The organism is Vibrio sp. 2130-1 (assembly GCF_033339515.1).
In genome coordinates this window covers 1-57,671 of sequence record NZ_JAWOUT010000012.1, presented here as the reverse complement: position 1 = coordinate 57,671, position 57,671 = coordinate 1, and the positions used below count along the sequence as shown (strand labels likewise).

Genomic DNA, 57,671 nt, shown 5'->3' with positions numbered 1-57,671 from the left:
TTGACGCTCCACTGAGCTCAAGTAGCGGCTCAGGCTCTGGTAGCTTTCGATGGTGCTGTCCGCTTTCCACGCTTCTAAAGTTGGTGTCAAAGACTCCAGCTTTTTCATTAGGTTTTCGTCATCGTCGGCGGTAACGACCAACATTTGCTGCGAAGATTGCATGCCACTGAGCGTCGTAATCAAGGTTTCTTGCTGCTTGAGATCGTTCGGCATCGTTTGCAGCAGACGAATGTCGTCATCGTAGTTCAATTGCAGCAAGAAAAAGCCACTCGCAACCACACATAACATCGGTAATCCGACTTTAATTCGAGGTTGATTCCAAAGCGTTAACCATTTCGCCAACAGTGATTGTCCCGGTAAAGTCGAAATGGAGCGCGATGGGTTACGAGCCAGTATCGGATACCAAGCCACCACGGTGATGTAAGCAGCAATCAGACCAATGGATGAAAACAGCGCAAGCTGCTGCAAACCTGGAAACGGTGCCACTAACATGCCCAAATAGCCGATCAAACTGGTGATTAAGCCAAGTGTGATAGCTATGAAAATATGCTTTAATCCTTGCTCGCTATCCCATTCATTTCCCGCCGCAAGACGTTCGGTTAGGTAGTGGAATGCGTAGTCGATAGACACACCGATTAAACTTGCACCAAACACTAAGCTGAACAGATGGACTTTTCCAAAAATCCACGTCGTAACGGACAAAGCAACGAGCAAACCAATGGTGATGGAAAGCAGTGCCAGAGACAGTGGCATCACACTACGAAAGACCAACGCGAGCAATGCAATGATACCGAGCAGAGAGAACACACCGATGGTACTGATCTCCGATTTGGCACTTTGCGTACCAAAGTTGGCGTAAAATAGAACGCCAGTATGTGCCACTTTAGCGCCATATTTCTGCGCGACGCTCTGTTCTAGCGCTTGAATATCAGGGACTGCAAGCTGCCCAGTTAGGCTATAAGGCGAGTCTTTTAGCTCGGCAGTAATAAGAAAGTATTGAGCACCGTCTTTTTCGACGGACAGATAGCCGTTATCCAATCGGAAAGAGGACGATTGCTGGGTAACTTGGCTTAAATAATCACGAAATAGCAAGAAAGGGTCATTTTGTAACTCTTGCCCGGTCACTCCAGAAAACGGGTTGTACAGCGACTGAATCACATGCTGCACTTGCTGTTCTGGATTTTGGCTTAAACGCTCTCGTTGTTCAGGCGTCAGTAATTGGAAGCGGTGCTTAAAGTAGTAACTCGCCCAAGCTTGCTGCTCTTGAGGTGAGATTTTTCCCACCACATCGCGAAAATGATTACTTTGGCGTAATCCCTTATCAAATTCAGCGGCCGCTGCAAAAAGGGCGTTGCTGTCCGGCGCTGTGATCACGAAAATGACTTTGTCGCTCATACTTGCCGAGACCGACTCAAAGGCTTGCTCAGCCACCGGGTTTTGTTGGTTCTTCGGCAGCAGTTTTAAAATGTTGGTCTCAATCGGAGATTCTGCGCTCCAAACCCATTGTTTGAGTAGCAACGCGCCCGCTAAAACAACGAGATTGAGCCAAACCAGAGCAAAGGTATGAGTGCCAAGACTGAGTTTAGAAACGGAATTGAGCGTCTTCGGCATCCGTGAGTTCCTGAGGTAGAGAGGTCTGGTTCGTAAACGTGATTTCGGTCTTATCGCCACGCAGCTCTTGTAGGGTTAGGCGATCAATGTGCGTTTTACCGGAAAGAGTGATGGATTGAAACACCGCATTTAATGGCGACTGTTTTGGCACTAAAACGAGCTGCCATTGATTGTTCTCAACTGAAAAATCGAGTGTGAATTGTTCTTGCAGTGCAGAAGTATCCCCGTGGAACACGGATAAAAACACATGGCTAAAGTAGAACGCCATTGGGTTTTCTTCAGCAGAAATCGTTTTCGGAGCTTGGTCGGCAAAAGTCTGACGAAGTTTGTTTTCCGTCAATACCAAATTGACTGCGAAAGGTTCAGTTTGTTGCCACAACAAGCCATGTGTTTTGCTCAGTGTGAACTGACCTTTAGAGGTTAAAGGTTGACTAAACATTTCCAGATGACGCTGCTGCGTAAAATCTCCGCGTACGATTTCATGCTGAGACAACTGCTGTTGAAGCGATGCCAAATCCGTTACGTTTGCTGTCGGTGTGGCCAGTGCTGGAACAGAAAATATCAACAAAAAAGAGAGTAACCACTTTTGCATTAGTTCAGGCTCCCATGGTTGTGCCATTGCTCTACTTTATCTAAAAAGACTGCTGGAGAAACAAAGCACATCTCTTGCTTTTCAATGGATACGGCGACTTGCGTTGTATGCGCTTTGCACATACGTTGATTCGTTTCGGCGTCGTAAATCACGTAATCCACACGCAAGCGGTTTTCCCACTCCGTGAGTTGCGCGGTAATGCGAATGGTGTGATTAAACGGAATCGCCTTGACGTATTTAACGCGCGTGTCGATGATCGGCCACATATACCCAGAGTCTTGCATATCGCGATAGCTGTATTGGATCTTCTCCATCAGCACACGACGCGCTTCTTCAAAATACCGAAAGAAGTTGCCGTGATATATCACGCCCATCGGGTCAGCATCTTGGAATGAGGTGACCATAGTCACCTCCGCTTCTAATGGGTAGAGAACCTGCTCTTGCATTATACCTCCGCGTAGAGTGGCCAATGACGTTGCTGAATGCGTTCAATGAAATGACGCAAATCTTCTTCCAATGGGCGATCTTCAATCACAAACTCAAACTCGCTCAGCACGGCGTCACGAATTACTCGCAAACTCTGACTCATGTGGTGTTCGTCCAATTCGTTATGACGACGACGAATCTCAACCGCTTGAACGCTTGCTAGGAGTGAAGCCGCAGCAACTTGCTCTGTTAACTCAAGTACGCGTAAGCAATCACGAGCCGCAATGGTGCCCATGCTCACTTTGTCTTGGTTGTGACATTCGGTTGAGCGAGAAAAAACGCTCGCTGGCATGGTGTTTTTCAACGCTTCTGCCGTCCAAGCTGAGATACCAATCTGAACCGCTTTAAAGCCGTGGTTGATCGGTTTACGCTCGCCTTCTGCACCGGTTAAGTTAAACGGCAGGCCGTTATTGAACTTGTAATCCATCAGTTGCGCCATCTGACGGTCCAGCAAATCAGCCAAGTTGGCAATGTTCACTTTCAACGTATCCATCGCCATTGCGATATGACCACCGTAGAAGTGACCGCCGTGGAGAACGCGCTCGTTGTCGCCATCGATAATTGGATTGTCGTTGGCACTATTTAGTTCATTCTCAATCAATTGACGTAGCCAAGGCAGTGAGTCTTGCACCATGCCAATTACGTGTGGCGCACAACGCAGCGAGTAACGATCTTGCAGTCGGTCGCTATTGCGTGGCGGACGCTCAGCATTGAGATCATCACGCAGCCAAGCCGCAACTTGCTGTTGACCAGGGTGAGGTTTTACCGCAAACAACGCTTCATCAAAGTGGAAATCGTTACCTTGCATACCCACAGAGACCATTGCGGTAATCTTGGTGCACAGCTGCGCTAGGTATTCTGCGCGTTTGTAGGCAAGACAGGCGAGAGCAGTCATCACGGATGTACCGTTCATTAACGCCAAACCTTCTTTTGGTTTTAGGCGAATTGGCTCAATGCCCAGCTCTGAAAACACTTCTTGTGTTGATCGCACATCGCCTTTGTAAAGTACTTCACGCTCGCCAATCAAGGTCGCCGCTAGGTACGACAGAGGCGTTAAATCGCCACTTGCGCCCACCGAGCCTTCCTGTGGAATACGCGGCGCAATGTCGTGGTTGATAAGCGTAACGATTTGGTTCAACAGATCGTGAGACACGCCAGATACGCCTTGCGACAATGAACATAAACGTGTTGCTAGCACCGCACGAGCTTGCTCATGAGAAAGGATTTGACCTAAGCCACAGCCATGGAAGCGCGTAAGGTGCAACGGAAGTTCATCCACAAGAGCGGGTGGAATCGCCACGGTGCATGAATCACCATAACCCGTGGTTACGCCGTAAATAACGCCTTCTTCTTTCAGTAACCGTTCCAGAAACGCCACGCCACGATCAATCTTCGCGGTAAATTCTGGCGAGGTGTTCATGTTTGCCTTTGCACCTTGAGCAATGGCAACGACATCTTCGATGGTTAAAGATTGGGCACCAAAAGTGATGTTGTGATTATTGTTGTTTGTCATGTGGCTGATTACTTAAAGTCCAGAAGTTAAAAAAGTTGTACCACTGTAACGGCGCTTGCAGTGTGTGGTGTTCTAATCTTTGTGCGTACTGTTGAACAACGCGTTCTAGTGCCTGCTGACGCTCCTTGCGTGGTAGCGTGACTTGGTCACTAAAGTGTTCAAAGTACACATTAAAATGCGGAGTGTTTGCTTCATCGTCGCGTAGGCCGAAGAGTAGATAAACCGGCGCTTTTAATACCGAGGCCAGCATGAATGGGCCTTGCGGAAATGGCGCTGGTTTACCAAGAAAATCTGCCCAAACGACACGATTTTCTTTGCTGGTAGAAGTGCGATCGCCAACGATCACCACCCATTCGCCTTGCTCGATTTTTTGTTGAAGCAGAATCGCGGTGTCTGGTCCCATTGAGCTGACTTGAATCAGATTCAGTTCCGAATTTGGGTTTACCGCCTTCATTACCGCATTAAATTGTTCAGCGTGTTGGGTAAATACCAAGGCATTGATTTTGACATGAGAGTGTCGACGACCAAGCGCACGGCAGAGTTCGATATTGCCAAGGTGCGAGCCTAAAATGAGCACGCCTTGTTTTTTCTGCGCCATCTCTTCGAAATGATGCTGGCCGTGAATGGTTAGGTTATCGACGTTAAAGTCACCTTGCCATGCTGCCAGTTTGTCGAGCATGGTACGCCCAAAGGAAAGCAGATGATGATAGCTGTCCAACTGCTTTGGCAGTGCGATGTTCTGCTGCGCTGCGTAGTGCTGTAAGTTGTTCAGGTAAACCTCAGACGCTTCACGGGCAGATTTACCCGTGAAGTGGTAGTAGCGCATGACTAGCTTTAAAATCAGGTCGAACGCTTTTCTACCGAACAAGCGGTAAACCGCGAGCAAGGTTTTGATGCCTAAAATCGTGCCTTGTTCTTTTCGTTTCGACCAGTGGGCATTGCTGTCGTCTGTGTGACTGTGCTTTCTGGCGAGTAGCGAAGGAATGCGCGGCAACATGCCAAAAAATAGGCGAGTGTGCATCCAGCTTATCTTGACGTTGTCCCACAATGCGTCGAAGTGGGAAATGCCACCTTCAGGGTAGATCACGCGCGTTGGAACAAAATCAATGTCGACGCCTTCCCAATACATTCGCACCAGAATCTCGATATCAAAATCCATGCGTTTGCCGATGCTGTACTTGTTCAACACGGCGACCGTTTTCGCCACTGGGTAGGCGCGAAAACCGCACATGCTGTCTTTGATAGACAGTGACAAGGTTTCTATCCACACCCAAACGTGTGTAGCGTAGCGACCATACAAACGGGATTTGGGTACGCTCTCGTCGTATATCGGTTGGCCCGAAATCAGGTTATCTGGTTTTGTTTCGCTGGCGCTGAGCAATTTCGGCAATGCTTCTAGGTCGTGCTGACCATCTGCGTCGATTTGAATGGTGTGCGTAAAACCAAGTTGGTGAGCTTGATGTAGGCCTGCCATCACCGCGCCACCTTTGCCTTGGTTTTCTCTCAAACTAATCAGTTTTATCAGTCCTTGCTCACTCAAAGCAGAAAGCGCTTGTTTGGTGTCTTCATTGCTGCCGTCGTCCACGACCAGCACTGGCAAAGCGAAAGAGGATAACGACGCAACCACGTCTGCAATTGTGCTGCCGTGGTTGTAGCAAGGAATTAAAAAGCAGGGGCGATAATCACTCACGTGACTCACCCAGTTTCATTTTTCCTGACGAGTGAGTCACCAAGGTTTCACCGTTTGTCGATGTGTACTTAAAGGTCAATTTCTCGCGCTCATTGTCCCAAGAGAGTGAGAGGCAAACGTCGGCGTTTGGCAGAATCGGCTCTTGAAATTTGATGACTTCCATTCCTTTAAATACCTTGGGAGTATTCAAATGTTGAACGGCGTAGAACAGCGCCCAATCAATTTGAGTGACGCCGGGTAAAAGAGGGAAGTGATTGAAATGACCTTGGAAATCTAAGATGTCAGCATCCACTCGCAGCGACAGCTCCGCGGTATGGTCACTCACTTCAATATTCTGAATAGTTGGTTTTCTTTTATCCATGTTACTAGCTTTATTGGAATAGTTTTTCAATTTCAGCAACTTGGCGTTTGCCTTGGCTGTTCAATGGAATTTCGTCGACCACTCGGAATTTTCTCGGGATAGCGATCGGTTCTAGCCAATTGCGCAGTGCCTTGCGAAGCTCAAGCCAAAATTTGCCTTTACCAAGTTCATTAAGCACATCGCTGCCTTGATCGTTAAGTACGATGATCGAGACTAACGTGAGGCGACCAGATTCTTCCATTGGGATCACCACGCTTTCTTGAATCCACGGCAATTGCTCTAAACGTTTTTCCACTTCGACAAGGGAAATACGCTTTTCTTCGACTTTGACGATTCGGTCAGTGCGTCCACGCAATTCAAAAGAAATACTATCATGGAAATAGCATTCATCCGCAGTTTGGTACCAAGTGTTTTCATCAATGTGTGGCGAGCGGAGCTTTAAACAATTTTCATGGTTAAGCTCGGCTTCAACACCAGGGAATAACGTCCAGGGAGTACTGGCTTCGTGCTGCTGACGGTAAGCAATGCCGCCGGTTTCTGTGCTGCCAAAAACTTCAATAGGAAGTGACCCAAACAACTGCTGGCTGTGCTGCGCCGCTTGGTTTGGCAAGGGGCCACCAGAAGAAAATACGCACCGAATCGCAACCGGATCGTGCTCTTCACTGAGTCGTTTTAGTAACGCAGGGCTGCTTACTAGCGTGGTGTCAGCATCAGCGTGATGGACAATTTGCTCTGGGAACTCAAGGTTGTGTGCTGAAAATGGACGTGCAGAGCACAAAGGCCACAATACGCGGAACAGCAAGCCGTAAATGTGTTGATGAGAAACGGTGCTTTCAACGCGTGTGCTGGCAACCGTGTCGCCCCATAGGTTATCTAGAATAGAAACTTCGATGTCGAGCTGTTTCAGCGTTTTTGCAATGGCTTTTGGTGTGCCGCTTGAACCCGAAGTGAATAGCGTTACCGGTATTTCCGCCAGGTTTAATTCACGCCAAAAATAAGGTTGTTTGGCCTCTGACTCGTTAATCACGGTGGTTTCTAGCAATGATTGAGCTTCGATCAAAAGCGAGCTCACCAGTTCTGGAACCGAGACATCGGCATCATGCAGCAACAAATCGTAGTGCTCACTGAGCTCTTTGAGTGCTTCTGGTTGGTAATTACCAGGTAATACAATGGATTTTCCTGCATAACAACAAGCAAAAAAGCCAACGGCAAACAGGTAGCTGTTGCCAAAACACAGCGCAATGTTTTGCGTTGGTTGGGTTTCTAACTGCTGAGCAAGTGTTGCGACGTGCTGCTGGAAATCACCCCACGTGATAACCGTGTCGCGATCGTAAGAGACTGGGGATTGCTCAGACCTCTCGGCGATGAACAAGGTCGCTAGGGAGGTAAAGCTCGAATACGTTGTATTCATACGATTAGTGTTCCTTTCGAATAAATTGACGCACGATCCATTCTCCAGCGAACAAGCCACCAGCAAGTAAGTAGCTGATGAGGCCGTTATAAAGCGTCCATATTTTTACTGGTAGGAAACAGGTATAGAATGCAACGGCAGCGTTGAGCGTAAAAAAGGCGCACCAAACCATCGTCACTTTGCGAGTGTAAGCCACGCCACTAGCCGGAAGGTCGGGTTCTTGCAAGCGAGCAAGCCTCTCTATGATCGATTGCGGCTGTTTTAAGCTCAGTCCAAATACACACAGCATACATAAATTGACAACGACAGGGTAAAACTGAAGCCACCCATGTTGTTTAAACACCATGCCAAGCGTAATTAGGACAATGCCAACAGCGCCCGTAACGAGCGCCAAGAACTTAAACTCTTTTAGTGGGGTCTTATTTGCGACGAAAACACGCAAAAGTAACGCAGCAATTAACAAGCCCCCAACTAAGTTCAAGCCAAATTTATCTATACCGAAATAGACGGCGAAGGGGTAGGCAAACAGTACAATTGCAGACAGACCAGTCAGCAATTGGCGCATTAACTTTCCTTCAATAATTCAGTGACAGCGTTAACCACATCGTCAACGGTTCTTACTGCACTAAACTCTGCTGGCTTGATTTTTTTGCCAGTGACATTCTGTAGGTGTACGACCAAATCAACGGCGTCAATGCTATCAAGATCGAGATCTTGGTATAAGTGCGCATCTGATTGAATGTCGGCTGCGTCAATTTCGAACAGCTCAACAAGCGCATCTTTAACTTGTTCAAATACTTGATCTTTATTTACATCAGTCATGAATATACCTACAACTTATTCATTAGTTTGAGAAGAAACGTATTTCGCTAGATTTGCTACAGACGCAAAGTGTTCGCGCGTATTTGAGTCGTCGGCATCAATAACGATGTTGTATTGTTTTTTTATTGCGAGTCCAAGCTCAAGCGCGTCGATAGAATCTAAGCCAAGTCCATCACCAAAAAGTGGTGCATCCGTTTCAATATCATCTACGGTTAAATCTTCAAGGTTTAAAGCATCAATAATAAGTTGCTTAATGTCGTTGTGTAACTGTTCCACTGGGACCTGCTTATTAATAAAAGTTTTCTGGAAAAATGTTTTCAGCTAGGTGCTGTTGTAAGCGTCGCGCCGCTATTGTCGGCGACGTAGTTTGCTTTATAAAGGGGGTAATCTCAACTTTATCCTTAACTTCAACCCTGAAAAAGGGCTTTGTTGCCGGTACTTGATACCATTTTTTCTCTTTTGTGAGGAAACTTGGCGTTACCGTAATATGGACAACTCTTAAATCTCGTTCTGTTCTTACCGCAATTTGTGCTGCACCGCGTTGTAATTTCGGCTCTACACCTGGTGTTGTTCTTGTTCCTTCAGGAAATATAAGCAACACGTTGCCTTTGTTAAATCGTTCATCACAAAGTGCTAATAAATCATCCGGTGCTTCATTGGGAATATATCCGGCTGCTTTTACGATGTGCTTCATAAAAGGATTCGACCATATTGCCGATTTTACTAAACAGTCGCAGCGATTTAATTGTGAAGCAATGAGAACGTAATCGATTAAACTAGGGTGGTTGGCAACAATTAAACAATTACGATCTTGTTGAAGAATATCGGCACCAATAATTTGATAATCGATTGCGCCACTCAACTTCATCAATTTACAAAATGTGTTGAATGAATATCGAATCGCACCCTGAACTTTATATTCGCGTTCCGTTTGGTCTGAAACAAAAATACGAATGGTCGGAATAACAATGAAACTCAGTACTAAACCACCTAACCCAAATACTGAAAAACAAAAGCCTGTTGCTAGCACACGCCAATACTGATTTAAGCGAGTCATTTTTTGTGCCATTCCCAAGCTTGATGCGGAGCGAAAATAGTCCACTGGCTTTTATCTAACAAGTATTGTTGCAAAAATACTAAACCTTGAGGAAGAGGATGACCGGAACGTTCTGCGTTTATGGAGCTTTGTATCGCGAAATTGTCTCCATGAGAAAGTATTAAGCCAAGTCCAAACCCTTGGTATTGTTGGTTTTCATATTCTAAATAAGAGTCAGGCATAGGCTCATCAAAATCAACAAGCAGTACTTTTTTGTCAGGATTGTCGGACAAAAACAGCCATGCTTCTAATATTGCGCTTTGGAATGTGTTTTCTGCCGCAGCGATAGAAGTTAGGGGAATGGGTTGTTTAGTTGCGATAGTGGCAAGCCCTGCGGCGGTATTGTGCACCGATTGAGAAAAAGCCATCGGAGACGCCTCTTCTCCATTAATTATATCTTCAACTAGTGCGACGCTGCGATGCAGTTCACCATGACGGCTTGAAAATACAAGGTAATCAACTTGATGTTGATTAAGCATTTCGATTGCAGTTTGTACCGCCAGTTTACTGAGTGGGCTCATTCTTCTGCGCATCATCGCAGGAATATTTGCAACATTGATTTTGCCATCTTCTGGCCATTTTATCTCTGTTGCCCATTGTTTCCATTCATTGGATTCGGATAAACCGAATGAATTCGCTGTCCACGCATCAATATTGAACGAAATGTTGATCTTCGAGTTTGGCATATTGGGTTAAATTGTTTATTTTACAGCTCGATACAAATTGGGGTTGACCCAAATTCACAATAAAAAGGAAATTATCATGTCGCGTTTTAAGCTGTATGTCTCGTTATTATTAACTTTGCTTCTTGTTGGTTGTGGACGAGTACAACCTGTAATGAATGTGGAGGATACTCCAGTTGCTTATGATCTTCAAAATAAACAAGTAAAAATGGCCATAGTGCAATCAGCAACTAACCGAGGCTGGACGATCGAAGAAGTAAGCCCTGGTGTTCTTATTGCAAAAATCCACGTTCGTAAACACTCTGCAGAAGTAAAAATCCCATACAATAATAAATATTACTCAATTATTTATCTCAACTCAGTAAATCTCAAAGCAAGTGATGGCAAAATCCACCGCAATTACAATCGTTGGGTAAACAACTTGAATGTTGATATTCAGCGAGCTATTGCATTGTTGGGCAATCAATCTCAACAATAAAACTATTAATTGCAGTTAGGTTTTTCCGTGTTAAATCAAAATAATGACCCTTTTAATGCTTTTGAAGCGAAGACAGAAGCTCAGAAGTTATCTTTTGCACCAATCGTGTTCCAGACCGCCAAAACGCTTCGAGATTTAGGTATTTTAGCCGCTTTAGACAGCGCTGGCGCTCAAGGCATGAGTGCCACAGATATTGCCGAGAAAACGGGAGTATCAGAATATGGTGTTAAAGTACTGTTGGATATGGCGATTAGTGCGCATATTGTTTTATGGGAACGACCTAACTATTCGCTTGCAAACCTTGGTTTTTACCTTCTTCATGATGGTATGACGAATGCAAACATGGATTTTACGGCAGATGTTTGTTACGCCGCGATGATGCATTTGACGGAAGCAATTCAAGAAGGTAAACCGTCAGGTTTGAAAGAGTTGGGCAATTGGGAGACCATTTATCAAGGTCTATCGACGTTACCAGAACAAGCCAAACAGAGCTGGTTTAAGTTCGATCATTTCTATTCGGATCGCTCGTTCCCACTTCTGCTTAAAGAGGTATTTGCAAGCAAGCCAAAGCATCTTGTGGATATTGGCGGAAATACGGGAAAATGGGCGATTCAGTGTTGTAAACATGACCCTGACGTTCAAGTGACGATTGTTGATTTACCGCAGCAATTAGAAGTAGCGATGAAGAATGTTTCAGAAAACCAGTTCGTCGAGCGTGTACGTCCATACCCTGCAAACATGCTTGATAAAGCACAAACATTGCCTGAGCATGCTGACGTATGGTGGATGAGCCAGTTCTTGGATTGCTTTTCCCCAATTGAGATCCTCAATATCCTTAAAAAAGTTAAAGCCCAGTTAACGAAGGGAGATACTATTTACGTATTGGAGCTGTTTTGGGATGCTCAAAAATACGCGGGAGCTTCCTATAGCCTTAATGCCACTTCTCTTTATTTTACCTGTTTAGCTAACGGTAATAGTCGCTTTTATCGCAGTGATGATTTCTTAGAAATTGTCGAAGCGGCAGGTTTATCTGTCGTTGAAAGAACCGACAATATTGGCCTTGGTCATACCTTATTAAAACTACAAGCAAACTAAATTCAGAATGAAAACAGAGCTCAAGCAAGTTGTTGTCGTAGGAGCGGGGCCATCAGGTTCAACCGCTTCTGCGTTATTAAAATCGCGTGGCATAGATGTTGTTGTCTTAGAAAAAGCGACTTTTCCACGTTTTTCCATAGGAGAAAGCCTACTCCCTGCATGTATGGAAGTTGTTGAACAAGCAGGAATGACTCATGCAGTAAAGCAGTTTGGTTTCCAGTATAAAGATGGTGCTGCATTTCGTCGTAATGGCGTATACACCCAGTTCGACTTTACAAACAAATACACACCAGGACCGGGCACGACGTTTCAGGTTCAACGTGCCAACTTTGATAAAGTATTGGCAGATAGCGCTGAAGAGCAAGGCGTAGAGATTCGTTATCAGCATGAGCTGCTCAACCTAGTGTTTGAAGGGAAAAAGTCTCGATTAGAAGTGCTCGACTCAAATAAGAAGGCTTATCAAATCGAAGCAGATTTTGTGCTGGATGCAAGTGGCTTTGGGCGTGTTTTGCCACGCTTGTTGGAGCTAGAAGAACCTTCTTGTCTTCCGCCTAGAAAAGCGATCTTTACCCATATCGAAGATCATATCTCTCCCCAAGAGCCGGAATACGATCGCAACAAAATTTTAATTTCAGTTCATCCTGAAAATCACGACGTATGGTACTGGCTAATCCCATTCTCTAATGGTACTTGTTCGTTTGGTGTGGTGGGTGAGCCAGAATTTTTCGAACAATACCCAGAAGATAAGATTGCAGCGTTGCAGCAGTTAGCCAATGAAGAGCCGGGTTTGGCTTCTTTGTTGCGAAATGCGAATTATCCGAATCCAGCAGGCGAGTTGGGTGGCTATTCTGCTAACGTCAAACGTTTAGCGACAGAGCACTACGCGTTGCTTGGTAATGCAGGTGAGTTTCTTGATCCTGTATTTTCATCGGGTGTCACTATCGCCATGAAATCGGCAGAGTTTGCAGCGGACTGCGTGGTTCGTCAGCTGAATGGTGAAAAGGTTGATTGGCAAGAAGAGTACTCGCAACGCTTAATGGTGGGAGTGAACACATTCCGCACTTATGTGGAAGGCTGGTACAACGGCACGTTGCAAGATGTGATTTTCTATCAAAACCCGAACCCACGTATTAAACAGATGATTAGTGCGATTTTGGCTGGATATGCTTGGGATACGAATAATCCTTACGTAAAACAAAGTGAGCAGCGTTTGTCGACGCTTGCAGAACTGGTTCGGGAAGCTGAACTGTAAGAATATACATTCGCTTATCCGAGAATCAGTAAGCCTAGGTCTTACCAAAAAATTGGTAAGACCTTTTTAATGCCTCTTTACTTTTACTTCTAGCGTGTTGGAGACACATTGACCACTTACATCGGTGTGTATCGAATTTGAGAATTTTTATGGTGACATTGATCACATCTAGAATTCCTGTTGCTGATATTTATATTAAATTTGTAGGAAATGGATTACATTCTGGGAGTGTTCCCTACATCCGGCTTCGTTGTGAAAACGGTTTATAAGCAACTGTATAAGTTAGTAAAGTTCCAAAAACTACATCAAAAAAAAGACAAGTTTCTTACCAAATCAATTCGCTTGGTGAGTTCGAGCCATCGACTACGCCAAACGCTTCCTCTACTTTCTAAAATTGTCGAAGAACATGACGCATCAACGGTCTCTTCGATTGCAGATCCCGAGAACGCGGTCGCGTGGGGAGGCAAAGTTTCTCCAGAGTTCAAATCTAAAGTCATCCGTATTAGTAAAGAGCTAAAGATCAATCCTAATCATCTTATGGCGTGCATGGCATTTGAAACTGCTGAAACTTTCAGTCCAAGCATCAAAAATGGTTCCGGAAGCGGGGCTACAGGGTTAATTCAATTTATGCCCTCTACCGCAGAGTCATTAGGAGTGAACACAAAGACTCTTGCGAGAATGAGCGCGCTTGAACAACTTGACTATGTGAAAGCGTACTATTGGCCCTATCGAAATAAAATTAATAGCTTAGAAGATGCTTACATGGCCATTCTCTACCCTGCTGCGATTGGTAAACCGCCGTCTTTCGTTTTGTTCAGACAAGGCTCAATTGCCTATCGACAGAATGCAGGTATCGACCGCCACAAAACGGGGAAAATCACGCTTAATGATGTTTCCTACAAAGTGAGGAAAAAATTAGAAAAAGGTTTGCAGCCCAATTTCATGGGCTAAGATTGTGTCATGTTCCTAGTTTTTCGCGCATGAATCCTTCTGTTACTTCACGGGGATTCTGATACACTACGCGCCCATTTCCTCTGTTGAGACCTTTCTATGCCATTTTCTAAGCTTGGTTTAAGCGCATCGATTGCTGATGCAGTAAAAGCGCTAGGTTATGAAAAAACCACTTCTATCCAACAAAAAGCCATTCCAATCGTATTGCGTGGCCGCAATTTAATTGCAGCAGCGCAAACGGGCACAGGTAAAACGGCCAGTTTTGTTCTGCCAATCTTAGAAAAGCTTAGTCGAGGCGAAACGCAACGTAAAAAACGCGCTCGTGCGATTATCCTAACGCCAACACGCGAACTTGCGCTTCAGGTTCATCAAAGTATTGAAGCTTATGGTAAAAACTTACCATTACGCTCAATGGCGATGTTTGGTGGTGTGGATTATGCACCACAAAAACAAGCCTTGATCGAGGGTGTCGATATTGTGGTAAGCACGCCTGGGCGCTTGATTGATCTGTACGGTCAACGCGCGATTCACTTTGATGAAGTGGAAATGCTAGTGCTTGATGAAGCCGACAAAATGTTGGATATGGGATTCATCGATGCGATCGACAAAATCGTCGACTGTATGCCAGAACATGTGCAAAGTTTGCTGTTCTCAGCGACGTTATCTAACCCTGTTCGTGACTTGGCGAAAAATGCGATTATTGATCCTGAAGAGATCACGATTGCAAAGCACAGTGCCTCAAAATCAAATATTAAACAGTGGATCACGACCGTCGATAAAGACATGAAGTCGTCGCTGTTAAGTCACTTGCTTAAAGAAAATGACTGGTCGCAAGTACTGGTATTTATTGAAACTAAACACGGCGCAGCCAAACTGGTAAGCCAACTTGAGAAACGTGGCATTGTGGCAGAAGCATTCCACAGTGGCCGTAATCAGCGTGTTCGCCAGGAATTAATAGAAAAGTTTAAAGCGGGTGAAATCCAGTACTTAGTCGCAACCGGCGTTGCTGCGCGCGGTATTGATATTGATAATCTGCCAGTTGTCATCAACTACGATTTACCTTACCCAGCGGATGAGTATGTACATCGTATTGGTCGTACAGGTCGTGCCGGCGCGAAAGGTGAGGCGATATCACTGGTTTCAAAAGACGACTTTAAGAACCTCTGCATGATTGAAAGTCGTTTAGGGCACTTGCTAGAGCGAGTGGAAATTGAAGGTTTTGCGCCAAGAAAGCCAGTACCAATTTCAATTTTAAATTACGTGCCTAAGAATAAACGTAAACCGCACGATAAGCGCGAATCAAAATAGCCAGTTTATCCCATGATCTAAAAGCCGCATTCTTGCGGCTTTTTGCGTTTTAAGGCATCCAATTATGTAGCCATCGCGACGGTTTCTATTCGGTAATGAGGAAAAAAGTTAATCAGTGTCATACGCTTAACACGTAAAGTGAATCAAGGTGCGTTAAGCTTTTGTCAATTATCTGTCCGCAGGTTTGCACAAGGTAAGGAATGGGCGCAAACTTTTTTGCTTGCTAATGAATGCATAAGATGGGGCACAAATGAAAACAGGTGATAAGCAATTCGCCGTTATTGGTCTTGGCCGATTTGGTTTGGCAGTGTGTAAAGAGTTACAAGATTCAGGCGCTCAAGTTTTAGCCGTTGACATCAACGAAGACAGAGTTAAAGAAGCCGCCAGTTTTGTTAGTCAGGCGGTTGTGGCTAACTGTACTCACGAAGAGACGGTTGCTGAGCTCAAACTTGATGATTACGACATGGTGATGATTGCCATCGGAGCGGATGTCAATGCCAGTATTCTTGCGACATTGATTGCTAAAGAGGCGGGAGTAAAGTCAGTATGGGTTAAAGCCAACGACCGCTTCCAAGCTCGTGTTCTGCAAAAAATTGGCGCAGACCACATTATCATGCCTGAGCGTGACATGGGGATACGTGTCGCGCGTAAAATGCTCGATAAACGGGTTCTTGAGTTCCACCCATTAGGCAGTGGCTTAGCTATGACGGAGTTTGTGATTGGCTCTCGTTGGATGGGTAAGACACTAAGTGATTTGGCTCTGTGCAAAGTCGATGGCGTGCAAGTGCTAGGGTTTAAACGGGGCCCAGAAATTACCAAGGCACCTGACCTTAATACCACACTAGAAATTGGTGACCTAATTATTGTGGTCGGCCCTCAAGATGCGCTCGCAAATAAATTAAAATCGCTATGACGTATTTTCATCAGAAAGGTGTTTTTTACGCACCAGATGGTAAACAAGAGAAAGCGAAAGGCAACGAACCGCGAATTATATTGCTCAGTTTTCTCGGTGTTTTACTGCCTTCTGCGGTATTGCTAACCTTGCCAGTTTTTTCTGTTACGGGCCTGTCGATAACGGATGCTTTGTTTACTGCAACGTCCGCTATTAGTGTGACAGGGCTTGGTGTTGTCGATACTGGGCAACACTTTACGCTTGCGGGTAAAATCTTGCTGATGTTTTTAATGCAAATCGGTGGGTTGGGGCAGATGACGTTGTCGGCAGTCTTACTCTATATGTTCGGCGTGCGTTTGAGTTTGCGTCAACAAGCGCTGGCGAAAGAAGCATTAGGGCAAGATCGGCAAGTCAATCTAAACCGACTAGTAAAGCGGATTGTTGTTTTCGCGCTTGTTGCAGAAACGGTCGGGTTTATTTTTCTCTCTATCCGCTGGGTCCCTGAAATGGGCTGGCAGACTGGTATGTTTTACGCCTTGTTTCATGCAATTTCTGCATTTAACAACGCTGGGTTCGCGCTGTTTTCTGACAGTATGATGAGCTTTGTGAATGATCCGTTGGTTATCTTTACACTGGCGGGGCTATTCATTTTTGGCGGGCTTGGTTTTACTGTTGTGGGTGACATCTGGCTAAACTGGCGCAAAGGTTTCCACTTTTTGCATCTTCACACCAAAATCATGCTGATTGCGACACCGATATTGCTCTTAGTCGGAACGATGATGTTTTGGTTACTTGAGCGAAGCAACCCAAACACAATGGCGTCTTTACCTGCAACAGGGCAATGGTTGGCGGCATTCTTTCAATCTGCGAGTGCGCGAACGGCAGGGTTTAATAGTGTTGACTTGGCGTTGTTTACCCAGCCGGCCTTACTGGTCATGATTGTTCTGATGTTAATTGGAGCGGGTTCCACCTCAACGGGGGGCGGTATTAAAGTTTCCACATTTGCTGTTGCGTTTATGGCTACGTGGACCTTTTTACGCCAAAAGAAACATGTGGTTATGTTTAAGCGAACCATAAATTGGCAAACTGTGACTAAGTCATTGGCAATTATCGTTGTGAGCGGAGCCATCCTGACAAGCGCAATGTTTTTATTGATGCTTACCGAGAAGGCCAGCTTTGATAAAGTTATGTTTGAAACCATTTCCGCATTTGCCACAGTGGGGCTCACCGCCGGTTTGACTGCGGAACTTTCTGAACCTGGTAAATACATTATGATCGTGGTGATGATCATTGGTCGTATTGGGCCGCTCACGCTTGCCTACATGTTGGCACGTCCTGAACCTACCTTGGTCAAATACCCAGAAGACGCCGTTCTTACAGGTTAATATAGCGTTAAACAATGGCCGCGCGACCATTACGAGCATTGATTAATAGCAGTGCTCGTACATTTATAGAATATGTGGAATGTTGCCCAGTTTTACCTACAAATTCGTAGAAGTTCATTTCTTCTTCCTTTCGTTTCGATACTATTCATTCACTCAATTTATATTCTCAGAAGCTACGCTCATAACAGCGTTTTGGAATCCGACGCTTTTGTAGTGTGACACCAAACTACGTCGTGTTATCTGAGCGAATTGATACCAGCCTTCGTCAATAGTCACTCAGTCTTACTCTATGCCCATAGGGTTACTTTGTGTTTGTTGTGCTTGGTATTAATTAACGAATCGAAAAGATGGAGTCGTACTTTGAAATTCAACACACTCGCCATGGCTATGCTAACTGCGCTTCTTGCAGGGAAGAGCATGGCAACTACTCCGCCATCACCGGTTTGGCATACTATTGCGTTGAGCGATGGTAGTTCCAGTGAGGCAATTCTACGTGGAACGGCAGATTTCCACTGGTTTGAAGATAAGCAGGGCAATGCCTTACTTCAGGAAGACGGCGTTTGGTTTTTCGCGCGGATTCAGCGCAGGTCAGACACGCCAATATTGATCTCGACAGGTGTGGTGAAAACGCAGTCGAGTGAGCCACCTGAGTCGGCGAGGTTTCGCCCGGATTTACAAGTTAAACCGCAATTATCTTCTCTAAAAACCATTGAACCGATGGCACGAAAAAACCTACTGCGTCCGGCGCAAGGTTACCAGGCGATGAGCAGTTCAACGGTGAAGCAGCAGCCCCTATTGGTTGTGCAAGTTTCGTTTGATGACCAAGCAATGGTGCACGATTTTGAGCAACGCGTATTTAATACCAATGGTCAAAGCGTTGTGGATTACTTTGATAAAAACTCTCAAGGTAAATTCAAAGTTGTTCCTGCACTTGAGAGTTACGGCACCGCCAATGACGGTGTGATAGATGTGACTGTGGCACAAAGCCACCCTAACTGTCACTCTAGTTCTACTGATAAGACATGCACCGCCAAGTTGAATGCGGTTTTCACCGAGGCTTATCAAAAACTGGATCCATACTTTAATCTTTCGGCCTACGACAGCAATCAAAATGGTACCGTAGAACCGTCAGAACTCTCTGTCATGTTTATTTTTGCGGGGGGCGATCGTTCAACAGGGGTTCTCAACCGTCCTGCTATTTGGCCGCACAAATTCTCTCACGATGATGTCACACTAGATGGTAAAAAGATCACAGACTATTGTGTGTTCGCTGACTATCAAGTTGATCATCAAGCGACCTTGGGCGTGATCGTACACGAGCTTGGCCACTTAATGCTTGGATTACCGGATTTGTACGCAAGGAACAGTGATGCCTCGATCGGCTCTTGGGGCGTGATGGGTGGCGGTTCATGGGCGCAGAAACCGGGAGATTCATACGCTGGTGACACTCCGGTGAACATGAGTGCATGGAGCAAACACGCTGCTGGTTTTGTTGTACCAACGGTAACTCATGAAAGTCCAGCGCCTATTTCTGTGAACAACGACGATGTCAAGCTGGTGTATCTCGACCCGTACTTGAAAGAGTTTGGCCCACGTGTTTACTTGGAAAATCGCACCTTTAGCGGTTACGACCGAGCATTGGCGGCTGAAGGTATCCTGGCGACGTCGGTCAATGTCCAGAACCGCTTTAATGATGTTGGCGCGATGCAGGTTCAAATCATGCAGGCTGATGGTCTGAATGAGTTAGAAAATGGTGGTAGGAGTGACGCTGACGATTTGTACCCTAATGGTGGCAATGTCATTTCAGATACATCGACCCCGGGTCTGAGAACGATCACAGGGTTTGATACTGGGGTTCGTATTTCCAACATTGCCAGCAACACCAACGGTGGTAGTTTTTCTCTTGAACATACAAACGAACCAAATAAGTCAGCATGGCTGAACTCTCTTCACCAAGGTTATGTGTACGCGAGTGGGAGTAACACTCTGGCGGTGTCACTGGACTTGAATCGTGATACAGAGCTTGATGGCCTTCAACTTTACGCGCAAAGAGATAGCGCTCAAAGTGACATGACTTATCGAGTTTGGCGATTCCCATTTTCTGGAAACATTGGCTATCGATTAATATTGAATCAAAACAACGCTGAGCTTTTACAGCAAGGTAACTTCCAAAAGTCATCTCGAATTTTATTCCCTCAATCAAGCCAATTGAGTGCGGGTCAGCATTTATTGGTCGTTGAATTGGAAGGCGGTCAATTTGATGCAAACTTTGATTTCGGTCGCTTGCTAAAAACTGAAAAAGCCTCTCTACCTGTAATGTGGACTGGTGATTACAGTGAGATTGGCACGTTTGGTCTAGAAAAAGCCGGGTTCTCTTATATTCCGTTTGCAGCATTATTAAATGTGGATGCGAGCAACTTGGTTGAAGCGAAATCTGATTCGTTACAAACCAATAAAAATACGCCAATCAAACTGAACCTGATGGACAATGATTTCATGGCGGTAGGGTATCAGTTCAATGTGGACATTGTGCAGAAGCCTGAGCACGGCACCATCTCTGGCAACCAGTACCAACCTGAAGCTAACTTCGTTGGTCTGGACACTTTCCAATATCGTTTGTTGTCGGTTGATGGTGCGTACTCATCTTCAATCGTGAATGTGCAAGTGGAAGTGCTTGGCAGCAACGAAGCGCCAGTGGCTGTGATTGATATTGATAATAAAGACATGACGGTTGGGCAGCGAGTCACGTTGTCTGCGTTAAATAGTACGGATGCTGATGGTGACGTGTTGAGTTATAAATGGGAGCAGTTGGCTGGCACTTCAGTTTCTCTTGGCAATGCAACCAGTGTTAGCACAAGCTTTACGGTGCCTCAAGGTGCAAAAGCGGGTGAGGTTCTGACATTCCGTTTAACCGTGACTGATCCTAGTAATGAAACGTCCAGTGCTACCGTCGATTTAACCATGAAAAACGCAGCGCCACTTACGCTTGCAGATACGGCGACCGTTGCCGTTGGTGAAAGTATTCTGATTGATGCAGCGAGCAATGATTCGGATGTGAACGGCGATAAACTGGTTGTAGAAAGTGTACAGAACGTAACGGGTGTGGGAAGTGCGAGTGTAGAGAATGGCAAAATCCGTTTTCAAGCACCGGATAGCCCTACTGACGGCATCAAGCTGCAATATACGGTTTCAGACGGTCATGGTGCTACTGCTACGGGGGAAGTTATCGTGACGGTTGTTGCTTCTTTGAAGACAACGACATTCAAGAACTCTGAAGGTAGCGGCAGTGTTTCTTATTGGGCTTTGATGTTACTTGCAACATTAGGCTGGCGACGTCGCGTCTAAAACGGTATTGAATTGCGGTATAAGCCACTCACATTGAGTGGCTTATTTTTTATCTGATCTATTTTGGTTTCGTTCTCATTGTCTTATGAGATGTGTTTCTCATTATTTTTAAAGCGATTTTTCTACTCTGCGGTTACCCTAGGGGCCGATTTTTATGAACTAAGGATGTTATATGTCTACCGAGGGCTTTTCTGTTTCGGAAATATGCCGAGAAGCGGCAGTGATGGTCAGAAGGAATCTACTCGCAATTGTTATTGCTTGTATTCCGTTGATTATCGTGCACTCAATTTTTGCTTTTATGTATCCTGAAATGACGGGGCAAGATCAAGCGAACGTTCAAGAAGGTAATGTCGCAGGATTTTATTTCGTCACAATTATTTTGTACCCACTTGTTGCCGCTATGGCGGCTGTGCGTGTGCATCGAATTTATTTAGCCGGCGATTACATGCACTCTGCGTTGGATGTATTTCGTTTGTCAGCTCGAGAATTCCGTTTCATAGGCTGGTGGATACTGTTTGGACTGATGATGATGCTCGTTATTGGTATCCCGATCTTTGTGTTGTCGTTTATCTACATTGCAGAAAGTGGTGAAGCCGACTTTGTTGCTATGGCTATTATCACAACGATTGCAAGCATTCCTGGCTATTGGGTAATGGCGCGATGGTCATTTGTGTTGCCAGCGACTGCAATGGATCATCAGCCGCGCAGTTTGCGTCGTTCGTGGAATCAGAGCAGACCATACAACAAACAAGTATTCATTTTGATGGGACTAATTCCATTGGGTGCGGGCTTGCTCAGTCAGCTGATCTTTAGCCACTTTACGAATCTCTTTATGTTGAGCCTCGTCGGTGTGGCCTATGGTATTTTTGGCGCGTACCAGCTGGCATTGTTATCGTTGAGCTATAAAACGGTAGTGGATATCGAACGCGCTCGTTTTGATACGCCATCACAGCCACCAAAAACGGGTGAAGAATTTTCCGCTTAACCCTTTGATCGTTTTTACATGCTACCTCCGTTTAGGAGACGGTCTGCGGCAGGTTGATACCTTCCTGCCGCCTTCGCGTTATTCACGCAAAATACCCATGCCCATTTCATGGCTGAATGACAGGGACATTCACACGTATACTCACAACAGTACTTCTTTTTATTAAGGAACCCTACATGTCCATTTGGCAACGGGTCAATTTCACCCATCGCTTTAGTCAATTACCGTCAGCGTTCTATACGTTGGTCGAGCCACAACCCTTGGACAACACTCGCTGGGTCGCTTGGAATGGTGAGTTTGCACAGCAGTTTGGTTTACCAGAAGAGCAAAACGATGAGTTATTGGCGGTTTTTTCTGGGCTAAGTGAATTCGAACAATTTCGTCCTCTTGCGATGAAATATGCAGGCCATCAGTTTGGCGTTTACAACCCAGATTTGGGCGATGGACGTGGATTACTGTTGGCAGAAATTGAGCATCAGGATGGTACTTGGTTTGATCTTCACCTCAAAGGTGCAGGGCTAACGCCTTACTCGCGAATGGGAGATGGGCGAGCGGTATTACGCTCAACTATCCGTGAGTACTTGTGCAGTGAAGCCATGGCGGGCCTTGGGGTTCCCACGACACGTGCTCTCGGTATGATGGTCAGTGATACACCTGTTTATCGAGAAAAAACGGAATCGGGCGCTTTGTTACTTCGAATGGCTGAAACCCATGTTCGATTCGGTCACTTTGAGCATTTCTTTTACACCAACCAGTTAGCGGAGCAGAAGCTGTTGGCGGATAAGGTGATTGAGTGGCACTTTGCTGATTGTGCATCGGCGGAGAAACCATATGCCGCGATGTTTGACGCCATCGTGACTAAAACAGCCGAGATGATCGCATATTGGCAAGCTTTTGGTTTTGCGCATGGTGTGATGAATACCGATAACATGTCAATTCTTGGGCAAACTTTTGATTATGGTCCGTTTGGCTTTCTTGATGATTATGAGCCGGGATACATTTGTAATCATTCAGACTACCAGGGTCGTTACGCATTTGATCAACAGCCTAGAATTGCGCTTTGGAACCTGTCAGCACTGGCGCATGCGCTATCGCCACTCGTTGAACGAGAAGATTTAGAATCGTCGTTGAGTCAATTTGAAGTTCATTTAAGCCAGCAGTTCAGCCGCCTCATGCGTGAGAAGTTGGGCTTAAAAACTAAGATAGCGGAAGACGGGCGTTTGTTTGAAGCTATGTTTGAGCTTCTTCACCAGAACAAAACGGACTACACTCGCTTCTTCAGAACACTTTCAAACCTTGATAATGCGCCTTCCCAAGCCGTAATCGATTTATTTCTCGACCGAGAAGCAGCGCGAGCTTGGCTTGAGCTGTATTTAGCTCGGTGTGAGCTAGAGGTTGATGAACTAGGGGGCCTGATTTCAACCGAACAGCGTTGCAAACAGATGCGTCAAGCCAATCCCAAATACATCTTGCGTAACTACTTGGCTCAGTTGGCGATTGATAAAGCGGAAGAAGGGGACTTTAGCGAATTACACCGATTGTCCGAACTGTTAAAACGCCCATTTGATGAGCAACCCGAGTTTGATGATTACGCGAAATTGCCACCGGAATGGGGGAAGAAAATGGAGATAAGCTGTTCTTCATAAATGGGTCATTTCCCACCCATTTGTATCTTTTTCTTGGGTGGAATTCACTCGTTACACTTCTGATTCATGTTAATGGGCTTTGTTAATTTATTGAAATGAATATAAATTTTAACATGGTCCATTAATTGCTCTTTGTTGAATATCCGTACCCATCGCCTAACACCTAGTTACTCATGGACGGGATGGGATGTGATTCAACAAGGAGAATAATAATGTTTAAGCCTCTAACTCTACTATCTGTCTCTGCACTTGCTGTTACCAGTTTTAATGCTGCCGCAAATTGTGACCCGGGTGAAACGGTCATCAAGTTTAGCCATGTAACGAACGCGGACAAACACCCTAAAGGCATCGCGGCTTCGTTACTTGAAAAGCGCGTCAACGAAGAGATGAACGGTAAAGTCTGTATGCAGGTGTTTCCTAACTCAACACTTTATGATGATGACAAAGTGTTGGAAGCGCTACTGAATGGTGATGTTCAACTCGCTGCTCCTTCTCTTTCTAAGTTTGAGAAATTCACCAAGAAGTACCGTCTTTTCGATCTTCCTTTCTTGTTCGATGATGTCGACGCGGTTGACCGTTTCCAAAACTCGGAAGCGGGTGAAAAGCTGAAAAATTCAATGAAACGTCGTGGCCTACAAGGCATTGCGTTTTGGCATAACGGCATGAAGCAAATGTCAGCCAACAAGCCGCTCATTTCTCCAACTGATGCTGAAGGACTTAAGTTCCGTGTTCAAGCGTCTGATGTACTCGTTGCTCAGTTTGAGCAGCTAGGTGCTAACCCACAAAAAATGTCGTTCAAAGAAGTTTACGGCGGCTTGCAAACTAAGGTTATTGATGGTCAAGAAAATACTTGGTCAAACATTTACGGCAAAAAATTCTTCGAAGTTCAAGATGGCATTACGGAAACGAACCACGGAATTCTGGATTACTTAGTTGTGACGTCAAACGACTTCTGGAAAAACCTACCAGATGATCAGCGCGAGCAGTTAAATACCATTATTCAAGAGGTAACTGCGCAGCGTAATGCTGAGTCAACCAAAGTAAACCTTGCGAATAAGAACAATATCATCGAAGCCGGTGGTGTGGTTCGTACTCTAACGCCAGAACAGCGCCAAGAGTGGGTCACTGCACTTCAACCAGTATGGAAGAAGTTCGAAAAAGACATTGGTTCTGACCTAATCGAAGCCGCTTTGGCGTCTAACCAAAAATAATAACAGCTAGCACATTTAGCCCTCTCAAACTGAGGGGGCTCTTTCCCCCTACAGACGACGTGATGTAATTATGGAACAGACTTTTTTTGCCAAGGCTGGACGAATCACCGATGCCATTGAAGAGACTTTGATTGCTTTCTTCTTGGGTGCCATGACCTTGCTGACCTTTGCCAATGTCATCTTTCGTTATGTCTTTAACGACAATATTCTTTGGGCGCTTGAGCTCACCGTTTTCATGTTCGCATGGATGGTGTTGGTTGGCGCATCTTATGGTGTGAAAAAACACTTTCATATTGGTGTCGATGTCATTATTAACATCGTTCCGGAAGGTAAACGAAAAGCCCTGGCGCTTTTTGCAGCAATGTGTTGCTTAGCCTTCTCTATTTTGCTGTTAATTGGCGCTTGGAACTACTGGTATCCGTTCGCTACCGACCGAGCGTGGTATGAAACGGACGATATTCCGATGCCTGAAATACTCCAGTTCATGGCCGACTGGTTAAATGAGGGAGAGCGTTATGAAAAGCTGCCACGTTTTATTCCTTACTTCGCTTTGCCACTTGGAATGGCGCTACTAACGTTTAGATTTGTTCAAGTCACGTGGCAAATCGCTACTGGTAAGCTCGATCGCTTGATTGCAGGACATGAAGCGGAGGAAGAGCTCGAATCTCTTAAAGCTGAGATGAGTGACGCTGAAGACGTAATGGCTCCAAAGGCCTCGCAAGACGCTAAAAACAAGGAGCAATAAGCCATGGATATCTTATTTCTATTTTTGATGGTAATTGGCTTTATGCTGGTTGGCGTGCCAATTGCTATTTCGCTGGGCCTTTCCAGTGTTCTTTTCCTTTTAATGCATTCGGATGCCTCTTTAGCGTCAGTTGCTCAAACGCTGTTTAATGCATTCGCGGGCCACTACACGCTATTGGCTATTCCATTCTTTATATTGGCTTCAAGCTTTATGTCGACGGGTGGCGTAGCAAAGCGGATCATTCGTTTCGCCATTGCCATTGTAGGCTGGTTCCGCGGCGGTTTGGCGATGGCTTCGGTTGTAGCGTGTATGATGTTTGCCGCGTTGTCAGGTTCCTCACCTGCAACGGTTGTTGCCATAGGTAGTATTGTTATCGCAGGTATGATCAAAAACGGTTACTCAAAAGAGTTTGCCTCTGGGGTAATTTGTAACGCAGGTACGCTAGGGATTTTGATCCCACCTTCGATTGTGATGGTGGTGTATGCAGCCGCAACGGATGTGTCAGTTGGACGTATGTTCCTTGGTGGTGTGATTCCCGGTTTGCTGGCGGGTGTCATGTTGATGATCGCGATTTACATTGCCGCGAGAATCAAGAACCTTCCAAAGCAACCTTTTGTCGGTTGGAAAGAAACTTTTGATGCCGCCAAGGATGCAAGCTGGGGCTTGTTGTTGGTCGTCATCATTCTTGGTGGTATCTATGGCGGTATCTTTACGCCGACAGAAGCCGCTGCGGTTGCTGCTGTGTACTCATTCTTTATTGCTAACTTTGTATACAAAGACATGGGGCCATTTGCAGACAAGAAAAACACTAAACCTGCGCTCGTTAAAATCTTCCAAACCTTTGTTCATAAAGACACGAAACACACCCTGTATGAAGCGGGCAAACTCACCATCATGCTGCTGTTCATCATTGCTAATGCCTTAATTTTGAAGCATGTTTTAACGGAAGAACGCATCCCGCAAATGATCACCGAGTCGATGCTCTCGGCTGGTCTCGGACCCATCACTTTCTTGATTGTGGTGAACGTCTTGTTGCTGATTGGTGGTCAGTTCATGGAGCCATCAGGCTTGTTGATCATTGTTGCGCCGCTCGTGTTCCCAATTGCGATTGCATTAGGTATAGACCCAATTCATTTGGGCATAATGATGGTGGTGAATATGGAGATAGGAATGATAACGCCGCCCGTGGGTCTTAACTTATTTGTGACCGCTGGTGTTGCCAAAATGTCGATGATGAACGTAGTGAAGGCAGCATTACCCTGGGTTGGAGTGATGTTCTTGTTCCTAATTATCGTCACATATGTACCATGGGTATCGACTTGGTTGCCTACTACCTTGATGGGGCCGGAGATCATTACCAAGTAATGGAAGCCAGAAAGTAGAAAGAGGTGTGAGAATTCACACCTCTTCATCTATTGATTTGTAACAAGTTTTGCGCGGGTCTGAATTAATTCGACGTTCATAGTGTCGCCACCTCTTTTTATTTTTACGACGCTCTTCACCGAGTCTTCTCTCTTCTTGATAGCAACCGTCTACGAGCACGGTATCTGTAACAATCGGTATTCTCACTTTTTCGTTCATATCTGTAACAACCATGATAAACCTGTTGTTAAAAATTATGATTCAAGTTGAATATAATGCCAATTATCTGAACGTGTTTTATTTGTAAAGGTCTTTATTTATTTGGTAACGCTGCATCTTGTCGTAAAGGGTTTTTCTTGGCACATTTAATTGGCACATTGTCTGTTTAATACTACCGTTGTTTTCTAATAAAGCGCCTTCAATGGCTGCTCTCTCAAACTCCGCCACTTGCTCTGCAAGGCTTGAGGAAGACTTAGCAACTGGGTTCGATTCTCCCAACTGAATTAACTTACCCAATAGTACAAAACGTTCTGCAGCATTTCTGAGTTCTCGAACATTACCAGGCCAGTCATGGCTCATCAGTTGCGCTAGATCTTGGGGTGACAAACTAGGTGAGCTTTTGCCATAACGTGAAGCTGCTACCAACAGAAAGTGGTGAAAGAGGGCGGGAATGTCTTCTTTTCGTTCGCGTAGTGGCGGGAGATCCAAGGTCACGACATTGAGCCGATAATAGAGGTCCTGACGGAAAGTACCTTCTTCAGCTGCGTGTTTTAAATCGACCTTTGTTGCGGCAATCACTCGAATATCTAAAGGCAATAATTCATTGGAACCGACACGCTCAATCACGCGCTCTTGTAATACCCTCAATAAACGAATTTGGGCTTGGATAGGCATCGACTCGATCTCATCCAAGAAAAGTGTGCCGCCTTGTGCAAACTCAAATTTACCGATACGACGGCTTTCGGCGCCAGTGAATGCGCCTTTTTCATGGCCGTAGAGTTCACTCTCAATTAAGTTCTCTGGAACCGCTCCACAATTTACGGCGACAAAGTTTTGGTTCCGGCGAGAGCTTTGCTCATGTAAAGAACGAGCGATTAACTCTTTCCCTGTACCGGTTTCACCAAACAATAAAATATCGGCGTCGGTATCGGCGATTTGGGTGATGGTCTCTCGTAATATTTGGATGCTAGAGGTTTCACCAATAACTCGTGGACCAAGGGTTTTACTGGCTTTAAGTGACAGGCGCAGTTTTTCATTTTCATTGGTTAGTTTGCGCTTCTCAATCGCCCGCTTAACCGTTTCAACCAAATGCTCTGGCGCAAAAGGTTTCTCAATAAAGTCGTAAGCGCCTTGATGAAGGGCTTGCACTGCCATGGAAATATCACCGTGTCCAGTGATCATGATGACGGGTAAGTTTGCATCGCGTTGAGTCAAAGTTGTTAGCATATCCATACCAGAAATGCCCGGTAAACAGATATCAGTGACCACGACGCCAGCTTCTTCTCCTTGCTGCATCGCTATTAAAGCCGATTCTGCATCCACAAAAAACTTGGCGTCGATATCCGCCAGTTCAAAGGTCTGTTCTATAGCGATTCTGAGATCGGCCTCATCATCAATAAAAAACACCTGACACATGATCTTATCCTTTTGATGGTTCAGTGTTGTAAGAAGTGATAGGTAAACACAATGAGAATCGAGCGCCGCCTTGTTCTCGATTATGGGCACATAATTTTCCATTCATACTGGCTAAGATTTGTTGCGAGATAGAGAGACCCAAACCTAAACCGTTCAGTTTAGTGGTTAGAAACGGCTCACATAAATCAGAAAGTGAGAAAGAGCCAAGTCCTGGGCCATTATCATCAACATGAATCCAAACTAAATCAGTGTGCTCATCGTGTTCTACAGATAATTCTACCTGTTTGTCTTGTTGTTCTTTGAGTGCTTCTATCGCATTAGTCAGTAAATTGACCAACACTTGCTCCAGTTGAATAATATTGATCTGCACTTCAACATCATGCTCTGGCAAATTTGTTTCTAACGTGACGCGCCCTGATTTAAATGCGGGCTTCATCAGTTCTTTTACAGAGGCTATCACAGGGAACAATCGAGATTGAGCCAACTCGTCACCACTGGTTTTTTTGGCGAAAGAGCGAAGTTGCTGACTGATATTTGCCATACGGTCAGTGAGAGCAGAAATGCGAGTGAGATTATCTTCCACTCGCTCATATTTTTCTTTTTTTAGAAACAGCTTGCCGTTCTCCGCAAAGCTACGAATTGCCGCAAGTGGATTATTCAGTTCGTGGCTGATACTGGCCGACATTTGTCCTAACACCGCGAGTTTCGCTGCTTGCACCAATTCGTCTTGAGTAACGCGTAAAGTTTGCTCGGTATCGATACGCTGTGCGATCTCCGCTTGCAACTCGGCAGTCCGTGCCATGACTTGATATTCCAACTTTTGATTGGCTTCTTGTTGAATTCGTTCAAGTTGCAAGTGACGCTGTTGACGGTGATAGATAAGCTGACCAATTAAAAACAAAACCATGAATGCTAGAGTGAGTACAAAGATGTAACCCATGGTGAACCAAACGATCGACTGTTTAGGAGACAGCACACGAATAGTCAGTTTGAGTTCGGGAAGGGGCAGCGAAGAGACCACCAAGGTTCCTTTATTGTATGGGTAACCCTGTTTAAGCTCAGAATGCACCTCGTCCAAACTACCCACTAATCCAAGCGTTTCAATTGGCGCATCAAGATATTGTTGGCTTGCCCAAACTTGCTTTTTCTCTTTTTTTGTCAGTGGTTGTAAGCTTTTGAGTAGCCATTCACTTCGGCTACTCATGAAAACAATTCCGTATGGGTCGCTGGCGACAAAAACACTGTTAGGTTGCTGCCAGTTGTCCTCTATCTTACTTAGGTCCATCTTCACCACGACGACACCAAGTACACCGCCAGCGTATACGATGGGATAAGAATAGTAGTAGCCACGTTTACCAGATGTTGAGCCCAGTGCGTAGTATTGGCTTCTTTTGCCTACAATGGCTTGTTTGAAATAAGGGCGAAATGCAAAATTTCGCCCGATAAAGGAGCGCTCTTTACGCCAGTTGCTGGCTGCGATCGTTGTACCCCATTGATCGATTAAGTACGTATCCGCTGCTTCAATCACGCCATTAACGGATTCTAAATACCGATTAGTGATTTCCAGTTGCGCACTGTTGTTGGGGTGCAGAAGCGCTTGATAAAGAGGATCATCTTTAGCTAGAAGATTTGGGATATGGGCGTACTTATCGAGTTTATTTTTTATATGGCCAGAAAACTGCTCCAGCTGTGATTGGTGTTTATCAAGTAGAGATTGATAACTGGTCTGCCAAACCCAATGGCCACCGATAATTGCGCACAGGAAATAGAAAGCAAAAAATGTCAGCAGAATCCGTTTTTTTTGCGACATCCTTACACTCCTTACAACTTCCTTTGGTCACGTAAGAAAATGTTAATAGTTTGTAGGAAGGATTAGGGATTTAGTTTTCAACTCTGTGGAGTAAAACAAGAGCAAGATCTCTTTTTAGGCTTTTCGATAAAAAAACCGGTCGATTCTCTTGAAAAAGTCGCTATTGTCCCCATTCTAGATATGCTGGCGATGCTTAGACGGTGTCTGAATCGCATTTTTGAAGAAAAAATGGGTCAGCATTCGAGAATTTAGCGCAGACAATGTCCACATAGTGGCTATTGGCTCGACAGGGTTGCGACAGATCGCTAGAATGTCGCGTCTAAAAATTCTGTCCTGAGGCTAATAGGAGATACCTTTGGTTATTTTATCGAAGATATCACTGATTAGTCCGGTACTGACAACCAGTATCGATACTCGATTTTAAATTAGGTGTTCGGACAGAACACTACACAAGGATGAAGCGTAAGCTCCTCTGAGTTTCGCTCATACGCTCGGAAAACCGAGCCACTTTAGAGGTTTATATATAATGCAAGTTACTGTTGAAACGCTAGAGGGCCTAGAGCGCCGTCTAAACATTACTGTTCCAGCTGCAAACATCGAAGACGCTGTAACAGCTGAACTACGCAACATCGCTAAAAACCGTCGTTTCGATGGTTTCCGTAAGGGTAAAGTGCCTCTAAAAATGGTTGCTAAGATGTACGGCAAAGCAGTACGTCAAGACGTTCTTGGTGAAGTAATGCAACGCCACTTCATCGAAGCTATCGTTAAAGAGAAAATCAACCCAGCTGGCGCTCCAACTTTCGCTCCTGTAGAGAACAAAGAAGGTTCAGACCTAGTTTTCACTGCAACTTTTGAAGTTTACCCAGAAGTTGAGCTTAAAGGCCTAGAGAGCATCACTGTTGAAAAACCACTAACAGAAGTTAAAGATGCAGACGTAGAAGAGATGATCGATACTCTACGTAAGCAACAAGCAACTTGGGTTGAAGTTGAAGAAGCAGCAGAAGATGGCAAACGCGTAAGCATTGACTTCGTTGGCTCTATCGACGGTGAAGAGTTCGAAGGTGGTAAAGCTGAGAACTTCCCTCTAGAAATGGGTGCTGGTCGCATGATCCCTGGTTTCGAAGACGGTATCGCAGGTAAAACTGCTGGTATGGAATTCGACATCGACGTGACTTTCCCAGAAGATTACCACGCTGAAAACCTAAAAGGTAAAGCAGCTAAGTTCGCAATCAAAGTGAACAAAGTTGAAGCTCGTGAACTACCAGAACTAAACGACGAGTTCGTTGCTAAGTTCGGTGTTGTTGAAGGCGGTGTTGAAGCACTTAAAGCTGAAGTTCGTAAGAACATGGAACGCGAACTTAAGCAAGCTGTTAAGAACCGCATCAAAGAGCAAGCGATTGACGGTCTAGTTGAGCAAAACGACATCAACGTACCATCAGCGCTTATCGAGCAAGAAATCCAAGTTCTACGTCAACAAGCTGCACAACGCTTCGGTGGTAACCCAGAAGCTGCTGCTCAGCTTCCACGTGAACTGTTCGAAGAACAAGCTAAACGTCGCGTAGTTGTTGGTCTTCTACTAGGTGAAGTAATCAAATCTGAAGAGCTAAAAGCGGACGACGAGAAAGTTAAAGCTCTAATCGAAGAAATGGCTACTGCATACGAAGATCCATCAGAAGTTATTGCTTACTACGAGCAAAACGAAGAAATGATGAACAACATGCGCAACGTAGCTCTAGAAGAGCAAGCAATCGACGCGATCATCGCTAAAGCACAGGTTTCTGAGAAAGAAGTAGGCTTCAACGAGCTACTTAACCAACAACAACCTGCTGCTTAATAAGCAATATCTTGCGTAGAAGGTTGACTTAACGTTAACTATTCTGCTAACAATGGTCCGTATGATAGTCATCATCCGGGCCATTTATTTTAGGGACATAAGAATATGAGCTACCAAGAAAAAAATGCAATGTCGCCAATTATGGACGCGCTAGTACCAATGGTGGTTGAACAAACTTCCCGAGGCGAACGCTCTTACGACATCTACTCACGTCTGCTGAAAGAGCGCGTGATTTTTTTAACGGGTCAAGTGGAAGACCACATGGCAAACCTTGTCGTGGCTCAGCTACTTTTCCTAGAATCTGAAAATCCAGATAAAGATATTTTCCTATACATCAACTCGCCAGGCGGCAGCGTAACAGCTGGTATGTCTATTTACGATACCATGCAGTTCATTAAGCCAAATGTCAGCACTGTGTGTATGGGTCAAGCATGTTCAATGGGTGCCTTCCTGCTTGCAGGTGGTGCGCCAGGTAAGCGTTACGTACTGCCTAACTCTCGTGTAATGATCCACCAACCATTGGGTGGTTTCCAGGGTCAAGCTTCTGATATCCAAATCCATGCTCAGGAAATCCTGACGATTAAACAGAAGCTAAACAAGTTGTTAGCAGAACATACAGGTCAACCTCTTGAAGTCATTGAGCGCGATACTGATCGTGATAACTTCATGTCATCAGAGCAGGCTGTGGAATACGGTATCGTGGATGCAGTGTTAAGCCATCGTGGCGAGTAATTAGCCAGCGCATTTTGGCAAAAATTGATATACACTCATTCATGAAGAGTAAAGGCTAAGAGGTTAGCGAATGACAGATAAAAGCAAAGAAAGTGGCAGCGGTAAATTGCTGTACTGTTCTTTCTGCGGCAAAAGTCAGCACGAAGTTCGCAAGCTAATCGCAGGTCCGTCAGTGTACATTTGCGACGAGTGTGTCGACTTATGTAACGATATTATTCGCGAAGAAATCAAGGATGTTCTCCCTAAGAAAGAATCTGAAGCGTTACCAACGCCAAAACAGATCCGTGAACACCTTGATGACTATGTGATCGGGCAAGATTACGCGAAAAAAGTGCTCGCAGTTGCGGTATATAACCACTACAAGCGTTTACGCAATGGTGATACAACGAGCGAAGGTGTGGAGCTTGGTAAGAGTAACATCCTTCTAATTGGTCCTACAGGTAGCGGTAAAACACTACTTGCGGAGACATTAGCTCGATTCTTGGATGTGCCATTTACAATGGCAGACGCGACGACACTAACCGAAGCCGGTTACGTAGGTGAAGACGTTGAAAACATCATCCAAAAGCTTCTGCAAAAATGTGATTACGATGTAGCTAAAGCGGAACGCGGCATCGTTTACATTGATGAAATTGATAAGATTTCACGCAAAGCTGAAAACCCATCTATTACGCGTGACGTATCTGGTGAAGGTGTTCAGCAGGCGCTACTAAAACTTATCGAAGGTACGGTTGCATCGGTTCCACCTCAAGGTGGTCGTAAGCATCCTCAGCAAGAATTCCTACAAGTGGACACATCTAAGATCCTGTTCATCTGTGGTGGTGCTTTTGCTGGCTTAGACAAAGTGATTGAGCAGCGTGTTGCAACAGGTACAGGTATTGGCTTTGGTGCTGAAGTTCGTTCGAAGAATGAATCGAAGACAGTAGGTGAGCTATTTACTCAAGTTGAACCTGAAGACTTAGTGAAGTACGGCCTCATTCCAGAATTCATTGGTCGTCTACCTGTAACAACAACACTGACTGAGCTTGATGAAGAAGCATTGATTCAGATCCTATGTGAACCGAAGAACGCACTGACCAAGCAATATGCAGCATTGTTTGAGCTGGAAAACGCTGAACTTGAATTCCGTGAAGATGCGCTGCGCGCTATCGCGAAAAAAGCAATGGAGCGTAAAACAGGTGCTCGTGGCTTACGCTCGATTCTTGAAGGCGTGCTACTTGAAACCATGTACGAATTACCATCTGCAACAGACGTTAGTAAAGTCGTGATTGATGAGTCCGTCATTAATGGCGAGTCAGAGCCACTGCTTATTTACAGTAACGCAGACAATCAGGCAGCTGGAGCAGAGTAAATTCAGCCATAATGAAAAAGGAGGTAAGTAATTACCTCCTTTTTTTATTTCTCTTATTGAATCCAAACAATTAGCCCCCATATACTGCCTTAAGTAATACGTTAAACGTGAAAGCGGAAGAGAGAATTATATGAACTTGGAACGTTCCGAGCGTATCGAGATCCCGGTACTACCTCTACGTGACGTAGTGGTCTACCCACACATGGTTATTCCATTGTTTGTTGGTCGTGAGAAATCGATTAGCTGTCTAGAAACGGCGATGGAAACCAACAAACAAGTTCTTCTTGTGGCACAAAAGCAAGCGGATACTGACGAGCCTACGGTTGACGACCTATTTGACGTAGGTACGGTAGCCACCATTCTCCAGCTCTTGAAGCTTCCGGATGGCACAGTAAAAGTATTGGTCGAAGGCCAGCAGCGAGCAAAAATCAATCACTTTAAAGAGAGTGACTTCTTCTTAGCTGAAGCTGAATTTGTTGTTACGCCAGAATTGGATGAGCGTGAGCAAGAAGTGATTGTTCGCAGCGCGATTAATCAGTTTGAAGGGTTCATTAAGCTAAACAAGAAGATTCCACCAGAAGTGCTAACGTCACTTAATGGTATCGACGAAGCTGCACGCTTAGCGGATACCATCGCGGCTCATATGCCGTTGAAGTTGGTGGATAAGCAGCAAGTACTTGAAATTGTTGACGTTACTGAGCGTCTGGAATTCCTGATGGGCCAGATGGAATCAGAGATCGACTTGCTGCAAGTTGAAAAACGAATTCGTGGTCGCGTTAAAAAGCAAATGGAAAAATCTCAGCGTGAGTACTATCTGAATGAGCAAATGAAAGCGATTCAGAAAGAACTTGGTGAGATGGAAGACGCACCAGACGAGTTCGAAACGCTACAGAAGAAGATTGACGAATCAAAAATGCCTCAAGAGGCACGTGAAAAGACAGAGCAAGAGCTGCAAAAGCTTAAGATGATGTCTCCAATGTCTGCTGAAGCAACAGTGGTTCGTAGCTACATCGATTGGATGGTCAGCGTTCCTTGGGCTAAGCGCTCAAAAGTTAAGAAAAACTTAGCGAAAGCAGAAGAGGTTCTTAATGAAGATCACTACGGTCTAGAACGCGTCAAAGAACGTATCCTTGAATACCTGGCGGTTCAAAACCGTATCAACAAGCTAAAAGGTCCTATCCTTTGTCTTGTTGGTCCTCCTGGTGTAGGTAAAACGTCTCTTGGTCGTTCAATTGCTTCAGCTACTGGCCGTAAGTATGTTCGTATGGCGTTGGGTGGTGTGCGTGATGAAGCGGAAATTCGTGGTCATCGTCGTACTTATATCGGCTCATTACCAGGCAAATTGATCCAGAAAATGTCGAAGGTTGGTGTGAAAAACCCGCTGTTCTTATTGGACGAAATCGACAAAATGTCTTCAGATATGCGTGGTGATCCGGCATCGGCTCTACTAGAAGTCCTTGATCCTGAACAGAATAACTCGTTCAACGATCACTACTTAGAAGTGGATTACGATCTCTCTGACGTTATGTTTGTTGCGACATCGAACTCGATGAACATCCCGGGTCCATTGTTAGACCGTATGGAAGTTATTCGTTTATCTGGTTACACCGAAGACGAGAAGCTGAACATTGCAAAACGTCACCTTGTTGATAAACAAGTGAAGCGTAATGGCTTGAAAGCGGATGAGATCGTCATTGAAGATTCTGCGATTATTGGCATCATTCGTTACTACACGCGTGAAGCGGGTGTCCGTAACTTAGAGCGTGAGATTTCTAAGATCTGCCGTAAAGCGGTGAAGAACATCTTGCTGGATAAGGACATCAAGTCAGTAACGGTAACGATGGACAACCTAAAAGAGTACTTAGGTGTTCAACGTTTCGATTACGGTAAAGCGGATGAAAGTAACCGAATTGGTCAAGTAACTGGTCTAGCTTGGACCGAAGTGGGTGGCGATCTATTAACGATTGAAACTCAATCAATGCCAGGTAAAGGTAAGCTAACACAAACGGGTTCTCTTGGTGATGTGATGCAAGAGTCTATCCAAGCAGCAATGACAGTGGTTCGCTCTCGTGCAGAAAAGCTAGGTATCAATACTGACTTCTACGAGAAGAAAGATATTCACGTACACGTCCCGGAAGGCGCGACACCAAAAGATGGCCCAAGTGCGGGTACAGCAATGTGTACAGCATTGGTTTCTTCTCTGACAGGCAACCCTGTGAAAGCAGAAGTAGCGATGACCGGTGAAATCACACTGCGTGGTGAGGTTCTACCTATCGGCGGCCTAAAAGAGAAGTTACTTGCGGCACACCGTGGTGGCATTAAGACAGTGCTAATTCCAAAAGATAACGAGCGTGATCTGGAAGAGATTCCTGATAATGTTATCGCTGATCTGAAAGTTATCCCTGTACAGTGGATTGATGAAGTACTGAAAGTCGCACTAGAGCGAGACCCGACGGGCGTTGAGTTTGAGTCTCAAAAATAGTGATGTGTAGCAAAAATAAGTAAAAGTTTACGCTGATAAGCCCAAAAAGGCTTGTCAGCGTTTTTTTTGGGCGCTAAGTTAGTTTCGATAGCTGCCAGCCCTTGATGAATAAGGGGTGGAGCATATTTTCTTAACAATGGAACGAAAGTCATCACAAAAATAATCACAGATGACACAAAGGGGAAATTACAGTGAATAAAACTCAGTTAGTAGAACAAATCGCAGAAAATGCAGATATTTCTAAAGCGTCAGCGGGTCGTGCTCTAGATGCATTCATCGAAGCAGTAAGCGGAACTCTTCAATCTGGTGATCAAGTCGCTCTAGTTGGCTTTGGTACATTCAGCGTTCGCACTCGTGCTGCACGTACTGGTCGTAACCCAAAAACTGGTGAAGAAATCCAAATCGCAGAAGCAAAAGTACCAGCTTTCAAAGCAGGTAAAGCACTGAAAGACGCTTGTAACTAATCACGGCGTTATTTCTGTAACCGGCCATTTGCTTAACTTTTGCTCAAACAATAAGTTTCGAACAAAAATTTACAAACTTCGAGCCGAACTTTCTTAAATTATGCGCATCATACTGATGCGCATTTCTTTTTCTGATATTATTGCGCCATTATTTCTATTAGATAGAAGCAGTAGGCTTCAATTGTGGAGAGCAGTTAAATTATGATGGATCGACTACGCGAAGGCGTGAATAGCATCGCGGTCAAAATTATCCTTGGACTTATCATCCTGTCTTTCGTATTTGCAGGTGTAGGTAGCTACATCGTTGGTGGTAGCAACAACTCTGCAGCGAAAGTCGGTAACACTGAGATTCCTCGTGGTGAGTTCGAGATGGCATACCAAAATGAGCGTAACCGTATGCAAGCTCAGTTGGGTGACTACTTCTCTCAAATGCTGGCTGACCCTGCATATGTTGAATCTTTCCGCAAATCCGTTTTAGATCGAATGATCAATGACGTGTTGCTTGACCAACAAGCTGAAGCTTTGGGTCTGCGAATCAGCGACACTCAAGTGCGTAGCATGATTCTAGACATGCCTCAGTTCCAATCTAATGGTCAGTTTGATCAAGAGATCTATCAAGCTTCTTTGCGTCGTGCAGGCTTTTCGCCAGACTCTTTTGCTGAGTACATGCGTCGTGAATTGGTTCGTGAGCAACTGCTGAATGCGCTACAAAACAGTGAATTTATTCTGCCGGGTGAAGTACAAGCAGAAGGCAAGCTGTTCACTCAAACTCGTGATATTCGCACGATTCAGATCGACTTAGCGGAGTTTGCGAAAAATATTGAATTGACCGACGAAGAAATTCAAGAGTACTACAAAGCAAACCCAGACAACTTTACACGCCCAGAGCAGGTTAAAGTCTCTTACATCGAACTGTCAGCTGAAGCGCTAAAGGAACAAGTTAATGTTTCTGATGCTGAGGTGAAAAAGTACTACGACGAGCACTTAAACAAATACTCTTCAGAAGAGCAACGCCGTGTCGCTCACATTCTTGTAGAAGGGGACGATGAAGCAAAAGCGCAAGCTATCCTAGGTGAGCTAAACGCGGGTGCAGATTTTGCGACGCTTGCTCAAGAGAAATCTGACGATTTTGGCAGCGCTGAAAACGGTGGTGACCTAGGTTGGATTGAGCGTGATGTGATGGACCCTGCTTTTGAAGAAGCGGCATTCGCACTGAAGAATCCTGGCGATACGTCGGGTCTAGTAAAGTCGGACTTTGGCTATCACATTATCAAGCTTGAAGAGCTAAAAGATTCTGTGGCGAAGCCATTTGAAGAAGTCGCTGCTGAAATCAAACAAGAGATGGTTGACCAACAAGCGATCGATCAATTCTACGAGTTGCAAAATGAGCTTGAGCGCGTAGCGTTTGAATACCCAGACTCATTGTATGATGCTTCTCAAGCGGTTAACCAAGAAGTGAAGACAACAGACTTTATTTCTCAGGTTGACGCACCTGAAGTGCTTCGTAGCCCTGCGGTAATGCAAGCTATCCTAAGCCCTGAAGTTAAAGAAGATGGCCTAAACTCTGAAGCTATCGAAGTTGCGCCTGAGCATATTATCGTTGTTCGTGTTGAAGATGCGCGTGACGAGACAGTTCTTCCACTAGAAGAAGTGAAAGATCAGGTTGTTGCAGAGCTATCTCGTGTTAAAGGTGAGCAAGAAGCGATGGAACTTGGAACACAAGTCGTTGCGGCATTGAAAGAAGGTAAGACGAACGTGCTTGCTGAAAACAATCTTGCCTTTGGTGAACAAGAGACAGTAGATCGTCGTTCTCCGTTGGCAACAACGGTATTCGCGATGGCAAAACCAGTCGATGGTAAACCAGTATACGGTCAGTCTAAAGATCTTGAAGGTAACATCATTATCATCGAGCTTGATGCTGTAAACGCAGAGCTAGATAGTGAGTTAGAAGATCAAGTTGCGATGCAAATGCAGCGTGCATCTTCTCAGCAAGATTTATCATCTGTACTAGCCGTACTGCGTGCAAATACTGACATTGAGTACTTTGTTGTGAGCAACTAAGCACAATTAGTGTAATTTGTATGTTGAATAAAACGGACCGCATAAGCGGTCCGTTTTATTTTTGTCTTTATGAACTTCAATCATCAATAGGTATTACTTAAATTAGTGCGCGTTTAAGTGATAGCGGCCGTTGTGAATTCCGGGTCATCTCAGTTTGTTAAATGCATAACCATATTGCTTTCCATTGCAAACTTGATAGTGACTCGCTCTCGACGACTGTTTTTAGCCTACTATTTTGGAGATTGTATGTTCAATATGAAATGGATTTTGACATTGTGCTTATTTGTTTTTGCACCTTTTAGCATGGCTGCGGATTCAGCCCCTGACAAATATGAAGGAATTGAAATTACTGTAAATATCAACACGGCCACTGCTGAAGAAATTGCGACCATGTTGAAAGGTATAGGTGAGAAGAAAGCGCAGAGTATAGTGGACTACCGCGAGGAACATGGCCCTTTTAAAACGGCAGCAGATTTGAAGAGCGTAAAAGGCATAGGTGAAGCGACAGTTAAGAAAAACGAAGACCGCATTTTACTGTAGCTTGATGTATTGCAGATATTGAGTCTGAATTCAGAACAATATCTGTTTCCCTATTACTGCTTTCCCGAACCAGCCCCTCTTTCGTGGTTCGGGATTTTTTATCCGAATAAACGACGGCGAAGGCCTTTTTCCAGTAAAGCCATTACTAACCCACCGAGTGCGCCAAACATATGAGCATCAATAGCAACGTTTGCACCGATAAGCTCAGCAGTACTGCTGGATGGGCCATAGACCTGCTCCCATGCTACTTTGGCGATTAGTCCTCCAACTAACAACACACTGCTTCTTCTGCTTTCAAAGACTTCTCTGAGCGCCCAAAATCCAAACAATCCGTGTAATACGCCGGATAAACCCACGTATACCGACATGTTGGTAAACAAATTCAGCGCACCAACACATGCACATAAGATTGAAAAAACGATAAGGAAGTTACGAGTGCTTGGGCGAAAAATAAAAGTAATGATCCACAATCCGGCCAGGTTCATTCCTAAGTGCGCAAAGTTGGTATGTGTGAGATTTCCTGTTACGATTCGCCACCATTCACCATGGCGTATATTGTAGCTGTGCCACTCGGTTAGGCTTGCCATTGGTTCAAATTGAAGTATCAAACAGATCACGCTGATAATACTCAGCAAGGTATAAAGGTTCACTCTATGTCTCGTTATTGTTCTCGTTGTGGAAAATCGCAAAAAGCGTGTATTTGCCAATGGATTGTACCGCTGGCAAGCGAGGTAGAACTTATCATTCTTCAGCACACGAGTGAAGAACATCGTCCGCTTGGTACGGCACGGATTCTCAATTTGAGTTTAGATAACTGTATTTGTTTGATAGGAGAGGACTTTTCTTGTGATGATGTCTTAAATCACTTATTAGCGGATGAGTCATATCAACATTTTGTTCTTTACCCATCAGAAGAGTCACGATGCATTTCTGAAATCACTCAAACGAGTCATAGTGTATCTAAGAAAATACGTTTGATTTTGCTCGATGGTACGTGGAAAAAAGCGTACAAAATGTGGCAACTCTCAAGCAACTTACATCCACTCCCAACCGTGCAGTTGCCTAAGCAACTACAAGGGCACTACACCATTCGTAAGGCGCCCTCTGAGAATAGTTTATCGACAGTCGAGGCTGGTTATCATTCGCTTCGCTTGTTTGAACCCGAGCGAGACTTTACACCGCTGATGCGTGCGTTTGAAAAGATGATCGAATTCCAAATCGCCCAGATGCCTCCGGGCGTTTTTGAAAAGAATTACTTGAAAGGTTGAGTGTTACTAAAGAACGATGGAAGAGAAAAGTTGGCGGTGTAGCTTTTGCGCGTGACCATCGGTCATTGCAGAAATATAATCGGCGATGACCCTCATTTTATTGCTCTCGCTCTTCGCCTGACACCACAGATCTCTTGTATGAACGGGTAGTAATCGCTCTGGGTCTGCTGTTAACGCTTCAAAAATATCCATAATAATTTGCTGACCCTTATACTCAACGATCTGGACCTGCGGGACTTGGATAACGAAGGTGCTGACAAAGTGCTTGAGTACGTCAAGTGCACGTGCCATCTGTGGTTCTAAACACGCATTCCAAGACAGTAACGGGTTATTAAACGGCTCATCCACCGTTTTGATTGAAATGCTGGTCAGTAGCGCGTTAACCATACCACCGATAGCATCTTTCCGCTCATGGTGCTTACCGCTAAATAGCATCTGTCCGATGGAATCGATATGAGCTTCAAACCACGGGTCGCCACAGTCCGCTAATTGACTTGCTGCGCCTTCTTGCCATTGCTGACGTGTCACCATACCAAGTACGATTGCATCTTCTAAATCATGAACACCGTAGGCGATATCATCTGCTAGCTCCATGATTGAGCAATCGAGTGATTTAAAACGCGTTTTACTGTGCTCAAACTCCGATTCTGGCGTTGAACGCATCAGACTAAGCAATGCCTTGTCGTTGTCAGAAAGCGGTGCAATTACCCAATCAAATAAGTCTTTATCACAATCATAAATGCCTTTAGCTGGGCTCCAATCTTTTGCTTTTAGTTTACGTTGATGCTCGGCTGGTTGAGGCAACTTGACGGAGCGTGTTTGACTAATGAGGGCAGGGTACTTAATCAAACCAAGCAGTGTGCGGCGTGATAAATTCATTCCGAAATGCTCAGTATAAGGCTCTAACTTAGTGACGATACGAAAGGTTTGGGCGTTCCCCTCGAAGCCGCCATGTTCGCGCATTACGTAGTTTAGAGCGACTTCTCCCCCATGACCGTATGGAGGATGCCCGATGTCGTGAGCCAAACATAATGAATCAATTAAGCTGTCTGATGGTAATAGATCGCGGAACTCTGGCTGTTTTTTCTTTAACTGGGCGACGATACCGGTCCCTAGTTGCGACGCTTCTAAGGAGTGTGTTAACCGACTGCGGTGAAAGTCTTCCAAGCTATTGCCGTGTACTTGGGTTTTTGCTTGTAGGCGTCGAAATGCAGCCGAGTGAAGAATGCGCGCTCGGTCTCGTTGGTACGGGCTCCGATGGTCGTCTCGACGGATTTTATGCTCATCATCATGGCGCTCTTGCCATTGCGGGTGTAATTCAAACGACACGATTATCTCCGTAAGCTAACTGATTTCATCTAACGATAATTCGAAACTTGGGGCAAAGGTATTGAGAAAGTAATCCATTTCAGGCGTTCTGCGTTCTTGCAAAGTGACGTCTAAGCGTTTTTTTGCCAGAGCGAACTCATGGTTGCCGGCGCTTAGTTCTTCAAGACATTTTAAATAGGCACAGATGGAATCGGCTTGCTTAACGATTTTTGCGTCCTCTTCGTGTGCAGAGTGAGAAAGAAGATAGGGGGCAAAATCATCGTGGAACTCTTCCGGTAACATTGAGAGTAATTTTTGTTCCGCTGCCGATTCTATCTTCTTATATTCTTTGGCAATTTCAGGGTTGTAATACTTCACTGGAGTTGGAAGATCACCCGTTAATACTTCACTGGAGTCATGGTACATGGCCAGAATCGCGATGCGTTCTGGATTAAGGTTGCCGCCGAACTTTTTGTTTTTAATTAGGGCAAGGGCATGAGCGACAAAAGCAACTTGTAAGCTATGCTCTGAAACGTTTTCTGGTGAGACGGACCGCATCAAAGGCCAGCGTTGGATCAGCTTCATTCGAGCCAGGTGGGCGAAAAAATGGCTTTCTTTCATGGCTTTCTCCGTTTCTGGTGTAAAAAAGGAACTCACTAGGAGTTCCTCTAAGCATATGAGAGATCAGCACTAATTACTACCAGTGATTCATTACTGGCTGTAGGTTGATAGGAATCTTTCAAAACGTCCAATGGCGATTTCTAGATCTTCAACGTGCGGTAGTGTCACGATGCGGAAGTGGTCTGGTTTTGGCCAGTTAAAGCCGGAACCTTGCACCAGTAAGACTTTCTCTTGTTTTAAGAAATCTAAAACCATCTGTTGATCGTTCTTGATGTTGTACATTTTAGTGTCGATTTTCGGGAAGAGGTACATCGCACCCTTAGGTTTGACACAAGAAACGCCAGGAATCTGATTGATCAGTTCATACGCTCGGTTGCGCTGCTCTAACAAGCGTCCGCCAGGTAAAATCAGTTCATTGATACTCTGGTATCCACCTAACGCGGTTTGAATGGCATGTTGCATTGGTACGTTTGCACATAAACGCATCGATGAAAGCAGATCCAAGCCATTCACGTACCCTTGAGCCAGATGTTTAGGCCCCGTTAGGAACATCCAGCCACCACGGAAACCACAAACACGGTAGGCCTTTGAAAGGCCATTGAATGTCATGACTAGCACGTCTTCAGTGAGTGTGGCGACTGAGGTATGTGTTGCACCGTCGTACAACACTTTGTCGTAGATCTCATCTGCGAAAATGATCAGTTTGTGCTGGCGTGCTATCTCAATCACTTCAAGTAGGAAGTCACGGCTGTATACCGCACCTGTCGGGTTGTTCGGGTTGATCAGAACAATGCCACGTGTCTTTGGTGTGATTTTCTTTTTGATGTCTTCAAGGTCTGGGTACCAGTCAGCCTCTTCATCACATAGGTAGTGAACCGGCTTACCACCAGATAGTGCAACTGAAGCTGTCCATAACGGATAGTCTGGTGCTGGGATCAGCATTTCGTCGCCATTGTTTAATAGCGCTTGCATGGCCATTACGATCAACTCAGACACGCCGTTACCTACATACACATCTTCGACATCTAGCGAGCGTATACCTTTACGCTGATAGTGTTGGACCACAGCTTTACGAGCAGAGTAAATACCTTTGGAATCACAATAGCCTTGAGAAGTCGGCAGATTACGAATCACGTCGACTAAAATCTCATCAGGGGCGTCAAAACCAAATGGGGCAGGGTTACCAATGTTTAGCTTTAGGATTTTATGCCCTTCTTCCTCCATGCGCTTAGCATGTTTGAGTACAGGACCCCTAATGTCGTAGCAGACATTGTCGAGTTTTGACGACATCCCGATATTTTGCATTGTTTAATTCCTAAAAATTCGTTAATTTCTTTATTAAAATACAATAATTTGTTTTTTATTAGAATATATATCTGTAAATAATCTGTCTGCTGGTTAAGTTTTGCTCGCTTGCTATCACAGGATTTTGCAAAAGATCGCATACGACCTTGATTTGCTTTGGGTCTAAACTTAGAGTAGCCGTCAGTTACCGTTTATCCTCACATACAACGAGGTTGATTTGTCACAGTTCCATCAAGCCGTAAAGAGAATTATCGAGCGAGTTCAGCAATCGGAAGGCAATCAAACACGTCTGGTCGAGCCCCTTAGCGAGAAACCCAATTTCTCATTTATTGATTGGCTTGATGCACAACCACTTTTCCCTAAGTTTTATTGGCAGTCCCGCGATACACGTGAAGAGGTCGTTGCACTAGGGCAATTGCACGCTTTTGTTGAGCCAGGTCCTGCTTATACCATTCTAGGTGAAGGGCAAAGAGTTTGGGGCGGGCGCTCTTTTGATGGGCAGCATGAGAAGAATCGCCGCTGTATGCCTTCTTTTTTCTTTTTGCCTCAAATTGAGTTAATTCGTTTTGACCAACAGTGGTCTCTCGCAGTTAATATTTCAGAAGACAAAGCGCGAACTCTAGCTGGGTTGAATAAACTGGTTTGTGAGGTCGCAACCTTAGCTCCAATTTCGTCTCACATCCGCTCTATTGTTCATACGCCAAGTCAGCCTCAATGGAATGAGTTAGTTCATAAGGTTCTGACTGGTATAGAGAATGATGATTTTAAGAAAGTGGTTTTAGCGCGTCGCTCTACCGTGCAGCTTGATAACACATTAAGTGCTGCACAGTTACTTAAAGCAAGTTACTTAAATAACCATCATAGCTTCCATTTCATGCTGAGCTTAGACAGTAAGCACAGTTTTATGGGGTCTACGCCAGAACGTTTGTATTCTCGCGTAGGGCATGAGCTACATACCGAAGCGTTAGCAGGTACGATTGGTCGGGGAGACAATGCCACTCAAGATATGGAGTTGGCGAATTGGTTATCCCAAGACCAAAAGAACCTCAACGAAAACCAGTATGTGGTGGACGACATCATTGATCGTCTATCACCGCATTCTGAAATGGTTGAAGTGGAAGCTGAACCGAGTTTGGTCAGACTACGAAAAGTGCAGCACCTTAAGCGAAATATTCACGCTAGTCTAAGAGCGGGGATAAATGGTGTTCAGTTGTTATCGGCGCTTCAGCCAACAGCGGCGGTTGCTGGCTTACCCCGACAAGAGTCTATGCAGTTTATTCTTGATAATGAGCCCTTTGCACGCGGCTGGTACGCGGGGTCAATGGGTTACATCAGCCATGAACGAGCAGAGTTTTGTGTCGCAATCAGAAGTGCGCTTGTGCTCGGTGAGCAAGTACAACTGTTTGCGGGCGCAGGGATTGTTCCAGGCTCCATTGCAGAACATGAGTGGGCAGAACTTGATAAGAAAATGTCGACGTTACTTACGCTGATTTCTGATCATCCGCCATTGGGAGTCGCATCATGAGTCATGACCAAGCGGTGCTCAATCGAGTTTGGTCAGAAACCATATTGATTGAGCTTCAGCGATTTGGCGTTAAGCATGTTTGTATCGCTCCCGGATCTCGTTCTACGCCTTTAACTTTAGAAGCGGCAGAACAGTCCGACTTTTCCATTCATACTCATTTTGATGAGCGTGGATTGGGCTTTATGGCTCTTGGTTTAGCGAAAGCTACTCAGGAACCCGTGGCAATTATCGTTACCTCTGGTACGGCAGTGGCGAACTTATTACCGTCGGTTGCCGAAGCCAAACTTACTGGTGAAAAACTGGTGCTGCTGACAGCAGATCGTCCAGTAGAACTTGTCGGCTGTGGTGCAAACCAAGCGATAAATCAATTGGGTATTTTTTCACATCATGTTTCGGCCAGTTTGAATTTACCAAGCCCAAATTTAGCAACGTCGCTTAACTGGTTGCTGACCTCTGTTGACGAAGTGATGTTTACTCAGCAATTGCAGGGTAGTGCCGTTCATATTAATTGTGCATTTCCAGAGCCTTTGTATTCCAACGGCGCAAAAGCGGATTATCAAACCTACTTAGATTCGGTCGCCGGATGGCGAAAAGGAAGCGGCACTTATACTCAGCGTTTTAGCCATTTGTCACAGGCGAACATCCCGCCTTTTTCAGACAAAAAAGGCTTGGTTGTGATTGGCAGCTTACCGCTTGAACAAGCGAAGTCGGCGCAGGCATTTGCACAAAAGATGGGATGGCCAGTACTTGCAGACCCGCAAAGTGGTCTCAGTTCGGATTGGGCGTATTACGATGTATGGCTTCAACTTCCCGAGTTCGCAAACGAGCTTGAATCTTGTGAACTTATTATCCAATTTGGTAGCCGAATCATCTCCAAACGTTTGAACCAATGGATTGATAAACAAGTATCGAAAAATCAACAAAGTAAAGACGTTCAGTATTGGTATGTCTCACCTTGTATGGACCGGAATAACCAAAATCATCTGGCGCAAATGCACTGGGTTGAGCCTCCTAAAACGTGGGTTTCTCGCATTAGTTTTGAGAAGTCAATATTTGCTGGGTGGGCTGATAGGTTAGCGAATGACGTTAAGCGAGTTCATCAACGTATCGAAGAAGCCTTCCTATCTGATTCAGCGTCTGCCATTGACGAAATTGCGTTGGCAGCAGACATCAACGAGCGCACAAAGAACGTAGATGTTTTCTTGGGTAATAGCTTGTTTGTTCGGCTTGTTGATATGTACGGAAAATTGGATGGTGTAGAGGTTTTCACTAATCGAGGCGCATCAGGGATTGACGGTTTGTTTGCTGCGGCATCAGGCGTGCAACGGGCAAGAGGTAATCCGTTACTAATGTATATCGGTGACACAGCAGCACTTTATGATCTCAATTCTCTGGCGCTATTTTCTCACAATAAACTGCCGGCGGTACTTGTTGTTACTAATAATGACGGCGGTGCGATTTTTGATATGTTGCCAGTACCACCAGAGCGCAGGACGACATATTATCAAATGCCTCATGGTTATCAGTTTGAACACGCGGCAAAGCAGTTTGGTTTGGCGTATTTGCATGTTTCTACACTGGAGCAATTCCAATCATCTGTAAAAGAGCATTTATGTCACCGCCAAGGAACGTTGCTGGTCGAGGTTCAAACCCCACCTAATCAAGCTGCTGAGACACTCAAGGCATTTAATAAGAGTCTGAATGCTTTACTTTGAACGTTTCCCTGTATTAGAAAAACACCAAAGTAGAACGTTGCCCACTTTGGTGTTTTTGCATGGCTTGCTTGGTAGCGGTGAAGATTGGCAAGCGTGTATCAACGCGTTACCCGAGTATGAACGTGTTACGGTTGACCTCCCTGGTCATGGGCACAGCCAATCTATTTCTTGCAGCGATCTGAATGATTGCTGCAAACTTCTTGGTTCCACACTATCTTTATTATTTCCCTCACAACAACCACTTATTTTGATTGGTTACTCTATGGGCGGCCGCATTGCGATGCATGGTATTGCCCATCAATGCTTTCCAGATCTCAATATTGCGGGCGCGATTGTTGAAGGGGGAAACTTCGGGCTTCAAACTGAGTCAGAGAAACAGGTGAGATTAGAGAATGATGCTCGCTGGGCAATGCGTTTCAAAACTGAACCACTTGAACGTGTTTTGAACGATTGGTACCAACAAGCGGTGTTTTCTTCACTAAACCATGAGCAAAGACAAACATTCATTGCGAAGCGAAGTGATAATCTTGGCTCAGCGGTGGCGAATATGTTGATGGCGACATCGTTAGCCAAACAGGCATATTTGTTGCCCTCACTGCAAAAGCAGAACATACCAGTGTATTACTTGTGTGGTGAGAAAGACCAAAAATTTAGCCAACTGGCACAACGTAGCGGGTTGGCGTATCGACAAGTTGAAGGCGCTGGTCATAACGTCCATCAAGAGCAGCCCAAACAGTTTGCGATACATACCAAGCAAATAATTCAGTCTCACTTTGGTGAGAGTAACGAGAACAATGGGAATCACCATGGCTAAAACAGTAGGCATTTCTGAAGAAGAACTTTACGCTCCGGTTCAATGGAAAGATTGCGGCGAGAAATACGAGGACATTCATTACCATAAGTCTGAAGATGGTATCGCGAAAATCACCATTGCGCGTCCTCAAGTGCGTAACGCGTTTCGTCCTCAAACGGTAAAAGAGATGATTGATGCGTTGGCAGATGCGCGTTACGACTCTGGTGTTGGCGTGATCATTCTGACAGGTCTAGGTGAAGACGCATTCTGTTCTGGCGGTGACCAGAAGATCCGCGGCGACTACGGCGGCTACAAAGACGACCAAGGTACGCACCACCTAAACGTATTGGACTTCCAACGTGATATTCGTACTTGTCCAAAACCAGTGATCGCATCGGTAGCAGGTTGGGCTGTGGGCGGTGGTCATGTTCTGCACATGATGTGTGACCTAACGATTGCAGCTGACAACGCTCAATTTGGTCAAACAGGCCCTAAAGTGGGTTCATTTGATGGTGGTTGGGGTGCATCTTACATGGCTCGCATCGTAGGCCAAAAGAAAGCTCGCGAAATTTGGTTCCTATGTCGTTTCTACAATGCTCAAGAAGCGGTAGACATGGGCCTAGTAAACACAGTTGTACCACTAGCGGATCTAGAGAAAGAAACCGTTCGTTGGTGTCGTGAAGTACTACAGCACAGCCCAATGGCATTGCGCTGCCTGAAAGCTGCATTAAACGCAGATTGTGATGGTCAAGCGGGTCTGCAAGAGCTAGCGGGTAACGCAACGATGATGTTCTACATGACTGATGAAGGCCAAGAAGGTCGTAATGCCTTTAACGAGAAGCGTCGCCCAGACTTCGATAAATTCCCTCGCAACCCATAATCCGTCTAAATGAGGAGCGTGTTAGCTCCTCTGTTCCTTTTTTCCTGAGCGCCTCGCCCTCTGGGAGGCTGGTGGGATTGCTCGTCAGAACGCTCAAATATACGGCATTACATAGGACTTGAATTATGCGTGAAGCGAAAATTTATCGTTATAGCTTGCCCATGGATAGTGGTGTCATCCTACGTAACAACAAGCTAACCGAACGTGTTGGTTATGTTGTTGCGCTTTCCGAAGATGGTAAAACAGGGCTTGGAGAAGTCGCTCCTCTTCCTGGTTTTAGCTTAGAGAGCGCCGAAGATGCGGGTGTTCAGCTACAAGAACAGGCGGAGCGTTGGGTTGCAGAGTTGGATGTGGATTATGCCAATATGTACCCGTCGGTTGCGTTTGGTTTATCGATGGCACAGCTTGAATTAGCTGATGGCTTACCACAACAAGGTAAATACCAAACAGCGCCACTATGCACTGGCGACCCAGATGAGCTCATTCCAAAGCTGAACGAAATGGAAGGTGAGAAAGTCGCTAAGGTGAAAGTTGGACTTTATGAGCCAATTCGCGATGGCATGCTTGTGAGCCTTTTTCTTGAATCAATCCCTCAATTAACGCTTCGACTTGATGCAAACCGCGCTTGGACACCAGAAAAAGCGCAGCAGTTTGCTAAATACATTACTCCGTCTTTGCGTCAGCGCATCACCTTTTTGGAAGAGCCGTGCCGCTCTCCTGGCGATAGTCTCTCTTTTGCGATTAATACTGGTATTGCTATCGCTTGGGATGAAACATTGCAAGATGCGGTTCGTCGTGAAGATTTCCGTCTTGAAGATCTAACTGGTGTGAAAACGATCATCATCAAACCCACACTCATTGGTTCGGTGGATTTTTGTATTACACTGATAGAGAAAGCGAAGTCACTGGGGATGAAAGCAGTGATTAGCTCGAGCATTGAATCCAGTCTCGGTTTAACTCAATTAGCGCGCTTTGCCCAATGGCAGCTGCCTGATGAAGTTCCAGGTTTGGATACGATTGGCTTATTCAAAGCTCAGCTAGAGCAGGGCTGGCCTAAGTGTGAACTTCCCGTTCTTCCTCTAAAAGACCAGGAGATTGTGTGGCATTCTGCGTAGACAATATTGCGAAGGCACCATGGAAATATTGGGCTCAAACGAGCCCTTTTTCTATTGCACTCAAGACATCAACAGAAGTATTAAACTGGCAACACCTCTCGAAGCGTATTGACCAATACACTCACTATTTGAATGACTTGGGTGTAACTCGGGGGGATGTGCTGACTTTGGTTGGCAAGAACCAAGTAGAAACACTGTTGTTTTATCTTGCCTCCAAACAGTTAGGCGCACTCGCTGCGCTGACCATGGAACAACCACTAGATAAGTTGCAGGGTAAGCTTGCTACACTTTACAGGCCTGATCAAACTCGGTTTATCTGGTTTTCTCAGGAGTGCGCTTCGACCTTTTCTGAACATGATGTACAAAAACTCAAGGCAACATTGCTTTCACTGCCTGTAGTATCACAGCAAGAGAGTGATTCGTTGACTGAAGATAGCTATCATCATGACCGGCTCGCTTCAGTAGTATTTACTTCTGGCTCTACAGGGGAGCCTAAAGCTGTGGTTCATACACATCGACAGCATCTTGCGTCTGCAGAGGGCTTGTTGCAGGAGTTCATTTTCACTCAGCAAGATGCTTGGCTGTTATCGCTTCCGCTGTATCACGTCTCTGGATTAGCGATTGTCTATCGTTGGCTATATGTCGGAGCAACACTAAAAGTCGGTTCAGGGAAACTTGTTGATGATATTCAGGGCGTATCACACGCTTCTTTGGTTGCGACTCAGCTCAAACGGTTATTGGATGATGATGCACATTTGTCATTGACACATGTGCTACTGGGCGGCAGTCACGTTGATCATGAGTTGGCACTACGAGCATCAGGGCAAGGCATTGAGACGTGGTTAGGTTATGGGATGACGGAGGCGGCCTCTACCGTTACCGCAAAGAGAATTGACAGCACCAGTAATGCTGGACATGTATTGAAGCACCGTAAGATAAAATTAGTTGACCAACGCATTTTTGTTGGCGGTAAGACATTAGCGGCAGGGTATTTCCATCAAGGACATGTTACCCCATTTCTGGATGAGAAAGGCTGGTTTGACAGCAAAGATCTTGGCGAGTGGCAAGGTGATGAATTAAAGATAATCGGCCGTGCCGACAATCAGTTTATCTCTGGTGGTGAGAATATCCATTGTGAAGAGATTGAAGCCGCTTTGAACCAAATTGATGGTGTAGTGCAGAGTATAGTGGTTCCAGTCGAAGACGCGGAGTTTGGTCATAGACCAGTAGCTGTGATTCAGACCAATGGATTGCGCAGCAAGTCGGAGTATGACCAGCACTTGCAATCAAAGTTAGAGAAGTTTAAATGGCCAGTGGAATACCATGTAATGCCAGAAACTCTACTAGAAGGTGGGATCAAAATTTCACGTAAGGCCGTGAAAGAGTGGCTACTGTCATCACTTCAGCATTAGTCAATTTTGCTATGTATTAGTCATAAAGAGAATTTCGTATCCTTATAACTCTGAATCATAATTATGCTTCTTAGTGGAGAGAAAATGCATAAGGTTCAGGATGGCAAAGCTAGTTTTAATTGCGGCAGTAGCACTACAAATTGGTATCGCGATAAGTAGTGAAGGGCTAGCCCGCTCTCTTGCAGAGCTAACGGCATTTTTGATCGCTATTGCGTTGGTCGTTATATACAAAAATAGCAAACGGGAAATACCGTCCCCTCAACGCGATAAGCAGACCACCAATATCTAAAACAGTAACCAACTTAGAGAAGTGGTAGAAATTAGCACCCACAGAGTCACACCAAACAACAGCGGCTTAGCTCCAGCTGACTTTAGTTTTGAAATTGAAATGCTGCAACCTATCAAGAACAGACATACAACCAACGCTTGCTTTGCTCCAATGAAAATGCCGTGATAGACCATTTCAAATTGAGGAAAGAAGTCGCTAAACGCGATAGCTGCACAGTACCAAAAAATGAAATAAGGGATAGCTAGTTTTTTCTTTCCATTCTCTTTTTGGCCTCTTGAAAAGATGACGGCACTGATCAAAGCAACAGGAATGATCCATAAAGCGCGCGCGAGTTTCAATGTTGTTGCCGTCGTTAGTGCTTCTTCCCCATAGGCCGAGGCAGCCCCGACAACAGAAGATGTGTCATGAATGGCAATCGCAGCCCATGTGCCAAACGTGTGTTGATCTAGCCCTAAAGCATGTCCAATCACAGGAAACACAAAGAGTGCAATGGAGTTCAGGACAAACACTGTTGCCAGTGCTAATCCAATCTGCTCGTCTTTCGCTTTAATCGCCGGTGCCACAGCAGCAATTGCGCTACCACCACAAATTGCAGTACCTGATGAGATTAAGTAAGCGGTTACTCGCTCCAATTTAATTACCCTGGCAATGAGAGTGCCCATGATCAGTGTGCCTGTAATAGTGGCGATGATCAGGCCGATACCATCCGATGTGACTGCAAGTGCTTGCTCAAAGTTGATGCCAAAGCCTAAGCCAATAATCGAGTAAGACAGCAGCTTTTTAGTAAAAGAAGCGATGGGCAGCTCGGAAGGCACAAAACCAAAACTTGCGAGTAGAAAACCGATAACTAGAGCAATGGGAGAGGAGGCAAGAGGGGTTAGACAAAAAAGTAACGCCAATCCAAACAGGAGGTAGTTTCTATTCAAGGTTTTTATTCGCTGTTGTGAATGAAAGGGAGAGTATATCGCACTGGGTGTGGTCAGTTTGTCTTAATGATTTGAACACATGTTCAGTTATCCTAAACATGTGTTCAAGTGTATTTATCGCCAGTCGCCTCTAAGTTGATGCACTTTATCGAACATTGTTTTTGCCGTTGCCTCGTTTGGTGGCACCGGTTGTCCTGCCTCTATTTCTAGCTTTGACCAAAATCGAGTCGGTAAGCCACAGCATGCGCGACCTTTTGCGCGGCTGAAATAGCTTCCCCATAAGCCTTTAAGTGCAACAGGTATGACAGGTACTGGACTACGACGTAGGATTATATCAATACCGCGCATGAATTCATTCATTTCACCATCTGAAGTTAATCTTCCTTCAGGGAAAATACAGACGATATGACCTTCGCTTAGCGCAGCTTCCACATCGTTAAATGCACGTCTGATAGAGCTTCTGTTACTCGCTGAAATTGGAATTACCCCAGTTCGACGTAAAAAGCGCCTTAATGGAGGTAGGTTGGCGTAATCTTCCTCCATCACAAAACGAATCAACCTTGGGCATACGGCACTAAGTAGCAATGCATCCATGTAGCTTACATGATTACATACAATCAATGCCCCACCATGCTCGGGTAGGTTGTGTAGATTCTTATGCTTAACTCGATAGATGGTGTGCGTAAGCATCCACATGACAAAGCGAACTACAAAAATAGGAATTTGCAAAAAGATGTAAGCGGCGACTAAGAAATTTAAAATGGCTAACAATGCAAACAGCTGAGGAATTGTCATCTTGATTACACTTAGGCACACAATACCTAAGACAGCGCTGCCGACCATAAACAGAGAGTTAAAAATGTTGAGCCCTGCGATGACTTGAGCACGTTCGGTTTCCTTTGCTCGATGCTGCATTAATGCGTAAAGAGGCACGATAAACAAACCGCCCGAAGCGCCAATCATCAATAGGTAGAAAAATAATGGCCAAAAAGGCTCATATCTAAAGAAGTCTACAAAGTTATGGAAAGTAGGTAGATCATTGGGAATGGAAGTGGCCATTAGGTACCCAAATACCGTAATGCCAAAGGCACCAACTGGCACAATACCGACTTCGATACGATGGTTTGAGATCCAATTGCAAAGTAGCGACCCTAGCGCGATACCAATGGAAAATAGAGCGAGCAAGAAAGACACCGCACTCTCGGTGCCATTTAGGTAAATCTTAGTGAAATTCGGGAATTGTGTTAGATATGCGGCGCCTAAAAACCAAAACCAGCTTATTGCCATTATGCATTGAAAAACAACTCGATCGGATTTGGCGATAGAGAGCGTGTGTTTGGTTTGCTTGTATGGTTGCCAACGAAAAGAGAGATTGGGCGCGCTGGCTGCAGCAAAGGGGATTGAGCGGCTCGACAAGTAGCCTAACAATGCGAAGATCACGACACAAAATGCGGCGAGGTATTTTGCGTTGTCTGCAGAGGCTATAATCCCAGCGCCTAAGGTGCCAATAAGGATGGCGATAAAGGTACCAGCTTCAACAAGAGCGTTGCCGGGCACTAACTCTTTAGCATTTAACTTTTGAGGCAAAAGGGCATATTTAACTGGGCCAAAAAATGCTGACTGTGTGCCCATTAAAAACAGTAGCAATAAAAGCACACCATAACTTTCGGTTATGAATCCGATGGCACCTAACAGCATGATGGCTATTTCAAATAGTTTGACCTTACGAATAAACCATGACTTTTCATATTTGTCGGCTAATACGCCAGCGGAAGCAGAGAACAGAAAGAACGGTAGAATGAACAAGCCTGCCGCAAGGTTGATGAACAAATTGCTCGAAATAGGTAGTGCACTGGAGCCAGCGAATGCGACAAACAACAGCAAAACGTTTTTAAAAATATTGTCGTTGAAAGCGCCAAAAAACTGAGTAATGAAATAGGGCAGGAACTTTCTCTGCGTAAGTAAGGACGGCTGTCTGTCGGATGACATGGATAATCCTTTGTTACCAGTTCGTGAGGTAGTTAGAAAGAAGATTACTGATCAATTCTTTGCCATCAATCGGTTCACTAGAGAAAAACTTATCATCAACACTGAGTAAAGTAATGCCATGTACGCCAGACCAAAGGACTCGACTCGCTTGAATCACTTCGGATTCAGTACGATGTGGTGCGATTTGAGCCAATAGTGACTCTAGCATTCCCGTCATACCATCGATACGTTTGGCATGCCATTCCGGAAGTTCTGCTCCATTCATGTTGTGTTCGAACACTAACTGCCAACGGTATGGGTGTTTTTGAGCAAAATCGTGGTAGCAATAAGCGAGTTCAAAAAGCGCTTGATGGGAGTCTTTGCTGTCATTAGTCGCTTTGCGTGCTTCTTGAGATAACTCATCTAAAGTTTGAGCGACAACATGAAGCAACAACAAATTATAATTACCAAAAACATTTACCAATGTGCTTGGCACGTAACCAATCATGTTAGCGATTTTACGAAGACTGAGTTCGTGGTAAGAATTCTCATCTAAAAAGTTTTTGACCGTTGTTAACGTCAAATTCACTAACTCTTCTCGGGTGTGATCGTTTCTGCGCGCCATACTCTCAAACTACTTTATTGAACATCGTTCAATATGATAGTCAGCTACCTATTAACCGTCAACAAGGCAATGTGTCCAAGTGCCCTCAAGGTGTAGGATTCTGAGCTGTGTCACTGATTCTAATTCAAGTAAAACAATCTGGAGTATTAGTGAACTTATTCCATACTTTTTTTACATTGATCAAGCGCCTTCAGCTGAATTGCAAGCAGTGTGAGCAGTCTGCATTTTTGGCAATATTCTGATACATGTCAGCTTCTATAAGCTATTTTCATCAATCGGTATACAGAGTATGATGACTTAAAAATCATCTTTGGCGTGCTACTGTTTGAAACAACGATTGTTTCGTCTTGAAAATGGGGCACTATCTTAGATAGCTAACTTTAAGGATAACGATGAAACGTTTATTTTCTATTGTTGCTTTATTGATGTTTACTGTTGCTGTAACGCCTATCGCGGAAGCGAAGAAGTTTGGTGGCAGTAAGTCTTTCGGTAAGAGCTACAAAACTGCACCAGCACCGAAACAACAGCAACAAAACACCAATACGGTCGGCAAAGATCAGACGACAAAGTCTTCAAGTAAGAAAGGCCTTATGGGTGGTCTGCTAGGCGGACTTCTTGCTGGTGGTCTACTTGCTGCATTCTTTGGCGGTGCTTTTGAAGGTATCCAGTTTATGGATATCCTAATTATTGGTTTGATTGCCTTTGTCATCTTTAAACTAATGCGCGGTATGCTAGGTGCGAAGCAGGGCAGTATGAACCAGCATCGTCAACAGCCTGCATTTGGTGGCAACGCATCTAAGTTTGAGCAACCAAACATGCAAAACTTTGAGCAACAACCAAACACAAATAATGGTGGCTTTGGTGGTTTTGGCGCTCAAACAGACGTACCACATAACTACCCACCGGGTTTTGACCAAGCAGCGTTCATTAATGGTTCTCGTGAACACTATCGAATCCTGCAAGGTGCGTGGAATCACAACCAGCTAGAAACTATTGAAGAATATGTTTCTCCAAGCTTGTTTGAAGACCTAAAAGCAGAGCGCGCGAAGCTCGACGGTGAGCAGCATACTGACGTAATGTACGTTGATGCGGAGATCGTCCGTGCTGATTACGATGCAAATAAAGCACAGCTTAGTCTGCAGTTTAGCGGTCGTTACCGTGACACAGTAGAAGGTGTTGAAGAAGAAATCGAAGATATCTGGCACCTAGAGCGTGACTTGACTGCGCCTAATGCGCCATGGTTAATCGTTGGTATTCAAGGCTAGTCACCTTTAAACCAATTTAGTCACTAGTAAAAATCCCGCATCCCCTGCGGGATTTTTTGTATCTATCATTTATATTTCTTGTACGTGTTTTTATACAAACATCACTAATTGAGTCCGTTTGGTAATTTTGCGAGCCCACTTTTTCTAGTAAGTCCTCAAGTGTTTTCCTATTTATATTGAACATTCATATTAAGGTCATACGAACTAACAAAATCAAAATAGCTAGTACATTGTTTGTAGGGTAAAGATCTGCTCCTCAGCCTTTTGTTTGTGGAGTTTCACATGGGGTTGGTTGCTTTAGTGAGATTGAGTATAGGTTATACCAATCGTAGTAAATAACTGGTCATTCTAGCTTGTTAAAATACTCGATAACTGCGTTGCAATTTTTGATTGTAGAATAACTACTTATCAAAAAATTGCGCCTTGTTCTCAAGCATTTTCCCTACGCTATTTCTGATCACTTATTTACCGTGATAGGTATTCAATCGAGAAGAGTTTCGGTTAGGAGTGAAAGGTTCGTTGTAGTAGGACTATGCTATCAAGATCCTGAAACGAAAAAAGCCAGCTCAATGGGCTGGCTTCTTCAATATGGTGGAGGGGGACGGATTCGAACCATCGAAGGCAGTGCCGGCAGATTTACAGTCTGCTCCCTTTGGCCACTCGGGAACCCCTCCAGGGTGTTTTATACTTAAAAGTTAGTTTCCCAACCTAGCTTTCAAGTTGTTCTCACGTTTAAAGGAAAAACATAAGAAAGAATATGGTGGAGGGGGACGGATTCGAACCATCGAAGGCAGTGCCGGCAGATTTACAGTCTGCTCCCTTTGGCC

At 44.9% G+C, this 57,671-nt stretch carries 51 protein-coding genes, 1 tRNA gene and 1 pseudogene (1 of these 53 running past the window's edge); 30 read left to right on the top strand and 23 right to left on the bottom strand.

The genetic code is table 11. The features are described 5' to 3' along the window. The 12 genes in view from R7Q09_RS17500 to R7Q09_RS17445 are tightly spaced (at most 15 nt apart) and all read right to left on the bottom strand, a layout consistent with a single transcriptional unit that may run on beyond the window. Positions 1-1,611, bottom strand: the 5' portion of a protein-coding gene (locus R7Q09_RS17500; protein WP_318071057.1) for an MMPL family transporter. Its footprint begins 732 nt before the window's first position; the window shows 1,611 of its 2,343 coding nt (coding positions 1-1,611); the start codon lies at positions 1,609-1,611; the stop codon falls past the left edge of the window. Further along, positions 1,583-2,203 (bottom strand): LolA family protein, encoded by a 621-nt coding sequence (locus R7Q09_RS17495; protein WP_017634795.1) that lies wholly within the window; start codon positions 2,201-2,203, stop codon positions 1,583-1,585. The genes R7Q09_RS17500 and R7Q09_RS17495 overlap by 29 nt, the downstream gene beginning before the upstream one ends. Next, entirely contained in the window at positions 2,203-2,649 is a 447-nt protein-coding gene (locus tag R7Q09_RS17490; RefSeq protein WP_005388315.1) for an acyl-CoA thioesterase, read from the bottom strand. The genes R7Q09_RS17495 and R7Q09_RS17490 overlap by 1 nt, the downstream gene beginning before the upstream one ends. Continuing rightward, complete coding sequence (gene hutH, locus R7Q09_RS17485) at positions 2,649-4,202, bottom strand: histidine ammonia-lyase (protein ID WP_213917109.1); 1,554 nt, start codon at positions 4,200-4,202, stop codon at positions 2,649-2,651. The genes R7Q09_RS17490 and hutH overlap by 1 nt, the downstream gene beginning before the upstream one ends. Continuing rightward, positions 4,186-5,892, bottom strand: a complete 1,707-nt coding sequence (locus R7Q09_RS17480) for a glycosyltransferase family 2 protein (RefSeq protein ID WP_054575206.1) — start codon at positions 5,890-5,892, stop codon at positions 4,186-4,188. The genes hutH and R7Q09_RS17480 overlap by 17 nt, the downstream gene beginning before the upstream one ends. Further along, positions 5,885-6,253, bottom strand: a complete 369-nt coding sequence (locus tag R7Q09_RS17475) for a 3-hydroxyacyl-ACP dehydratase (protein WP_085569952.1) — start codon at positions 6,251-6,253, stop codon at positions 5,885-5,887. The genes R7Q09_RS17480 and R7Q09_RS17475 overlap by 8 nt, the downstream gene beginning before the upstream one ends. A 10-nt stretch (positions 6,254-6,263) precedes the next feature. Beyond that, positions 6,264-7,664, bottom strand: a complete 1,401-nt coding sequence (locus tag R7Q09_RS17470) for an AMP-binding protein (RefSeq protein WP_054575204.1) — start codon at positions 7,662-7,664, stop codon at positions 6,264-6,266. Positions 7,665-7,668: 4 nt separating this feature from the next. Beyond that, positions 7,669-8,229: a hypothetical protein gene (locus R7Q09_RS17465; RefSeq protein WP_318071058.1), complete on the bottom strand. Its 561-nt coding sequence runs from the start codon at positions 8,227-8,229 to the stop codon at positions 7,669-7,671. Continuing rightward, positions 8,229-8,486 carry an acyl carrier protein gene (locus R7Q09_RS17460; protein ID WP_005382279.1) on the bottom strand — a complete coding sequence of 86 codons (258 nt, stop codon included), beginning with the start codon at positions 8,484-8,486 and terminating at the stop codon, positions 8,229-8,231. The genes R7Q09_RS17465 and R7Q09_RS17460 overlap by 1 nt, the downstream gene beginning before the upstream one ends. A gap of 15 nt (positions 8,487-8,501) precedes the next feature. After that, entirely contained in the window at positions 8,502-8,762 is a 261-nt protein-coding gene (locus tag R7Q09_RS17455) for a phosphopantetheine-binding protein (RefSeq protein WP_005382278.1), read from the bottom strand. A 13-nt stretch (positions 8,763-8,775) separates the two neighbouring features. After that, positions 8,776-9,543 (bottom strand): lysophospholipid acyltransferase family protein, encoded by a 768-nt coding sequence (locus R7Q09_RS17450; RefSeq protein WP_005388305.1) that lies wholly within the window; start codon positions 9,541-9,543, stop codon positions 8,776-8,778. Beyond that, the gene (locus R7Q09_RS17445; RefSeq protein WP_054865733.1) at positions 9,540-10,268 is read right to left on the bottom strand and encodes a beta-ketoacyl synthase chain length factor; all 729 of its coding nucleotides are present in this window, start codon (positions 10,266-10,268) and stop codon (positions 9,540-9,542) included. The genes R7Q09_RS17450 and R7Q09_RS17445 overlap by 4 nt, the downstream gene beginning before the upstream one ends. 76 nt (positions 10,269-10,344) lie before the next feature. Between R7Q09_RS17445 and R7Q09_RS17440 the strand changes: the two genes are divergently transcribed. From R7Q09_RS17440 to R7Q09_RS17380, 13 genes are all read left to right on the top strand, one after another. Continuing rightward, positions 10,345-10,743, top strand: coding sequence for a hypothetical protein (locus tag R7Q09_RS17440; RefSeq protein ID WP_005382272.1), 399 nt, complete (start codon positions 10,345-10,347; stop codon positions 10,741-10,743). Between the two features lie 27 nt (positions 10,744-10,770). Further along, the gene (locus R7Q09_RS17435; protein WP_053307501.1) at positions 10,771-11,838 is read left to right on the top strand and encodes a class I SAM-dependent methyltransferase; all 1,068 of its coding nucleotides are present in this window, start codon (positions 10,771-10,773) and stop codon (positions 11,836-11,838) included. A 7-nt stretch (positions 11,839-11,845) separates the two neighbouring features. Further along, positions 11,846-13,090 (top strand): NAD(P)/FAD-dependent oxidoreductase, encoded by a 1,245-nt coding sequence (locus R7Q09_RS17430; RefSeq protein ID WP_262634438.1) that lies wholly within the window; start codon positions 11,846-11,848, stop codon positions 13,088-13,090. Between the two features lie 210 nt (positions 13,091-13,300). After that, the gene (locus tag R7Q09_RS17425; RefSeq protein WP_080960101.1) at positions 13,301-14,041 is read left to right on the top strand and encodes a transglycosylase SLT domain-containing protein; all 741 of its coding nucleotides are present in this window, start codon (positions 13,301-13,303) and stop codon (positions 14,039-14,041) included. Positions 14,042-14,140: 99 nt separating this feature from the next. Further along, a complete protein-coding gene (locus R7Q09_RS17420) occupies positions 14,141-15,349 on the top strand; it encodes a DEAD/DEAH box helicase (RefSeq protein ID WP_154204738.1) in 1,209 nt (402 codons plus the stop codon). Positions 15,350-15,599: 250 nt separating this feature from the next. Beyond that, on the top strand, positions 15,600-16,262 hold the full coding sequence (locus tag R7Q09_RS17415; protein ID WP_005388291.1) for a potassium channel family protein: 663 nt from the start codon (positions 15,600-15,602) through the stop codon (positions 16,260-16,262). Beyond that, positions 16,259-17,626 carry a TrkH family potassium uptake protein gene (locus R7Q09_RS17410; protein WP_025766961.1) on the top strand — a complete coding sequence of 456 codons (1,368 nt, stop codon included), beginning with the start codon at positions 16,259-16,261 and terminating at the stop codon, positions 17,624-17,626. Before R7Q09_RS17415 ends, R7Q09_RS17410 begins: the two co-directional genes overlap by 4 nt. A 360-nt stretch (positions 17,627-17,986) precedes the next feature. Then, positions 17,987-20,971, top strand: coding sequence for a M6 family metalloprotease domain-containing protein (locus tag R7Q09_RS17405; RefSeq protein WP_248487457.1), 2,985 nt, complete (start codon positions 17,987-17,989; stop codon positions 20,969-20,971). 172 nt (positions 20,972-21,143) lie between these two features. Then, positions 21,144-21,956, top strand: a complete 813-nt coding sequence (locus tag R7Q09_RS17400; RefSeq protein WP_033906890.1) for a hypothetical protein — start codon at positions 21,144-21,146, stop codon at positions 21,954-21,956. A 176-nt stretch (positions 21,957-22,132) separates the two neighbouring features. Then, complete coding sequence (locus R7Q09_RS17395; RefSeq protein WP_053350463.1) at positions 22,133-23,602, top strand: protein adenylyltransferase SelO; 1,470 nt, start codon at positions 22,133-22,135, stop codon at positions 23,600-23,602. 212 nt (positions 23,603-23,814) lie between these two features. Continuing rightward, positions 23,815-24,813: a TRAP transporter substrate-binding protein gene (locus R7Q09_RS17390; protein ID WP_017634784.1), complete on the top strand. Its 999-nt coding sequence runs from the start codon at positions 23,815-23,817 to the stop codon at positions 24,811-24,813. A 70-nt stretch (positions 24,814-24,883) separates the two neighbouring features. Continuing rightward, positions 24,884-25,558 (top strand): TRAP transporter small permease, encoded by a 675-nt coding sequence (locus R7Q09_RS17385; RefSeq protein WP_005384308.1) that lies wholly within the window; start codon positions 24,884-24,886, stop codon positions 25,556-25,558. 3 nt (positions 25,559-25,561) lie between these two features. After that, positions 25,562-26,923 (top strand): TRAP transporter large permease, encoded by a 1,362-nt coding sequence (locus R7Q09_RS17380; RefSeq protein WP_005382255.1) that lies wholly within the window; start codon positions 25,562-25,564, stop codon positions 26,921-26,923. A 33-nt stretch (positions 26,924-26,956) separates the two neighbouring features. Here R7Q09_RS17380 and R7Q09_RS17375 read toward each other — a convergent pair whose 3' ends face one another. From R7Q09_RS17375 to R7Q09_RS17365, 3 genes are all read right to left on the bottom strand, one after another. Then, positions 26,957-27,139 carry a hypothetical protein gene (locus R7Q09_RS17375; RefSeq protein ID WP_080276915.1) on the bottom strand — a complete coding sequence of 61 codons (183 nt, stop codon included), beginning with the start codon at positions 27,137-27,139 and terminating at the stop codon, positions 26,957-26,959. A 78-nt stretch (positions 27,140-27,217) separates the two neighbouring features. Further along, complete coding sequence (locus tag R7Q09_RS17370) at positions 27,218-28,555, bottom strand: sigma-54-dependent transcriptional regulator (RefSeq protein ID WP_005382254.1); 1,338 nt, start codon at positions 28,553-28,555, stop codon at positions 27,218-27,220. A 4-nt stretch (positions 28,556-28,559) separates the two neighbouring features. Then, positions 28,560-30,365 carry an ATP-binding protein gene (locus tag R7Q09_RS17365; protein WP_154204737.1) on the bottom strand — a complete coding sequence of 602 codons (1,806 nt, stop codon included), beginning with the start codon at positions 30,363-30,365 and terminating at the stop codon, positions 28,560-28,562. A 39-nt stretch (positions 30,366-30,404) separates the two neighbouring features. Here R7Q09_RS17365 and R7Q09_RS17360 point away from each other — a divergent pair. The 8 genes and pseudogenes from R7Q09_RS17360 to R7Q09_RS17325 all read left to right on the top strand — a co-directional run bounded on the left by R7Q09_RS17360 (position 30,405) and on the right by R7Q09_RS17325 (position 39,829). Next, a pseudogene (locus R7Q09_RS17360) lies at positions 30,405-30,617 on the top strand (hypothetical protein). Between the two features lie 274 nt (positions 30,618-30,891). Beyond that, positions 30,892-32,199, top strand: a complete 1,308-nt coding sequence (gene tig, locus R7Q09_RS17355; protein WP_005382251.1) for a trigger factor — start codon at positions 30,892-30,894, stop codon at positions 32,197-32,199. 105 nt (positions 32,200-32,304) lie between these two features. Beyond that, complete coding sequence (gene clpP / locus R7Q09_RS17350; RefSeq protein ID WP_005382347.1) at positions 32,305-32,931, top strand: ATP-dependent Clp endopeptidase proteolytic subunit ClpP; 627 nt, start codon at positions 32,305-32,307, stop codon at positions 32,929-32,931. A 70-nt stretch (positions 32,932-33,001) separates the two neighbouring features. Beyond that, positions 33,002-34,282: an ATP-dependent protease ATP-binding subunit ClpX gene (gene clpX / locus R7Q09_RS17345; RefSeq protein WP_005382345.1), complete on the top strand. Its 1,281-nt coding sequence runs from the start codon at positions 33,002-33,004 to the stop codon at positions 34,280-34,282. A 130-nt stretch (positions 34,283-34,412) separates the two neighbouring features. Next, positions 34,413-36,764 carry an endopeptidase La gene (gene lon, locus R7Q09_RS17340; protein ID WP_005384300.1) on the top strand — a complete coding sequence of 784 codons (2,352 nt, stop codon included), beginning with the start codon at positions 34,413-34,415 and terminating at the stop codon, positions 36,762-36,764. Positions 36,765-36,955: 191 nt separating this feature from the next. Next, positions 36,956-37,228, top strand: coding sequence for an HU family DNA-binding protein (locus R7Q09_RS17335; protein WP_005382341.1), 273 nt, complete (start codon positions 36,956-36,958; stop codon positions 37,226-37,228). A gap of 201 nt (positions 37,229-37,429) precedes the next feature. After that, positions 37,430-39,289: a peptidylprolyl isomerase gene (gene ppiD, locus R7Q09_RS17330; RefSeq protein ID WP_053307495.1), complete on the top strand. Its 1,860-nt coding sequence runs from the start codon at positions 37,430-37,432 to the stop codon at positions 39,287-39,289. Between the two features lie 255 nt (positions 39,290-39,544). Then, positions 39,545-39,829 (top strand): ComEA family DNA-binding protein, encoded by a 285-nt coding sequence (locus R7Q09_RS17325; RefSeq protein ID WP_318071064.1) that lies wholly within the window; start codon positions 39,545-39,547, stop codon positions 39,827-39,829. A 98-nt stretch (positions 39,830-39,927) separates the two neighbouring features. On the opposite strand, the gene rrtA is transcribed toward R7Q09_RS17325, so the two are convergent. Further along, positions 39,928-40,479 (bottom strand): rhombosortase, encoded by a 552-nt coding sequence (rrtA, locus tag R7Q09_RS17320; RefSeq protein WP_005382331.1) that lies wholly within the window; start codon positions 40,477-40,479, stop codon positions 39,928-39,930. A 3-nt stretch (positions 40,480-40,482) separates the two neighbouring features. On the opposite strand from rrtA, the gene R7Q09_RS17315 reads away from it, so the two are divergent. Next, on the top strand, positions 40,483-41,097 hold the full coding sequence (locus tag R7Q09_RS17315) for a tRNA-uridine aminocarboxypropyltransferase (protein WP_017634780.1): 615 nt from the start codon (positions 40,483-40,485) through the stop codon (positions 41,095-41,097). 6 nt (positions 41,098-41,103) lie between these two features. On the opposite strand, the gene R7Q09_RS17310 is transcribed toward R7Q09_RS17315, so the two are convergent. From R7Q09_RS17310 to R7Q09_RS17300, 3 genes are all read right to left on the bottom strand, one after another. Then, positions 41,104-42,426 carry an anti-phage deoxyguanosine triphosphatase gene (locus R7Q09_RS17310; RefSeq protein WP_017634779.1) on the bottom strand — a complete coding sequence of 441 codons (1,323 nt, stop codon included), beginning with the start codon at positions 42,424-42,426 and terminating at the stop codon, positions 41,104-41,106. 15 nt (positions 42,427-42,441) lie between these two features. Further along, on the bottom strand, positions 42,442-43,026 hold the full coding sequence (gene yfbR, locus R7Q09_RS17305) for a 5'-deoxynucleotidase (protein ID WP_017634778.1): 585 nt from the start codon (positions 43,024-43,026) through the stop codon (positions 42,442-42,444). Positions 43,027-43,116: 90 nt separating this feature from the next. Further along, positions 43,117-44,331, bottom strand: coding sequence for a pyridoxal phosphate-dependent aminotransferase (locus tag R7Q09_RS17300; RefSeq protein ID WP_318071059.1), 1,215 nt, complete (start codon positions 44,329-44,331; stop codon positions 43,117-43,119). Positions 44,332-44,548: 217 nt separating this feature from the next. Here R7Q09_RS17300 and R7Q09_RS17295 point away from each other — a divergent pair, with 217 nt between their 5' ends. From R7Q09_RS17295 to R7Q09_RS17265, 7 genes are all read left to right on the top strand, one after another. After that, complete coding sequence (locus R7Q09_RS17295) at positions 44,549-45,856, top strand: isochorismate synthase MenF (RefSeq protein WP_033906881.1); 1,308 nt, start codon at positions 44,549-44,551, stop codon at positions 45,854-45,856. Beyond that, positions 45,853-47,571 carry a 2-succinyl-5-enolpyruvyl-6-hydroxy-3-cyclohexene-1-carboxylic-acid synthase gene (gene menD, locus R7Q09_RS17290; protein ID WP_025766952.1) on the top strand — a complete coding sequence of 573 codons (1,719 nt, stop codon included), beginning with the start codon at positions 45,853-45,855 and terminating at the stop codon, positions 47,569-47,571. Before R7Q09_RS17295 ends, menD begins: the two co-directional genes overlap by 4 nt. Continuing rightward, positions 47,558-48,385: a 2-succinyl-6-hydroxy-2,4-cyclohexadiene-1-carboxylate synthase gene (gene menH / locus R7Q09_RS17285; RefSeq protein ID WP_318071060.1), complete on the top strand. Its 828-nt coding sequence runs from the start codon at positions 47,558-47,560 to the stop codon at positions 48,383-48,385. The genes menD and menH overlap by 14 nt, the downstream gene beginning before the upstream one ends. Then, positions 48,378-49,244: a 1,4-dihydroxy-2-naphthoyl-CoA synthase gene (menB, locus tag R7Q09_RS17280; RefSeq protein WP_005382318.1), complete on the top strand. Its 867-nt coding sequence runs from the start codon at positions 48,378-48,380 to the stop codon at positions 49,242-49,244. Before menH ends, menB begins: the two co-directional genes overlap by 8 nt. Positions 49,245-49,369: 125 nt before the next feature. Then, complete coding sequence (gene menC / locus R7Q09_RS17275) at positions 49,370-50,359, top strand: o-succinylbenzoate synthase (protein ID WP_318071061.1); 990 nt, start codon at positions 49,370-49,372, stop codon at positions 50,357-50,359. Continuing rightward, positions 50,344-51,771, top strand: coding sequence for an o-succinylbenzoate--CoA ligase (gene menE, locus R7Q09_RS17270; protein ID WP_318071062.1), 1,428 nt, complete (start codon positions 50,344-50,346; stop codon positions 51,769-51,771). The genes menC and menE overlap by 16 nt, the downstream gene beginning before the upstream one ends. A gap of 100 nt (positions 51,772-51,871) precedes the next feature. Beyond that, positions 51,872-52,060 carry a hypothetical protein gene (locus R7Q09_RS17265; protein WP_017634658.1) on the top strand — a complete coding sequence of 63 codons (189 nt, stop codon included), beginning with the start codon at positions 51,872-51,874 and terminating at the stop codon, positions 52,058-52,060. On the opposite strand, the gene R7Q09_RS17260 is transcribed toward R7Q09_RS17265, so the two are convergent. The 3 genes from R7Q09_RS17260 to R7Q09_RS17250 form a co-directional block, all read right to left on the bottom strand. Beyond that, positions 52,057-52,986 (bottom strand): YeiH family protein, encoded by a 930-nt coding sequence (locus tag R7Q09_RS17260; RefSeq protein WP_005384270.1) that lies wholly within the window; start codon positions 52,984-52,986, stop codon positions 52,057-52,059. The genes R7Q09_RS17265 and R7Q09_RS17260 overlap by 4 nt on opposite strands. Positions 52,987-53,100: 114 nt before the next feature. Next, complete coding sequence (locus R7Q09_RS17255; RefSeq protein ID WP_318071063.1) at positions 53,101-54,975, bottom strand: MFS transporter; 1,875 nt, start codon at positions 54,973-54,975, stop codon at positions 53,101-53,103. Positions 54,976-54,988: 13 nt separating this feature from the next. Next, positions 54,989-55,579, bottom strand: a complete 591-nt coding sequence (locus R7Q09_RS17250; RefSeq protein WP_005382308.1) for a TetR/AcrR family transcriptional regulator — start codon at positions 55,577-55,579, stop codon at positions 54,989-54,991. Between the two features lie 392 nt (positions 55,580-55,971). Between R7Q09_RS17250 and R7Q09_RS17245 the strand changes: the two genes are divergently transcribed. Then, positions 55,972-56,844 carry a Tim44 domain-containing protein gene (locus R7Q09_RS17245; RefSeq protein WP_005384268.1) on the top strand — a complete coding sequence of 291 codons (873 nt, stop codon included), beginning with the start codon at positions 55,972-55,974 and terminating at the stop codon, positions 56,842-56,844. A gap of 589 nt (positions 56,845-57,433) precedes the next feature. Here R7Q09_RS17245 and R7Q09_RS17240 read toward each other — a convergent pair. Continuing rightward, a tRNA-Tyr gene (locus tag R7Q09_RS17240) sits at positions 57,434-57,518 on the bottom strand. Positions 57,519-57,671: the final 153 nt, after the last annotated feature.

Bases quoted from the DNA above. Each gene is read 5' to 3' on its own strand.
- R7Q09_RS17325 (WP_318071064.1), top strand. From the start codon at position 39,545: ATGAAATGGATTTTGACATTGTGCTTATTTGTTTTTGCACCTTTTAGC.
- hutH (WP_213917109.1), bottom strand. From the start codon at position 4,202: ATGACAAACAACAATAATCACAACATCACTTTTGGTGCCCAATCTTTA.
- R7Q09_RS17385 (WP_005384308.1), top strand. From the start codon at position 24,884: ATGGAACAGACTTTTTTTGCCAAGGCTGGACGAATCACCGATGCCATT.
- menH (WP_318071060.1), top strand. From the start codon at position 47,558: ATGCTTTACTTTGAACGTTTCCCTGTATTAGAAAAACACCAAAGTAGA.
- R7Q09_RS17490 (WP_005388315.1), bottom strand. From the start codon at position 2,649: ATGCAAGAGCAGGTTCTCTACCCATTAGAAGCGGAGGTGACTATGGTC.
- R7Q09_RS17430 (WP_262634438.1), top strand. From the start codon at position 11,846: ATGAAAACAGAGCTCAAGCAAGTTGTTGTCGTAGGAGCGGGGCCATCA.
- lon (WP_005384300.1), top strand. From the start codon at position 34,413: ATGAACTTGGAACGTTCCGAGCGTATCGAGATCCCGGTACTACCTCTA.
- ppiD (WP_053307495.1), top strand. From the start codon at position 37,430: ATGATGGATCGACTACGCGAAGGCGTGAATAGCATCGCGGTCAAAATT.
- R7Q09_RS17245 (WP_005384268.1), top strand. From the start codon at position 55,972: ATGAAACGTTTATTTTCTATTGTTGCTTTATTGATGTTTACTGTTGCT.
- R7Q09_RS17250 (WP_005382308.1), bottom strand. From the start codon at position 55,579: ATGGCGCGCAGAAACGATCACACCCGAGAAGAGTTAGTGAATTTGACG.
- R7Q09_RS17465 (WP_318071058.1), bottom strand. From the start codon at position 8,229: ATGCGCCAATTGCTGACTGGTCTGTCTGCAATTGTACTGTTTGCCTAC.
- R7Q09_RS17460 (WP_005382279.1), bottom strand. From the start codon at position 8,486: ATGACTGATGTAAATAAAGATCAAGTATTTGAACAAGTTAAAGATGCG.
- R7Q09_RS17440 (WP_005382272.1), top strand. From the start codon at position 10,345: ATGTCGCGTTTTAAGCTGTATGTCTCGTTATTATTAACTTTGCTTCTT.
- R7Q09_RS17495 (WP_017634795.1), bottom strand. From the start codon at position 2,203: ATGCAAAAGTGGTTACTCTCTTTTTTGTTGATATTTTCTGTTCCAGCA.
- tig (WP_005382251.1), top strand. From the start codon at position 30,892: ATGCAAGTTACTGTTGAAACGCTAGAGGGCCTAGAGCGCCGTCTAAAC.
- R7Q09_RS17425 (WP_080960101.1), top strand. From the start codon at position 13,301: ATGGATTACATTCTGGGAGTGTTCCCTACATCCGGCTTCGTTGTGAAA.
- R7Q09_RS17365 (WP_154204737.1), bottom strand. From the start codon at position 30,365: ATGTCGCAAAAAAAACGGATTCTGCTGACATTTTTTGCTTTCTATTTC.
- R7Q09_RS17450 (WP_005388305.1), bottom strand. From the start codon at position 9,543: ATGACTCGCTTAAATCAGTATTGGCGTGTGCTAGCAACAGGCTTTTGT.
- menC (WP_318071061.1), top strand. From the start codon at position 49,370: ATGCGTGAAGCGAAAATTTATCGTTATAGCTTGCCCATGGATAGTGGT.
- R7Q09_RS17470 (WP_054575204.1), bottom strand. From the start codon at position 7,664: ATGAATACAACGTATTCGAGCTTTACCTCCCTAGCGACCTTGTTCATC.
- R7Q09_RS17370 (WP_005382254.1), bottom strand. From the start codon at position 28,555: ATGTGTCAGGTGTTTTTTATTGATGATGAGGCCGATCTCAGAATCGCT.
- R7Q09_RS17400 (WP_033906890.1), top strand. From the start codon at position 21,144: ATGTCTACCGAGGGCTTTTCTGTTTCGGAAATATGCCGAGAAGCGGCA.
- R7Q09_RS17315 (WP_017634780.1), top strand. From the start codon at position 40,483: ATGTCTCGTTATTGTTCTCGTTGTGGAAAATCGCAAAAAGCGTGTATT.
- R7Q09_RS17300 (WP_318071059.1), bottom strand. From the start codon at position 44,331: ATGCAAAATATCGGGATGTCGTCAAAACTCGACAATGTCTGCTACGAC.
- R7Q09_RS17410 (WP_025766961.1), top strand. From the start codon at position 16,259: ATGACGTATTTTCATCAGAAAGGTGTTTTTTACGCACCAGATGGTAAA.
- R7Q09_RS17255 (WP_318071063.1), bottom strand. From the start codon at position 54,975: ATGTCATCCGACAGACAGCCGTCCTTACTTACGCAGAGAAAGTTCCTG.
- R7Q09_RS17375 (WP_080276915.1), bottom strand. From the start codon at position 27,139: ATGAACGAAAAAGTGAGAATACCGATTGTTACAGATACCGTGCTCGTA.
- menB (WP_005382318.1), top strand. From the start codon at position 48,378: ATGGCTAAAACAGTAGGCATTTCTGAAGAAGAACTTTACGCTCCGGTT.
- R7Q09_RS17445 (WP_054865733.1), bottom strand. From the start codon at position 10,268: ATGCCAAACTCGAAGATCAACATTTCGTTCAATATTGATGCGTGGACA.
- R7Q09_RS17390 (WP_017634784.1), top strand. From the start codon at position 23,815: ATGTTTAAGCCTCTAACTCTACTATCTGTCTCTGCACTTGCTGTTACC.
- R7Q09_RS17475 (WP_085569952.1), bottom strand. From the start codon at position 6,253: ATGGATAAAAGAAAACCAACTATTCAGAATATTGAAGTGAGTGACCAT.
- yfbR (WP_017634778.1), bottom strand. From the start codon at position 43,026: ATGAAAGAAAGCCATTTTTTCGCCCACCTGGCTCGAATGAAGCTGATC.
- R7Q09_RS17265 (WP_017634658.1), top strand. From the start codon at position 51,872: ATGGCAAAGCTAGTTTTAATTGCGGCAGTAGCACTACAAATTGGTATC.
- clpP (WP_005382347.1), top strand. From the start codon at position 32,305: ATGAGCTACCAAGAAAAAAATGCAATGTCGCCAATTATGGACGCGCTA.
- R7Q09_RS17420 (WP_154204738.1), top strand. From the start codon at position 14,141: ATGCCATTTTCTAAGCTTGGTTTAAGCGCATCGATTGCTGATGCAGTA.
- R7Q09_RS17395 (WP_053350463.1), top strand. From the start codon at position 22,133: ATGTCCATTTGGCAACGGGTCAATTTCACCCATCGCTTTAGTCAATTA.
- menD (WP_025766952.1), top strand. From the start codon at position 45,853: ATGAGTCATGACCAAGCGGTGCTCAATCGAGTTTGGTCAGAAACCATA.
- clpX (WP_005382345.1), top strand. From the start codon at position 33,002: ATGACAGATAAAAGCAAAGAAAGTGGCAGCGGTAAATTGCTGTACTGT.
- R7Q09_RS17415 (WP_005388291.1), top strand. From the start codon at position 15,600: ATGAAAACAGGTGATAAGCAATTCGCCGTTATTGGTCTTGGCCGATTT.
- R7Q09_RS17380 (WP_005382255.1), top strand. From the start codon at position 25,562: ATGGATATCTTATTTCTATTTTTGATGGTAATTGGCTTTATGCTGGTT.